The organism is Mycobacterium sp. D16R24, assembly GCF_002013385.1.
GTDB lineage: Bacteria > Actinomycetota > Actinomycetes > Mycobacteriales > Mycobacteriaceae > Mycobacterium.
Genome location: NZ_MAEV01000022.1, coordinates 56,817 through 113,054 on the forward strand (window position 1 = coordinate 56,817; position 56,238 = coordinate 113,054).

General features: G+C 64.5%; 56 protein-coding genes, 2 pseudogenes and 2 riboswitches (2 of these 60 running past the window's edge). Of the genes and pseudogenes, 34 read left to right on the top strand and 24 right to left on the bottom strand.

Going from position 1 to position 56,238, the window contains the following annotated elements:
• On the top strand, positions 1 to 599 hold the 3' portion of the coding sequence (locus tag B4383_RS19135) for a TetR/AcrR family transcriptional regulator (protein WP_078292574.1). Its footprint begins 64 nt before the window's first position; the window shows 599 of its 663 coding nt (coding positions 65-663); the start codon falls outside the window, past its left edge; its stop codon occupies positions 597 to 599.
• On the opposite strand, the gene B4383_RS19140 is transcribed toward B4383_RS19135, so the two are convergent.
• Entirely contained in the window at positions 596 to 2,164 is a 1,569-nt protein-coding gene (locus B4383_RS19140; protein ID WP_139360896.1) for a substrate-binding domain-containing protein, read from the bottom strand. The two genes, B4383_RS19135 and B4383_RS19140, sit on opposite strands and share 4 nt — an antisense overlap.
• 206 nt (positions 2,165 to 2,370) lie before the next feature.
• Between B4383_RS19140 and B4383_RS19145 the strand changes: the two genes are divergently transcribed.
• From B4383_RS19145 to B4383_RS19220, 16 genes and pseudogenes are all read left to right on the top strand, one after another.
• Positions 2,371 to 2,796: a hypothetical protein gene (locus tag B4383_RS19145; protein ID WP_078292637.1), complete on the top strand. Its 426-nt coding sequence runs from the start codon at positions 2,371 to 2,373 to the stop codon at positions 2,794 to 2,796.
• A 173-nt stretch (positions 2,797 to 2,969) separates the two neighbouring features.
• The gene (gene ftsH, locus B4383_RS19150; RefSeq protein WP_078292576.1) at positions 2,970 to 5,261 is read left to right on the top strand and encodes an ATP-dependent zinc metalloprotease FtsH; all 2,292 of its coding nucleotides are present in this window, start codon (positions 2,970 to 2,972) and stop codon (positions 5,259 to 5,261) included.
• Between the two features lies 1 nt (position 5,262).
• Entirely contained in the window at positions 5,263 to 5,877 is a 615-nt protein-coding gene (folE, locus tag B4383_RS19155) for a GTP cyclohydrolase I FolE (protein WP_078292577.1), read from the top strand.
• Positions 5,878 to 5,884: 7 nt separating this feature from the next.
• Positions 5,885 to 6,913: a dihydropteroate synthase gene (folP, locus tag B4383_RS19160; protein WP_078292578.1), complete on the top strand. Its 1,029-nt coding sequence runs from the start codon at positions 5,885 to 5,887 to the stop codon at positions 6,911 to 6,913.
• Positions 6,910 to 7,296 carry a dihydroneopterin aldolase gene (folB, locus tag B4383_RS19165; RefSeq protein WP_078292579.1) on the top strand — a complete coding sequence of 129 codons (387 nt, stop codon included), beginning with the start codon at positions 6,910 to 6,912 and terminating at the stop codon, positions 7,294 to 7,296. Before folP ends, folB begins: the two co-directional genes overlap by 4 nt.
• Positions 7,293 to 7,829, top strand: coding sequence for a 2-amino-4-hydroxy-6-hydroxymethyldihydropteridine diphosphokinase (gene folK / locus B4383_RS19170; RefSeq protein ID WP_078292580.1), 537 nt, complete (start codon positions 7,293 to 7,295; stop codon positions 7,827 to 7,829). The genes folB and folK overlap by 4 nt, the downstream gene beginning before the upstream one ends.
• Positions 7,829 to 8,296, top strand: a complete 468-nt coding sequence (locus tag B4383_RS19175; RefSeq protein WP_078292581.1) for a DUF3180 domain-containing protein — start codon at positions 7,829 to 7,831, stop codon at positions 8,294 to 8,296. The genes folK and B4383_RS19175 overlap by 1 nt, the downstream gene beginning before the upstream one ends.
• A gap of 70 nt (positions 8,297 to 8,366) precedes the next feature.
• Entirely contained in the window at positions 8,367 to 9,860 is a 1,494-nt protein-coding gene (locus B4383_RS19180; protein ID WP_139360888.1) for a DUF6779 domain-containing protein, read from the top strand.
• A 154-nt stretch (positions 9,861 to 10,014) separates the two neighbouring features.
• Positions 10,015 to 10,968: a DUF2520 domain-containing protein gene (locus tag B4383_RS19185; RefSeq protein ID WP_078292582.1), complete on the top strand. Its 954-nt coding sequence runs from the start codon at positions 10,015 to 10,017 to the stop codon at positions 10,966 to 10,968.
• 9 nt (positions 10,969 to 10,977) lie between these two features.
• Positions 10,978 to 11,853, top strand: a pseudogene (gene panC / locus B4383_RS19190) (pantoate--beta-alanine ligase); the annotation flags it as partial.
• Positions 11,854 to 11,925: 72 nt separating this feature from the next.
• The gene (gene panD, locus B4383_RS19195; protein WP_078292639.1) at positions 11,926 to 12,348 is read left to right on the top strand and encodes an aspartate 1-decarboxylase; all 423 of its coding nucleotides are present in this window, start codon (positions 11,926 to 11,928) and stop codon (positions 12,346 to 12,348) included.
• A 2-nt stretch (positions 12,349 to 12,350) separates the two neighbouring features.
• On the top strand, positions 12,351 to 13,166 hold the full coding sequence (locus tag B4383_RS19200; protein WP_078292584.1) for a type III pantothenate kinase: 816 nt from the start codon (positions 12,351 to 12,353) through the stop codon (positions 13,164 to 13,166).
• A gap of 65 nt (positions 13,167 to 13,231) precedes the next feature.
• The gene (lysS, locus tag B4383_RS19205; protein ID WP_078292585.1) at positions 13,232 to 14,734 is read left to right on the top strand and encodes a lysine--tRNA ligase; all 1,503 of its coding nucleotides are present in this window, start codon (positions 13,232 to 13,234) and stop codon (positions 14,732 to 14,734) included.
• 161 nt (positions 14,735 to 14,895) lie between these two features.
• Positions 14,896 to 15,240: a histone-like nucleoid-structuring protein Lsr2 gene (gene lsr2 / locus B4383_RS19210; RefSeq protein WP_078292586.1), complete on the top strand. Its 345-nt coding sequence runs from the start codon at positions 14,896 to 14,898 to the stop codon at positions 15,238 to 15,240.
• Between the two features lie 336 nt (positions 15,241 to 15,576).
• Positions 15,577 to 18,111 carry an ATP-dependent protease ATP-binding subunit ClpC gene (clpC1, locus tag B4383_RS19215; RefSeq protein WP_078292587.1) on the top strand — a complete coding sequence of 845 codons (2,535 nt, stop codon included), beginning with the start codon at positions 15,577 to 15,579 and terminating at the stop codon, positions 18,109 to 18,111.
• 111 nt (positions 18,112 to 18,222) lie between these two features.
• On the top strand, positions 18,223 to 18,693 hold the full coding sequence (locus B4383_RS19220) for a DUF2231 domain-containing protein (RefSeq protein WP_078292588.1): 471 nt from the start codon (positions 18,223 to 18,225) through the stop codon (positions 18,691 to 18,693).
• 40 nt (positions 18,694 to 18,733) lie between these two features.
• Here the strand turns inward: B4383_RS19220 and B4383_RS19225 are convergent, their stop codons facing one another.
• The 4 genes from B4383_RS19225 to B4383_RS19240 are packed head-to-tail and all read right to left on the bottom strand — an operon-like array spanning position 18,734 to position 22,459.
• The gene (locus B4383_RS19225) at positions 18,734 to 19,600 is read right to left on the bottom strand and encodes an LLM class flavin-dependent oxidoreductase (protein ID WP_078292589.1); all 867 of its coding nucleotides are present in this window, start codon (positions 19,598 to 19,600) and stop codon (positions 18,734 to 18,736) included.
• Positions 19,601 to 19,632: 32 nt separating this feature from the next.
• On the bottom strand, positions 19,633 to 20,625 hold the full coding sequence (locus tag B4383_RS19230) for an ABC transporter substrate-binding protein (RefSeq protein WP_078292590.1): 993 nt from the start codon (positions 20,623 to 20,625) through the stop codon (positions 19,633 to 19,635).
• Positions 20,622 to 21,407 (bottom strand): ABC transporter ATP-binding protein, encoded by a 786-nt coding sequence (locus B4383_RS19235; protein ID WP_078292591.1) that lies wholly within the window; start codon positions 21,405 to 21,407, stop codon positions 20,622 to 20,624. The genes B4383_RS19230 and B4383_RS19235 overlap by 4 nt, the downstream gene beginning before the upstream one ends.
• A complete protein-coding gene (locus tag B4383_RS19240; protein ID WP_078292592.1) occupies positions 21,407 to 22,459 on the bottom strand; it encodes an iron ABC transporter permease in 1,053 nt (350 codons plus the stop codon). The genes B4383_RS19235 and B4383_RS19240 overlap by 1 nt, the downstream gene beginning before the upstream one ends.
• Before the next feature lie 104 nt (positions 22,460 to 22,563).
• A riboswitch (cobalamin riboswitch) is annotated at positions 22,564 to 22,789 on the bottom strand.
• A gap of 5 nt (positions 22,790 to 22,794) precedes the next feature.
• A riboswitch (cobalamin riboswitch) is annotated at positions 22,795 to 22,919 on the top strand.
• A 28-nt stretch (positions 22,920 to 22,947) separates the two neighbouring features.
• Here B4383_RS19240 and B4383_RS19245 point away from each other — a divergent pair.
• Positions 22,948 to 23,154, top strand: a complete 207-nt coding sequence (locus B4383_RS19245) for a CbtB-domain containing protein (protein ID WP_078292593.1) — start codon at positions 22,948 to 22,950, stop codon at positions 23,152 to 23,154.
• Between the two features lie 15 nt (positions 23,155 to 23,169).
• The gene (locus B4383_RS19250) at positions 23,170 to 23,964 is read left to right on the top strand and encodes a CbtA family protein (RefSeq protein WP_078292594.1); all 795 of its coding nucleotides are present in this window, start codon (positions 23,170 to 23,172) and stop codon (positions 23,962 to 23,964) included.
• A gap of 96 nt (positions 23,965 to 24,060) precedes the next feature.
• Here the strand turns inward: B4383_RS19250 and B4383_RS19255 are convergent, their stop codons facing one another.
• Positions 24,061 to 25,374 (bottom strand): serine hydrolase, encoded by a 1,314-nt coding sequence (locus B4383_RS19255; protein WP_078292595.1) that lies wholly within the window; start codon positions 25,372 to 25,374, stop codon positions 24,061 to 24,063.
• Positions 25,375 to 25,397: 23 nt separating this feature from the next.
• Complete coding sequence (gene mhuD, locus B4383_RS19260) at positions 25,398 to 25,715, bottom strand: mycobilin-forming heme oxygenase MhuD (RefSeq protein WP_046252406.1); 318 nt, start codon at positions 25,713 to 25,715, stop codon at positions 25,398 to 25,400.
• Positions 25,716 to 25,780: 65 nt separating this feature from the next.
• Here mhuD and B4383_RS19265 point away from each other — a divergent pair, with 65 nt between their 5' ends.
• Entirely contained in the window at positions 25,781 to 26,563 is a 783-nt protein-coding gene (locus B4383_RS19265) for an alpha/beta hydrolase (protein ID WP_078292640.1), read from the top strand.
• 4 nt (positions 26,564 to 26,567) lie between these two features.
• Here B4383_RS19265 and B4383_RS19270 read toward each other — a convergent pair whose 3' ends face one another.
• Positions 26,568 to 26,771, bottom strand: a complete 204-nt coding sequence (locus B4383_RS19270; RefSeq protein WP_078292596.1) for a hypothetical protein — start codon at positions 26,769 to 26,771, stop codon at positions 26,568 to 26,570.
• Positions 26,772 to 26,842: 71 nt separating this feature from the next.
• On the opposite strand from B4383_RS19270, the gene B4383_RS19275 reads away from it, so the two are divergent.
• On the top strand, positions 26,843 to 27,799 hold the full coding sequence (locus B4383_RS19275; protein ID WP_078292597.1) for a helix-turn-helix domain-containing protein: 957 nt from the start codon (positions 26,843 to 26,845) through the stop codon (positions 27,797 to 27,799).
• On the opposite strand, the gene B4383_RS26390 is transcribed toward B4383_RS19275, so the two are convergent.
• Positions 27,796 to 28,710 (bottom strand): hypothetical protein, encoded by a 915-nt coding sequence (locus B4383_RS26390; protein WP_139360892.1) that lies wholly within the window; start codon positions 28,708 to 28,710, stop codon positions 27,796 to 27,798. The genes B4383_RS19275 and B4383_RS26390 overlap by 4 nt on opposite strands.
• The gene (locus B4383_RS19285) at positions 28,707 to 29,576 is read right to left on the bottom strand and encodes an A/G-specific adenine glycosylase (protein WP_139360897.1); all 870 of its coding nucleotides are present in this window, start codon (positions 29,574 to 29,576) and stop codon (positions 28,707 to 28,709) included. The genes B4383_RS26390 and B4383_RS19285 overlap by 4 nt, the downstream gene beginning before the upstream one ends.
• Positions 29,577 to 29,602: 26 nt before the next feature.
• Between B4383_RS19285 and B4383_RS19290 the strand changes: the two genes are divergently transcribed.
• From B4383_RS19290 to B4383_RS19300, 3 genes are all read left to right on the top strand, one after another.
• Entirely contained in the window at positions 29,603 to 30,217 is a 615-nt protein-coding gene (locus tag B4383_RS19290; protein WP_078292599.1) for a carbonic anhydrase, read from the top strand.
• Between the two features lie 151 nt (positions 30,218 to 30,368).
• Positions 30,369 to 31,913, top strand: a complete 1,545-nt coding sequence (locus B4383_RS19295) for an LCP family protein (RefSeq protein WP_078292600.1) — start codon at positions 30,369 to 30,371, stop codon at positions 31,911 to 31,913.
• Between the two features lie 122 nt (positions 31,914 to 32,035).
• Complete coding sequence (locus tag B4383_RS19300) at positions 32,036 to 32,779, top strand: hypothetical protein (RefSeq protein WP_078292642.1); 744 nt, start codon at positions 32,036 to 32,038, stop codon at positions 32,777 to 32,779.
• Here the strand turns inward: B4383_RS19300 and disA are convergent.
• The gene (gene disA, locus B4383_RS19305; RefSeq protein ID WP_078292601.1) at positions 32,776 to 33,861 is read right to left on the bottom strand and encodes a DNA integrity scanning diadenylate cyclase DisA; all 1,086 of its coding nucleotides are present in this window, start codon (positions 33,859 to 33,861) and stop codon (positions 32,776 to 32,778) included. The genes B4383_RS19300 and disA overlap by 4 nt on opposite strands.
• Positions 33,862 to 33,911: 50 nt before the next feature.
• Between disA and B4383_RS19310 the strand changes: the two genes are divergently transcribed.
• A complete protein-coding gene (locus B4383_RS19310) occupies positions 33,912 to 34,427 on the top strand; it encodes a PaaI family thioesterase (RefSeq protein WP_078292602.1) in 516 nt (171 codons plus the stop codon).
• On the opposite strand, the gene radA is transcribed toward B4383_RS19310, so the two are convergent.
• The 4 genes and pseudogenes from radA to B4383_RS19330 all read right to left on the bottom strand — a co-directional run bounded on the left by radA (position 34,417) and on the right by B4383_RS19330 (position 37,577).
• On the bottom strand, positions 34,417 to 35,850 hold the full coding sequence (gene radA, locus B4383_RS19315; RefSeq protein WP_078292603.1) for a DNA repair protein RadA: 1,434 nt from the start codon (positions 35,848 to 35,850) through the stop codon (positions 34,417 to 34,419). The two genes, B4383_RS19310 and radA, sit on opposite strands and share 11 nt — an antisense overlap.
• 50 nt (positions 35,851 to 35,900) lie before the next feature.
• Positions 35,901 to 36,265 (bottom strand): annotated as a pseudogene (locus B4383_RS19320) (MmpS family transport accessory protein).
• Positions 36,266 to 36,346: 81 nt separating this feature from the next.
• Positions 36,347 to 36,802: an MmpS family transport accessory protein gene (locus tag B4383_RS19325; RefSeq protein ID WP_078292604.1), complete on the bottom strand. Its 456-nt coding sequence runs from the start codon at positions 36,800 to 36,802 to the stop codon at positions 36,347 to 36,349.
• Positions 36,803 to 36,878: 76 nt separating this feature from the next.
• The gene (locus B4383_RS19330) at positions 36,879 to 37,577 is read right to left on the bottom strand and encodes a hypothetical protein (RefSeq protein ID WP_078292643.1); all 699 of its coding nucleotides are present in this window, start codon (positions 37,575 to 37,577) and stop codon (positions 36,879 to 36,881) included.
• Positions 37,578 to 37,955: 378 nt separating this feature from the next.
• Between B4383_RS19330 and B4383_RS19335 the strand changes: the two genes are divergently transcribed.
• The 6 genes from B4383_RS19335 to B4383_RS19360 all read left to right on the top strand — a co-directional run bounded on the left by B4383_RS19335 (position 37,956) and on the right by B4383_RS19360 (position 43,041).
• Positions 37,956 to 38,444 (top strand): CarD family transcriptional regulator, encoded by a 489-nt coding sequence (locus tag B4383_RS19335; RefSeq protein ID WP_078292605.1) that lies wholly within the window; start codon positions 37,956 to 37,958, stop codon positions 38,442 to 38,444.
• Entirely contained in the window at positions 38,434 to 39,108 is a 675-nt protein-coding gene (gene ispD, locus B4383_RS19340) for a 2-C-methyl-D-erythritol 4-phosphate cytidylyltransferase (RefSeq protein WP_176126456.1), read from the top strand. Before B4383_RS19335 ends, ispD begins: the two co-directional genes overlap by 11 nt.
• Complete coding sequence (ispF, locus tag B4383_RS19345) at positions 39,105 to 39,581, top strand: 2-C-methyl-D-erythritol 2,4-cyclodiphosphate synthase (RefSeq protein ID WP_078292606.1); 477 nt, start codon at positions 39,105 to 39,107, stop codon at positions 39,579 to 39,581. Before ispD ends, ispF begins: the two co-directional genes overlap by 4 nt.
• Positions 39,582 to 39,592: 11 nt before the next feature.
• Positions 39,593 to 41,002, top strand: coding sequence for a cysteine--tRNA ligase (gene cysS, locus B4383_RS19350; protein WP_078292607.1), 1,410 nt, complete (start codon positions 39,593 to 39,595; stop codon positions 41,000 to 41,002).
• 2 nt (positions 41,003 to 41,004) lie between these two features.
• On the top strand, positions 41,005 to 41,952 hold the full coding sequence (gene rlmB, locus B4383_RS19355) for a 23S rRNA (guanosine(2251)-2'-O)-methyltransferase RlmB (protein WP_078292608.1): 948 nt from the start codon (positions 41,005 to 41,007) through the stop codon (positions 41,950 to 41,952).
• Between the two features lie 90 nt (positions 41,953 to 42,042).
• A complete protein-coding gene (locus B4383_RS19360; RefSeq protein WP_078292609.1) occupies positions 42,043 to 43,041 on the top strand; it encodes a glycerophosphodiester phosphodiesterase family protein in 999 nt (332 codons plus the stop codon).
• A gap of 52 nt (positions 43,042 to 43,093) precedes the next feature.
• Here the strand turns inward: B4383_RS19360 and B4383_RS19365 are convergent, their stop codons facing one another.
• The 6 genes from B4383_RS19365 to kstR all read right to left on the bottom strand — a co-directional run bounded on the left by B4383_RS19365 (position 43,094) and on the right by kstR (position 49,763).
• Positions 43,094 to 43,816 carry a 5-oxoprolinase subunit PxpA gene (locus B4383_RS19365; protein ID WP_078292610.1) on the bottom strand — a complete coding sequence of 241 codons (723 nt, stop codon included), beginning with the start codon at positions 43,814 to 43,816 and terminating at the stop codon, positions 43,094 to 43,096.
• A gap of 18 nt (positions 43,817 to 43,834) precedes the next feature.
• The gene (locus B4383_RS19370; protein WP_078292611.1) at positions 43,835 to 44,665 is read right to left on the bottom strand and encodes a metal ABC transporter permease; all 831 of its coding nucleotides are present in this window, start codon (positions 44,663 to 44,665) and stop codon (positions 43,835 to 43,837) included.
• Positions 44,658 to 45,443: a metal ABC transporter ATP-binding protein gene (locus tag B4383_RS19375; RefSeq protein WP_078292612.1), complete on the bottom strand. Its 786-nt coding sequence runs from the start codon at positions 45,441 to 45,443 to the stop codon at positions 44,658 to 44,660. Before B4383_RS19375 ends, B4383_RS19370 begins: the two co-directional genes overlap by 8 nt.
• 7 nt (positions 45,444 to 45,450) lie before the next feature.
• Complete coding sequence (locus B4383_RS19380) at positions 45,451 to 46,329, bottom strand: zinc ABC transporter substrate-binding protein (RefSeq protein ID WP_078292613.1); 879 nt, start codon at positions 46,327 to 46,329, stop codon at positions 45,451 to 45,453.
• 164 nt (positions 46,330 to 46,493) lie between these two features.
• Positions 46,494 to 49,025, bottom strand: a complete 2,532-nt coding sequence (gene otsB / locus B4383_RS19385; protein ID WP_078292645.1) for a trehalose-phosphatase — start codon at positions 49,023 to 49,025, stop codon at positions 46,494 to 46,496.
• A 60-nt stretch (positions 49,026 to 49,085) separates the two neighbouring features.
• Complete coding sequence (kstR, locus tag B4383_RS19390) at positions 49,086 to 49,763, bottom strand: cholesterol catabolism transcriptional regulator KstR (protein ID WP_078292614.1); 678 nt, start codon at positions 49,761 to 49,763, stop codon at positions 49,086 to 49,088.
• Between the two features lie 192 nt (positions 49,764 to 49,955).
• Between kstR and B4383_RS19395 the strand changes: the two genes are divergently transcribed.
• On the top strand, positions 49,956 to 52,073 hold the full coding sequence (locus B4383_RS19395; protein WP_078292615.1) for an acyl-CoA dehydrogenase: 2,118 nt from the start codon (positions 49,956 to 49,958) through the stop codon (positions 52,071 to 52,073).
• Positions 52,074 to 52,106: 33 nt separating this feature from the next.
• Here B4383_RS19395 and B4383_RS19400 read toward each other — a convergent pair whose 3' ends face one another.
• The 3 genes from B4383_RS19400 to B4383_RS19410 form a co-directional block, all read right to left on the bottom strand.
• Positions 52,107 to 52,349 carry a hypothetical protein gene (locus tag B4383_RS19400; protein ID WP_078292646.1) on the bottom strand — a complete coding sequence of 81 codons (243 nt, stop codon included), beginning with the start codon at positions 52,347 to 52,349 and terminating at the stop codon, positions 52,107 to 52,109.
• Positions 52,350 to 52,558: 209 nt separating this feature from the next.
• The gene (locus B4383_RS19405; protein WP_078292647.1) at positions 52,559 to 53,098 is read right to left on the bottom strand and encodes a hypothetical protein; all 540 of its coding nucleotides are present in this window, start codon (positions 53,096 to 53,098) and stop codon (positions 52,559 to 52,561) included.
• Between the two features lie 64 nt (positions 53,099 to 53,162).
• A complete protein-coding gene (locus tag B4383_RS19410; protein WP_078292616.1) occupies positions 53,163 to 54,215 on the bottom strand; it encodes a ferredoxin--NADP reductase in 1,053 nt (350 codons plus the stop codon).
• A gap of 277 nt (positions 54,216 to 54,492) precedes the next feature.
• Here B4383_RS19410 and hsaA point away from each other — a divergent pair, with 277 nt between their 5' ends.
• Complete coding sequence (hsaA, locus tag B4383_RS19415) at positions 54,493 to 55,680, top strand: 3-hydroxy-9,10-secoandrosta-1,3,5(10)-triene-9,17-dione monooxygenase oxygenase subunit (RefSeq protein ID WP_078292617.1); 1,188 nt, start codon at positions 54,493 to 54,495, stop codon at positions 55,678 to 55,680.
• Between the two features lie 15 nt (positions 55,681 to 55,695).
• Positions 55,696 to 56,238, top strand: partial view of an iron-dependent extradiol dioxygenase HsaC gene (gene hsaC / locus B4383_RS19420; RefSeq protein ID WP_078292618.1) — the 5' portion only. 360 nt of this gene lie beyond the right edge of the window; the window shows 543 of its 903 coding nt (coding positions 1-543); its start codon is at positions 55,696 to 55,698; its stop codon lies off the right edge, out of view.

Consider the following 56,238-nt stretch of genomic DNA (forward strand, 5'->3'; position numbering starts at 1 on the left):
GAAATACCGCAGAGCAGGCACAGGCCCAGCTTCTTGATGCCGCGGAGCGGCTGTTTGTCGAGCGTGGGTATGGCGCATCCACCATGGAGGCCATCGCACGGGAGGCCGGATACAGCCGCGCGGTGGTTTACCGGCATTTTCGGAACCGGGACGACCTGATGGATGCCCTGGTGGTCCGCGCGACGATGAGCGAGATCGCCAAGATGATCGGCCGCCTCATCGTGCTGAAGGACCTCGCCGAAATCATCCCCGAGTCGATGGTGATCGTGTCGGTCGAGGTCGGCGCCAATCCGTTACTGCGGGTGCTTGCCGACCGCGATGACCACGGGACGGTCGCATCATTAATTGTCAACGCCCCCCATCTCATTGACCTGCTGACATCCCTGTATGCGGGTGTCTTCAGTACCCGGATGGCGGAGGTGCGCGCGGGTGTACGGCCCGAGGATGCGGCACGGTACGTGCTGTCCGTCGCGTTGTCCCTGCTGCTCGGGCTTATCCCGGGAACCGACAACCCCGAGCAGGTTCGGCGCTATGTCCGAGTTTTTGTGCTGCCCACACTGCTCGCAAACCCGCCGGAGCCGGAGGCCGTCTTCGTTTAATGTGCGGCTGTGCGAGCTCTGATGAGATCGGTCACGATGTTGGGTATCTCATCGGCGCTCCGCGCGACCCTGCTGGCCCCGCCTGGGGTAGCTTCCGAAATCTGTTTGAGGACATCAGCATCCGCGTCCTCGGTGATGCCGAGGGTGATGAGCACGACGGGGCGCGCCGGGTCCTGTTCCTTTTTCAAGGTGGCAAGCAGCCGATCTAGGGAGATGCCGTTCGGGTCCTCGTTCGCGCCGTCGGTGATGATCACCACGCTGTTGATGAAGTGTGGGTCGTACGTGGACTGGACCTTGTGGAACGCGGCGAGAGTGGTGTCGTACAAACCGGTTCCACCGCCGACGAGGGAGTCCAGACCGCGGCCGTCGTCGAGGAGGAGTTGGCGTTGGGTCTTGTCGCCCGCCTTCTCGCTGAGGGTGCGAAGGGGCTGCAGCTCTCTCCAGTCCTGGCTAGGTCCGCCCTTGTCGATAGAGAACACCCACAAGCCGATCTGAGCGTTCTCCGGGAAGAGGGGCAGCCCGTTGTCGATGGCCTGACTCAGCAACGCCACGCGTGACACCGGCCCCGCGGGGGCCCGCATGGACCCTGAGACGTCGAGTACGGCGAGCATCCGGGAAGGCAAGGCCAGCACCGCATATCGGCGCATCGCTGTGTCGAATGCGGTCAGGTCATTTACGGTGAGCGTCTCCACCGCGCCCACACCCTTTCCGTCTAGCGGGGCGAAGTCAGGCCCCCGGAATCCGGCGTTCGTCAACGCATCCGCGCCACCGCTGCCGGAGAGGCGCTCGGCGAGTGCCTCTCCGGCCTGTCTCGCCTTGGCATGCCGATCGTTGGCGGGTTCGGTGACCGCTATCGGATAGTTCAGGGCCGGTGTGCCGGTTGTCGGGACACCGGCGGTGAGTAATGCGCTCGGGTGCTTGTCGTTGTAGTCGAGGAGCTGTTGTTCGGTCGAAATCGCCAGGCCACCGGTCTTTGCCACCTCGCCGAGACGTTCCTCGGCGCTGCTCTGCCGAGTGTTTGTCAGCTGCGCCTGCGCGATCGGAACGAGCGCGGCGGTGATGGCGTTGGCATCGCTCTTTCCCTGTTCGGCCTCAGCAAGTGCTCCCAGCACCGGTCCCGCGGCCACGGTGTCCTCCAGCGGATTCCCGATTCGCAGCCCGGGCTGTTTCAGAACGCTCAGCCATGAATCAAACGTCGGCGCCTCACCCTGTTTGGCGACCACCACCACGGGGGTCCTGGCCAGGGACTGGCTTGCCGAATCCAGAGGAGACCCGGTGGTGCGCATCTGCTTCACCAGCCAGATAGAGGAATCAGGGAGCCACAGTGCGGGCGCGCCACCGGGCTTGCCGATTGCCGCCGCCGTCGCCGCAGAGGCCTTCGCGTCCACGGTGATTTTTGTGCAGCGCAGTTCCTTGGCGCTCGCGCCGTCAGCCACCTTCGAAATGACCGGAGCGATGGCCGGGTCGGCGGCGACGGCGAAGGTATCGATATCTCCGCATCGGCCGGACAGCTTCGTGAAGGCGAACACCCCGAGCCCTCCGAGCAGGAGGGCGATTGCCGTCAGCGCAATCCACTTGGACGGTTTCGAACCACCCGAACGTTGTCTTCTGCGATTGCGTTCACTGTGGCGACCAGGCATGACCGGACCTCTTCGTTCTCGTCGGCACGCAGACTCGGTGCCCGCGCTCGTGAGGCTCGGGCGATAGTACCGTGAACAAGATCACTGTCTGGAGGGCTGAGCAGGCAGTTGGCGGTCATCAAAGGGGAATCATGCGCGCTTGGGTGGGTCTGGTGTTATGCGCTCTATTAGCTGGGTGTTCCCTTGATTTCGGTCCGACGGACGTCGAGGTGCCCGTCGAGGAGGCAGAAGCCTTTGGCCGGATCGACATCCCTGCGGGATTGCAGGTGCTCAAGGTTCGGATGGATCACGGTATCGACACCTGCTACCGCGTCGCGTTACGTGTCAGCGAGCGGGATGTGGCGACGATTCTGCGGAAGTCGACGTTCACCGTGCCTTTTCGCCCCGTGAAGAACCCGTCCTCGATGACGGTCATCGCGGGTCCTCCGTTATCTACTGCAACGAACGTCAAGGAGGCTCAAGACCACGTGGAAAAGCCCTGGGTGTATCGCGACATCGTCCAAGACATCAGGTCACCTGACGAGGTCTACCTGCACATCAGCCTGTTCAACACCTAGCCCCGCGACAGGCCCGGGCGCTACCTCCGTTTTCTCCGTGGGCGTAGTGCGCGCCACAGATGCGAACATGCAGGTGAGGTAGCCTGAGAGTTCTTAATCGATACCTATATGGATTCCTCTAGCCTGCCCCATGACGACGGAAGGACCGGGCCGCTGACCGCGGCCGACGCTGTATGAACCGGACAAACGTGTTTCGCACCCTGGGCGTCATCGTGGTGGTGCTGCTGCTGGGGTGGTCGTTCTTCTACTTCGGCGACGACACCCGCGGCTACAAACCCGTCGACACCACGGTCGCGATCAAGCAGATTGACACCGACAACGTCAAGAGCGCCCGCATTGACGACCGCGAGCAGCAGCTGCGGCTGGACCTCAAGTCCGGAAACGGCGATACCGAAGGCAAGGACAAGGTCATCACCAAGTACCCGACGGGGTACGGAGTGCCGCTGCTAGAAAAGCTGAACGGCAAGGGTGCGACGGTCAGCACGACGGTAAACCAGGGCAGCATCCTCGGATCGCTGCTGCTGTACCTGTTGCCGGTGATCCTGCTCGTGGTGCTGTTCTTCGCGTTCAGCCGCATGCAGTCCGGCGGTCGTGGCATGGGCTTTGGTTTCGGTAAATCACGTGCCAAGCAGTTGTCCAAGGACATGCCGAAAACCACCTTTGCCGACGTGGCCGGGGTCGATGAGGCCGTCGAAGAGCTCTACGAGATCAAGGATTTCCTACAGAATCCGTCGCGCTATCAGGCGCTCGGCGCCAAAATCCCGCGCGGCGTGCTGCTCTACGGTCCGCCTGGCACCGGTAAGACGCTGCTGGCCCGCGCGGTCGCCGGTGAGGCCGGCGTGCCGTTCTTCACCATCTCCGGTTCGGATTTCGTGGAAATGTTTGTGGGCGTTGGCGCTTCACGTGTGCGCGACCTGTTCGAACAGGCCAAGCAGAACAGTCCTTGCATCATCTTCGTCGACGAGATTGACGCCGTTGGACGCCAGCGTGGCGCCGGTCTGGGTGGTGGGCACGACGAGCGCGAGCAGACCCTCAACCAGCTGCTGGTCGAGATGGATGGTTTCGGCGACCGGCAGGGTGTCATCCTCATCGCGGCCACCAACCGTCCCGACATTCTCGATCCGGCGCTGCTGCGCCCCGGTCGTTTCGACCGGCAGATCCCGGTGTCGAGCCCCGATCTGGCCGGCCGCAAGGCCGTGCTCAAGGTCCACTCGGCCGGCAAGCCGTTCGGTCCCGATGTCGACTTCGACGGGCTGGCCAAGCGCACAGTGGGCATGTCCGGTGCCGATCTCGCCAACGTCATCAACGAGGCCGCGTTGCTCACCGCGCGTGAGAACGGCACCGTCATCACGGCCGCCGCGCTGGAGGAATCGGTAGACCGGGTCGTCGGCGGTCCGCGCCGCAAGGGCCGCATCATCAGTGAGCACGAGAAGAAGATCACCGCTTATCACGAGGCCGGGCACACCCTGGCCGCCTGGGCGATGCCCGACATCGAGCGGGTGTACAAGGTGACCATCCTGGCGCGCGGTCGCACCGGCGGTCACGCCATCGCGGTCCCCGAGGACGACAAGGGCCTGGCCACCAGGTCCGAGATGATCGCGCAGCTGGTGTTCGCCATGGGTGGCCGCGCCGCTGAGGAACTCGTGTTCCGTGAGCCGACCACCGGCGCGGTGTCCGATATCGAGCAGGCGACCAAGAAGGCCCGTGCCATGGTCACCGAGTTCGGTATGAGCGCCAAGCTCGGTGCCGTGCGATACGGCACCGAACATGGCGATCCGTTCCTGGGGCGCACCATGGGCACGCAGCCCGACTACTCGCACGAGGTTGCTCGCGAAATCGATGAGGAGGTGCGCAATCTCATCGAGGCCGCGCACACCGAGGCGTGGGCCATTCTCACCGAGTACCGAGATGTGCTGGATACCTTGGCCGGTGAGCTGCTTGAGAAGGAGACCGTGGTCCGTAAAGAACTCGAGGAGATCTTCAAGGATGTCCAGCGGCGTCCACGACTGAAGATGTTCGACGACTTCGGGGGCCGGATTCCGTCCGACAAGCCACCCATCAAGACCCCGGGTGAGCTGGCCATCGAACGTGGCGAACCCTGGCCGCCCCCGGTCCCGGAGCCCGCGTTCAAGAAGGCCATCGCCGAGCAGGCGGCTGCGGCTGCGCCCGCAAACGGGGCACCGGCGGTGCCGAACGGTCCCGTGCCGAATGGTCAAGGTGGCCAACCTGTTCCGGCGGGAACCCACCCCGGTCAGGCTCCCGGTGCCAACTACGGCGCCCCTGCCGGCTGGTACGCGCCTGGCTGGCCGCCGCAGGGACAGGCCCCCTACCCCCCGCCGGGATACCCGCCGCAGGGCCACGCCCAGTACCCGCCGCATGTCCAGCAGCCCTACCCGTATCCGGTGCCCACTCCACATCAGCAGTCTGCACCGGCCCCGGATGAGGGCAGCGAGAGCAAGAGCTGACATGAACTCGCCCGAGACGGCCGAGTACAACGGCCAGCCGACCGGTCGCGTCTTCGACCAGGCACGTGCCGAGGCCGCGGTCCGTGAACTGCTCTATGCCGTTGGTGAAGATCCGGACCGAAATGGGCTGGTGGACACCCCGGCCCGCGTGGCGCGCGCCTACCGGGAGATATTCGCCGGTCTGTACACCGATCCGGACACGGTACTGAACACCACCTTCGACGAACAGCACGACGAGTTGGTGCTGGTGAAATCGATACCGATGTACTCGACCTGTGAACATCACCTGGTGTCTTTTCACGGCGTTGCACACGTCGGATACATTCCCGGCCAGCACGGCCGGGTGACCGGACTCTCGAAAATCGCTCGGCTGGTTGACCTCTACGCGAAACGGCCCCAGGTGCAGGAGCGGTTGACGGCGCAGATCGCCGATGCGTTGGTGCGCAAGCTCGAGCCGCGCGCCGTGATCGTTGTGGTCGAGGCCGAGCACTTGTGCATGGCCATGCGTGGCGTGCGCAAGCCCGGGGCGACGACCACCACCTCCGCGGTGCGAGGCCAGTTCAAACGTGACGCGGCCTCGCGGGCCGAGGTTCTCGACCTGATGATGAGGGCATGATCGGGACGTGACGGATACTCCCGCACTGACTCACATCCTGGGAGTCGTTAATGTAACCGACGACTCCTTCTCTGACGGTGGGCAATTCATCAGGCAGTCGGATGCGGTGGCGCACGGATTGGCTCTTGCCTCCGCCGGTGCGGACATCATCGATGTCGGTGGGCAGTCGACTCGACCGGGCGCAACACCAATCAGGCAGAAAATCGAGATGCAACGGGTCATCCCGGTGATCAAAGAGCTTGCCAGCCATGGGATCAACGTGAGTGTTGACACCATGCGTGCGGAGGTCGCGGCCGCCGCGGTCGAGGCGGGCGCGAACATGGTCAACGATGTCTCGGGTGGCCGGGCAGATCCGGAGATGGCTCCGCTGATGGCGGATCTGGGTCTGCCCTGGATTCTGATGCATTGGCGTTCAAAGAATTTCATACATACACCGGCCGCCAAAAACTACGGCGACGTGGTCACTGATGTCTCGCGTGAGCTCATGGAGTCGGTGGAGGTCGCGCTTAAGGCCGGGGTCTCGCAGGACAAGCTCATCCTCGACCCGGGTCTCGGTTTCGCTAAGACTGCACACCATAATTGGCTACTGCTGCAATCGATTCCGGACCTGCAGGAGCTGGGCTACCCGATTCTCATCGGTGCCTCCCGGAAGCGATTCCTGGGTGCGTTGCTCACCGATCTCAAGGGTGTAGAACGGCCGGCCGATGGGCGCGAAACCGCAACCGCCGTTATTACCGCACTCGGGGCGCTGCATGAGGTGTGGGGTGTGCGCGTCCATGACGTCACGGCGTCCATGGATGCGCTGAAGGTGGTGCGCGCCTGGGAGACCGGTGGTGCCGAGAGCATCGAAGAGGATGAGGAAGAGAGCCACGGGCAGTCGCAGGACCAGAAGCCCGAGCCTGTCGTCGATATCCCTCAGGACGAGGTGACCATGGAGGTGACGGTGCGGACCGTGCGACCCGAGCCCAGTAAGACCGCGGGTGGCAGGTGGCGGCGCGAGGTTGCGCAGCGCGGGACCAAAGGTGGCAAGAAATGACCGACCGCATCGAGCTGCGGGGCCTGAAAGTCTTTGGTTATCACGGAGTTTTCGAGCATGAGCGCCGTGACGGCCAGGAGTTTTCGGTGGATGTCACCGTCTGGCTGGACCTCGATACCGCGGCAGCGACGGATCAGCTGACCGACACGCTCGACTATGGAGAGCTGGCTCAGCGTGCCGCCGCGATCGTGTCCGGTCCGCCACGCAACCTTATCGAATCGGTCGCGGGCGCGATCGCCGATGACGTGATGACCGATTCCAGGGTCCATGCCGTCGAGGCGGTGGTCCACAAGCCCGACGCACCGATTCCGTTGACGTTCAGCGATGTCGCGGTGGTGGCCCGCCGTTCCCGGAGATCCAGGAACGGGGGATCCTCGCAGTGACCCGCGCGGTGCTGTCCATCGGATCCAATCTTGGTGACAGGCTCACGCACCTGCAATCGGTCGTCGACGCGCTGGGCGTGGACGTGGTGGGGATATCGCCGGTGTACCAGACCGCCCCGTGGGGACCGGTTCCGCAGTCGGACTTTCTCAACGCCATCGTCATCGCGCAGGGCCACGAACCGCGCGAGTGGCTCACGGTGGTGCGGCGGCTGGAGCAGGCTGCCCAGCGAGTGCGCGGCGAACGTTGGGGTCCGCGGACTCTCGACGTGGACGTGATCAGCTGCCGGCGCGGCATCGACCTCGACGCAGCTAGCGCCGAGGTCCTTTCCGATGACGCTGAACTCACGCTGCCGCATCCGCGTGCGCACCAGCGTGCCTTTGTGCTGGTGCCGTGGCTGGCCCTTGAACCGGAGGCGGTACTGGCCGTCGGGGGACGGCTCTGCCCAGTAGCCGAGCTGGTCGCCGGTCTGGCCCCGGCCGAACGCGATGGTGTCCGACGAGTGGACGACACTCTCACCGGCCCGGTGACGTAGTGGGGCCCACCCGGATCCGCGATCTGCTGATCGCGGGCGCTGTCACCGCGATCCTCGGCTTCTTCTTTGTGTCGGCGTCCTACGGGTCCCTGCCGCCGATCCCTTTGCTTGCCGGTGTTTCACTGCTGGTTCTCGCGATCGCAGAGGGTGGCTGGGCGTTCTATATCCGTAACAAGGTCACCGACGGTGAGGTCGGGGTCGGCACGGGGCGTTTGCCGGCGCTTCTGGTGGCGCGTTCGGTGGTGGTCGCGAAGGCGTCGGCGTGGCTTGGCACGCTGATGACCGGATGGTGGCTGTCGATGCTCGTCTACATCCTCCCGCGGCGAGCGCAGCTGGCCGCGGCGGTGGCCGACACACTGGGCGTGACGATTGCGACCGGTTGTGCGCTGGCACTCGTGGTCGCCGGGCTATGGCTTCAGCATTGCTGTAAGTCGCCGCCGGAGCCGCCCGCGACTCCCGCCCGGTAGCACTCGCGCATGTCGAATCGCCGATTCGAGGTCGGCCAGCACACTGCACTGTCCGGGTACAGTCACCCCCATGACCATTCCGACCCGAGCGGCGAAGCCGCGGCGTGGCAGCCGACGCCCGGGGTGGGCGTTGCTGACGGCGTTGCTGGTGTTGGCGATCGGGTCTGGGATTGCCCTGGTTTTCACCGATAAGGCCATCTATTTGCGCGTCGGTTTGTTGCTGGCGCTATGGGCTGCCGTCATCGCTTCTTTCGCCGCGCTGACCTACCGCCGGCAGAGTGATACCGACCAGGCCAAGGTGCGTGACCAGAAACTCGTCTACGACCTGCAGCTGGACCGGGAGATTTCGGCGCGACGCGAGTACGAATTGACGGTCGAAAGCAGATTGCGTCAGCAGTTGGCGGGGGAGATCGAGGCGCAGGCCGCCGACGAGATCGCAACGCTGCGCGCCGAGCTCGCCGCGCTGCGCACCAATCTGGAGATCCTTTTCAACACCGAGCTGAGTGATCGGCCCGCGATCGAACACGACCCGATTCGGGCGCTGGGGCCCTGGCCTGGTGCCGAGCCCGTGCCCGCACCGAACGCGGGCGCACCCGCAGCCGCGTTCGCCCCTTCCGTCCGCGAGCCGCAACCCACGCCCGCCGCGGAGTATCAGGACGTCACCGCGGTCGAGGAAGACAATCGGACATCGGAATACCCGATCATCGATGTCGCCGAGGATCCGCATCACGTCGACATGGACGAGGCACCTCCCACACCGCCCTATCCGGCACCTCCGTACTACGGGTCCGCTCAACCCCACGAGCCCGAGCCGTATCAGCAGCCGGTGTCCTCCGGGACGCATTGGCGTCCGCAGCCCGAACCGCGTGTGGCCCAGCCCCCGATACCGGAGCGTGAAGCCGTGGTTCCAGCGGCCCCGGCCGCCGCGGAATCCGTACAGCCACCGTATTGGGCTGCCAGGCAAGAGGATTGGGATGCCGCGGCCGACGGTGAGGACTGGGATCCAACGCCTCAGTCGATGGCCCCACCGGAGCAGCCCGCCCCTCAACCCGCGTGGAACGCGCCTGTTCCAGACTGGAACGCTCCGCCGGCACCACCTACGAGTGCCTGGGCTCCGGCACCCGCCGAAGGTCAATGGCTACCTCCCGGAACCTCCGGAAGCAATTGGGCCGCCCAGGAACCTGCACCATCACCTACCCCGTACCAGGCGGAACCAATCCCAGGGCGTCACTCGGGGTCTCCGTCACGACACCAGGCGCCGGCCGCGCCTGAGACCGCTGGTGGCGGGCATTGGGCACCGGAGCCGACTCATCCACCGCCTCCGCCGGCGCCTGAACAGCCGAGTTATCCAGAGAGTGCGGGCGGCCACCGCGCGCCAGAACCCGAGGAGAAGGGCGGACGGCGTCGGGCTCCGGAACCCGAGGAGTCTGACGACACCCGCGGTCGGCGTCGTGTCGAGGAAACCGGCGGCTTCTCGGTCGCCGACCTGCTGGGGCGTCTCCAAAGCGATCCCTCCGAGTCATCGGAGTCCGGTGGCGGCCGCCGGAGGCGCCGCGAGGACTGACCTCAGCGGATGTGGTCATCGTGCGTGAAAGTGAGCAATCTAACGGCCTAGGCCCCTGCCGATAGCGCTGCGGTGGGATTAGCCTGCTGATGACCGTCCGGTACCTGCCAGGCAGGACTGGAACGTATCTAGTCTGCGAGGTGTCTCGTTCGCCATGTCTGAGGCTTTCAATGCTGATAGCCAAGCCGATGGCCCATTCGACGGCTTGCGGCCCGCGCGTCTGGCCATCGGGATCATCTCCGCCGGCCGAGTGGGCACGGCCATGGGTGTCGCGCTGGAGGCGGCGGGCCATTTCGTCGTCGCATGCAGCGCGGTATCCGATGCCTCGCGGCGGCGGGCTGAGCGGCACCTTCCGGAAAGTCAGATTCTGCCTGCCCAAGAGGTCGCTCCACGCGCCGAACTGTTGATCCTCGCGGTGCCGGATCACGAGCTGGCGCCGCTGGTCTCGGGGCTTGCCGCCACCGGTTCGGTACGGCGCGGATCCATCGTGGTGCACACCTCGGGCGCCAACGGCGTCGCAATCCTGGAACCGCTGACTGCCCTCGGTTGCATCCCGCTGGCCATCCATCCCGCCATGACGTTCGCTGGCGGCGATGAAGATATTGAACGACTTACCAACTCCTGCTTCGGAATTACCGCCGCCGATGAGACCGGATATGCCATCGGTACGGCGCTGGTGCTGGAGATTGGTGGCGAACCGGTGCGCGTGCGCGAAGACGCCCGCACTCTCTATCACGCGGCTCTGGCACACGGCAGCAACCATGTGGTGACGCTGGTGCTGGATGCGGTTGAGGCACTGCGTTCAGCACTCTGGGGGCAGGAGCTGTTGGGGCAGGAGACAATTGGTGACGGGCCGGGGGGGCTGCCCGAACGGATGCTGGCGCCTTTGGTGCACGCCGCCGTTACCAACGCGCTGGAGCGTGGGCAGGCCGCGCTGACGGGCCCGGTGGCGCGGGGCGACGGCGCCGCTGTCGAGCGCCATCTCGATGCGCTCGCCGAGACTGATCCGGCGCTGGCCGAGGCGTATCGTGCCGATGCTCGCCGTACCGCGCAGCGTGCGCACGCACCCCAATCGGTTTTCGCCGCACTGGAACCCCGGACTAGATAGGGCTGCTTGATGACGAGTTTGTATGGGCCGAAGGGCTATGTCAGTGGAGAACTCACGGTTCACCACGATCCCGACACGATGTACGACGTGTCGAAGGCATTGCGGCATACTGGACGCCGGATCATGTTGGTGCCGACCATGGGTGCGTTGCACGAGGGTCATCTGACACTGGTTCGGCACGCCCGGAAGGTGCCGGGCGCTGTGGTCGTTGTGTCGATCTTTGTCAATCCCTTGCAGTTTGGTGCCGGCGAGGATCTCGATGCCTACCCGCGCACACTGGAATCGGATGTCGAGAAGTTACGCGACGAGGGTGTCGAGCTGGTCTTCGCTCCCAGCGCGGAGGCGATGTATCCCAACGGTCAGCGCACTATCGTCCAGCCCGGACCGCTTGGTGCCGATCTTGAGGGTGCCTCTCGTCCGACGCATTTTGCCGGAATGCTGACGGTGGTTCTCAAGCTGCTGCAGATCGTGGCTCCAGATCAGGCGTACTTAGGTGAGAAGGATTACCAGCAGCTGGTGCTCATCAGGCAGATGGTCGCCGATCTCAACCTCAAGACACGCATCGTCCCGATACCGATTGTCCGTGAGGCGGACGGACTGGCGATGTCCTCACGGAATGTCTACCTGAGCCACGAGCAGCGCGAGCAGGCGGGTGCATTGTCTGCGGCACTACTTGCCGGAATCTATTCGGCCGCAGGTGGTTCGGAATCGGCTCTGGACGCGGCCCGTGCGGTACTCGATGAGGTGCCCACCATCGAGGTGGACTACCTGGAGATTCGCGGTGCCGATCTCGGCCCGGCTCCCGCGCAAGGACCCGGCCGCATGCTGGTCGCGGCCCGGCTGGGCTCAACCCGGCTTTTGGACAATGTTCCCTTGGAATTGGGCGGCGGAATCGGCTCCTCTGGACCAGCCGACCCTGATCACGCATTACCATGGCGAAACTGACTGGAGGACATGATGTTCCGGACAATGATGAAATCAAAGATCCATCGCGCCACCGTGACGCATGCCGATCTGCACTACGTCGGCTCGGTCACCATCGACCCCGATCTGATGGAGGCCGCGGACCTGCTGGAGGGTGAGCAGGTCACCATCGTGGACATCAACAACGGTGCCCGGCTGGAGACCTACGCGATCACTGGTACGCGTGGTAGCGGGGTAATCGGGATCAACGGTGCCGCGGCACATCTCGTGCACCCGGGAGATCTGGTGATCATCATCGCCTACGGTGTGATGACCGATGCGGAAGCCCGCGTCTTCACTCCGCGTGTGGTCTTTGTTGACTCAGACAACAAACAGGTTGAGCTGGGCGAGCACTCCGGCGATCCGGCATACGTGCCCGAGGACTTCGGCTTGGTGTCGCCGCGCGGTTTGGTGTAGCCGTGCTGCTGGCTATCGACGTACGCAACACGCACACCGTTCTCGGGTTGGTCTCGGGCACCGGCGAGCACGCCAAGGTTGTTCAGCACTGGCGAATTCGTACGGAAACCGAGATCACCGCCGACGAGCTGGCACTCACCATCGACGGACTGATCGGCGACGACAGTGAGACGTTGACCGGGGTTGCGGCCCTGTCCACCGTGCCATCTGTGCTGCATGAAATGCGGGGCATGTTCGACCAGTACTGGTCGGCCGTTCCGCAGGTCCTCATCGAGCCGGGTGTGCGCACCGGCCTTCCGCTTCTTGTGGACAACCCGAAAGAGGTCGGCGCCGACCGAATTGTGAATTGTCTTGCCGCGCATCATAGATTCGGTTCGGCATGCATTGTGGTGGATTTCGGGTCGTCGATCTGTGTGGATGTGGTGTCGGCCAAGGGGGAGTTCTTGGGGGGTGCCATTGCCCCGGGTGTGCAGGTGTCCTCCGATGCCGCCGCTGCCCGCAGCGCCGCCTTGCGCCGGGTCGAGCTGACCCGGCCGCGCTCTGTCGTGGGCAAGAACACGGTCGAGTGCATGCAATCGGGAGCGGTTTTCGGATTCGCGGGGCTGGTGGACGGGCTGGTGGAGCGGGTGCGTCGCGATATCGACGGCTTCAGTGGCGCCGGGGCCACGGTGGTGGCCACGGGTCACACCGCCCCGCTGATCCTCCCCGAGACGCATACCGTCGACCGCTACGAGGAACATCTCACTCTCGACGGCCTGCGGCTGGTGTACGAGCGCAACCGGGCTGACCAGCGCGGCAAGGCCCGCGCGGCCAAATAGAGATCCATACGTCAGAATCGGCAGCGCACTTCCGGCGCGAGGCACTACCGCTAAGCTGCCGAGACGTGACTGATCCTGACGCGCAGACCAGCTTGCCGGAACAATTTCGCATTCGGCAGGCCAAGCGCGAGAAGCTGCTCGCCGAGGGCATCCAGCCGTATCCGGTAGAGGTGCCGCGGACCCACAGCCTCAAGCAGATTCGCGATGCCTACGTGGATCTGGAGACGGATACCAGCACGGGTGACCAGGTGGGTGTTTCGGGTCGCGTCATTTTCTCCCGCAATACCGGCAAGCTGTGTTTCGCGACGCTGCAGGAGGGCGACGGCACCTCATTGCAGGTGATGATCAGTCTCGCCGGAGTCGGCGAACAGGCACTCGCCGACTGGAAGACCGATGTGGACCTCGGTGACATCGTGTTCGTGCAGGGCGAGGTCATCAGCTCACGGCGCGGCGAACTGAGTGTCCTGGCGGACGGCTGGCAGATGGCCTCCAAGTCCCTGCGCCCGCTGCCCGTTGCTCACAAGGAGATGTCCGAAGAGACCAGAGTGCGCCAGCGATACGTGGATCTCATCGTGCGGCCGGAGGCGCGCAAGATTGCGCGGCAGCGGGTCGCGGTGATGCGCGCTATTCGTGATGCGCTGCACCGTCGCGGATTCCTGGAGTTGGAGACGCCGATCTTGCAGACCCTCGCCGGAGGTGCTGCGGCCCGCCCGTTCATTACGCATTCCAACGCGCTCGATATCGACCTGTATCTGCGTATTGCACCGGAACTTTTCCTGAAAAGGGCTCTTGTTGGCGGCTTCGACAAGATTTTCGAGCTCAACCGAGTTTTCCGAAATGAAGGGTCAGATTCGACGCATTCTCCCGAATTCGTGATGTTGGAAACATATGAGACGTACGGCACATACGACACCGCTGCAACAATGATCCGCGAGCTCATCCAGGAGGTAGCGGACGACGCAATGGGCACCAGGCAGGTGACGTTGCCCGACGGATCTAGCTACGACTTGGACGGCGAGTGGACGACGTTGGAGATGTATCCGTCGTTGTCGGAAGCTCTTGGTGAGGAGATCACCCCCGATACGCCGATTGCCACGCTATGGAAGATCGCTGATCAGGTGGGCGCAGAGATTCCCACCGACCGCGGTTACGGTCACGGAAAACTCATCGAAGAACTTTGGGAACACCAGGTCGGCGACAAAATGTACGCACCGACGTTTGTTAGGGATTTCCCAGTTGAGACATCCCCGCTGACTCGTCAGCACCGGAGCATCGCGGGTGTCACCGAGAAGTGGGACTTGTATGTTCGTGGCTTTGAATTGGCGACCGGATACTCGGAGTTGATTGACCCCGTGATCCAGCGTGAAAGGTTCGCTGATCAGGCACGATTGGCTGCTGCCGGCGATGATGAGGCGATGAGCCTGGATGAGGACTTCCTCGGTGCGATGGAACATGCGATGCCACCCGCGGCCGGAACTGGGATGGGTATCGATCGCTTGTTGATGGCGCTTACCGGACTGGGAATTCGCGAGACGATCCTGTTTCCGATTGTCAGACCGACGCTTTGATCTACACGTTCAAATTTGTCTCACTTTTCAACTATGAGTGTAGTGAATCGCTTGCCTCGAGCGGAACACGCGCAGCCTTGCGCGTATGTTGAACTTTGCGGCAATCCGTGGCATGTTTGAGGCGGACCCACGGGGGTTCTGCTTTTGGAAGGACAAAGGGAATGGCTAAGAAGGTTACGGTCACGCTTGTCGACGACGTCGATGGCGAAGCGCCTGCCGATGAGACCGTTGAATTCGGTATTGACGGCGTGACTTATGAGATCGACCTTTCTTCTAAGAATGCAGAGAAGCTGCGCAATCAGCTCTCTACGTGGGTCGAGCACGCTCGACGTGTCAGCGGTCGTCGTCGTGGGCGGGGGAGCTCGGGGACGGGTCGCGGGCGCGCGAGCATCGATCGTGAGCAGAGCGCAGCCATCCGGGAGTGGGCACGCAAGGAAGGGCACAATGTGTCCTCACGCGGTCGTATTCCCGCCGAAGTCATTGACGCGTTCAACGCGGCCAACTAAAGACTGCCGACAGGTACGTCCCCCGGGAATTTCGCTTACGGCGAAGCCGGGGCAAAATCGGAAACGTTTTCACCGCATCTGGCGTTGTTCGGTTGCCTAACAAGCACCGCCGGGTGCGGTGATTCGTATATTTGGGGACGGTTCCTCCGGGTTCCGCGGGTTCCTCTGAGTGCCTTCAGGGACGTCTCCTGGTATGCGAGCAACGCACCGATTACGGCTGACCACTAGAGTGGCGATTAGGTCCTAGTGCCAGCGGAGATGAGCCGTTTGGGGGGAGCCCCGAGCGGCACGTTGAACCGCTTGCGCAAAGGCCGGACGAGGAAGCGAGGGAGACCGATGTTCGAGAGATTCACTGACCGAGCAAGGCGGGTGGTTGTGCTGGCCCAAGAAGAGGCCCGCATGCTCAACCACAACTACATCGGCACCGAGCACATCCTGCTGGGTCTGATTCACGAAGGCGAGGGCGTTGCCGCCAAGTCGCTGGAGTCGCTGGGCATTTCCCTGGAAGGGGTGCGCAGCCAGGTCGAGGAGATCATCGGCCAGGGGCAGCAGGCACCGTCTGGGCACATCCCCTTCACTCCTCGCGCCAAGAAGGTGCTGGAGCTGAGCCTGCGCGAGGCGCTGCAGCTCGGCCACAACTACATCGGCACCGAGCACATTCTGCTGGGCCTCATCCGCGAGGGTGAAGGCGTCGCGGCGCAGGTGCTCGTCAAGCTGGGTGCCGAACTGACCCGGGTGCGCCAGCAGGTCATTCAGCTGCTGAGCGGCTACCAGGGCAAGGAGACCACCGAATCCGGTACCGGAGGCCGTGGTGGTGAGGCCGGTACCCCGTCGACCTCGCTGGTCCTCGACCAGTTCGGGCGCAACCTGACCGCTGCCGCCATGGAAGGCAAGCTCGACCCGGTCATCGGTCGCGAGAAGGAAATCGAGCGGGTCATGCAGGTGCTGAGCCGCCGCACCAAGAACAACCCGGTGCTGATCGGTGAGCCCGGTGTCGGCAAGACTGCCGTCGTTGAGGGCCTGGCGCAGGCCATCGTGCACGGCGAGGTGCCCGAGACCCTCAAGAACAAGCAGCTGTACACCCTGGACCTCGGGTCCCTGGTGGCCGGCAGCCGCTACCGCGGTGACTTCGAGGAACGCCTCAAGAAGGTGCTCAAGGAGATCAACACCCGCGGCGACATCATCCTGTTCATCGACGAGCTGCACACGCTGGTTGGTGCGGGCGCGGCCGAGGGCGCTATCGACGCGGCCTCCATCCTCAAGCCCAAGCTGGCCCGTGGCGAGCTGCAGACCATCGGTGCGACCACTCTCGACGAGTACCGCAAGTACATCGAGAAGGACGCCGCCCTGGAGCGCCGTTTCCAGCCGGTGCAGGTGGGCGAGCCGACCGTCGCGCACACCATCGAGATCCTCAAGGGTCTGCGTGACCGCTACGAGGCGCACCACCGGGTGTCCATCACCGACGGAGCACTGGTTGCGGCGGCCACCCTGGCCGACCGGTACATCAACGACCGGTTCTTGCCGGACAAGGCGATCGACCTGATCGATGAGGCGGGCGCCCGCATGCGCATCCGCCGGATGACCGCTCCGCCAGACCTGCGCGAGTTCGACGAGAAGATCGCCGATGCGCGCCGGGAGAAGGAATCGGCCATCGACGCTCAGGACTTCGAGAAGGCGGCGCGCCTGCGCGACTCCGAGAAGCAGCTGGTCGCTCAGCGAGCAGATCGTGAAAAGCAGTGGCGTTCAGGTGATCTGGACGTGGTCGCTGAGGTTGACGATGAGCAGATCGCTGAGGTGCTGGGCAACTGGACCGGTATCCCCGTGTTCAAGCTGACCGAGGAAGAAACCACTCGGCTGCTGCGCATGGAAGAGGAACTGCACAAGCGGATCATTGGACAGGAGGACGCCGTCAAGGCGGTCTCCAAAGCGATCCGCCGCACCCGTGCCGGTCTGAAGGACCCACGGCGTCCCTCGGGTTCGTTCATCTTCGCCGGGCCGTCGGGTGTCGGTAAGACGGAGCTGTCCAAGGCGCTGGCCAACTTCCTGTTCGGCGACGACGATGCGCTCATCCAGATCGACATGGGCGAGTTCCACGACCGCTTCACCGCGTCAAGGCTTTTCGGCGCTCCTCCGGGATACGTCGGATACGAGGAGGGCGGTCAGCTCACCGAGAAGGTGCGTCGCAAGCCGTTCAGCGTCGTGTTGTTCGACGAGATCGAGAAGGCTCACCAGGAGATCTACAACACTCTGTTGCAGGTGCTCGAGGATGGTCGTCTCACCGACGGTCAGGGTCGCACGGTCGATTTCAAGAACACGGTGCTGATCTTCACCTCGAACTTGGGCACTTCGGATATCTCGAAGGCCGTGGGCCTCGGCTTCTCCGAGGGTGGCGGCGGCTCCAACTACGAGCGGATGAAGCAGAAGGTCAACGACGAGCTCAAGAAGCATTTCCGGCCCGAGTTCCTGAACCGCATCGATGACATCATCGTCTTCGAGCAGCTGACTCAGCAGCAGATCATCGAGATGGTCGATCTGATGATCGGGCGGGTGGGCAAGCAGCTCAAGGTCAAGGACATGGCGATGGAGCTCACCGACAAGGCCAAGTCGCTGCTCGCCAAGCGCGGGTTCGACCCGGTGCTGGGTGCGCGGCCGCTGCGCCGGACCATCCAGCGCGAGATCGAGGACACCCTCTCGGAGAAGATTCTCTTCAACGAGATCGGTGCCGGCGAGCTGATCACGGTCGATGTCGAGGGCTGGGACGGCGAAGGGGCCGGCGAGGACGCGAAGTTCACGTTCGTCGGCCGTCCGAAGCCCGCGCTGGTCACCGGTGAGGAGCCGGCCGCCGACCTGGCAGCCTCCGCCTCGGAGTAGACAACCCACAAAGCCCCGAGTACGAGCATCACAGCTCGCACTCGGGGCTTTGTGCGCACCGGGATCGGCGTTTCCGGGCGAGGAACATAGTGCGGCAGTAGTGTCGCCCGCGTGGACACGATCAGCGGGTTGCCTGCACACGTGCTATTGGTGCATTTCGTTGTCGTGCTCGCGCCGTTGACTGCGATTCTGGAGATCCTGTGTGGGGTTTCCGTCGCTATTCGGTCGCGGCTGGTGTGGCTGGTTGCCGGGCTGGCGGCGGTGACGCTGATACTCACCCCGCTGACCACCTCGGCTGGCGAGTGGCTGTTCGATCGTGAGAAGAGCCCTAGTGCGGCCCTGTTGACGCACGCCGAGCGTGGCGACTGGATGCTGGTGTTCTCCAGCGCGTTGGTGCTGGGCGCGGTCGTACTGGCGGTCGCCCATCGGCTCGGCCTGTCACCGGCCCGGCTAGGGCCGCACCTGACCGTTGCCGTGTTGGTGCTGATTCTCGGGGTCGTGTCCATCGTCGGCGTCATCCGGATCGGGGATTCCGGTGCCAGAGCGGTCTGGGGCACGGAACTGACCGGTGACGGCGGCTAGGATCAGAAACTCTTGTCGTGCTGGTGGTTTGCGCGCGAGCTCACGACTGCAGCAGGGGCCGTACTTCTTGCCCCAGGCTGTGGATGTATCCGATGAGATCGGGTTCGTTTCCGGTCGGGGATGCGATGAAATCCGTGACGCCGAGATCTCGTAGCGCGTGGAGCTTCCCAGCGACCTCGGCGGCATCTCCGCCGATGCTCGCCGAAGCGTCGAAGGAGATCCCGGGATAGTGACCGGGGTCGTTCGCGATGAGTTGGGCGGCACCGGGGCCGATACTGATGGTGCGGCTCAGGAAGATCCGGTGATCGGGGCCGGGCTCAATCAGAGCACAGTGCGCGGCGACGGTATCGGCGGGAACCATGCTGGTTAGCAAGGTGCCATCGCCCAGGCGGCCGGCTAGTCGCAGCGAGCGGGGTCCGTTCGCGCCGATCATGATGGGCAGTGGTTCGGCGGGTGGCCAGTCCAGTCGGACCCCGCCCAGCCGCACATACCGTCCGTTGGCACTGACTTCCTTGCCTGCCAACAGATCCCGCAGCGCGGTCACGTGCTCCTGGAGCAGGGTCAGGGGCGAGTCGACCTTGGCTCCGATTTGCGCCATATGAGGCTGCCAGCCGTGCCCGATTCCCGGCAGGACCCTGCCGGGAAAGTTCCGGGCCAGGATGCTGTAGTCCATTGCCGCCGTGACGACATTGCGTACCGGTGCCGAGAGGAAACCGGTACCCACACTGATCCGCTGGGTAGCAGCAAGGGCCAGGGAGGCATACGCGATCGACGTGGTGGCAAAACAGTCCTCGCACACCCACAGATGATCGAGTCCGGCGGAATCGGCCGCCCGTGCGATCTCGAGCAGCCGTTCCGGCGGAAGGGAGGGCGGCACCATGAGGCCGAGGGAGATGTGGGAACTCATGCCATCAGCCTATGGCCGACGGCCGACCGTGCTCAAAATCCCTTGTCGCGCAGATAGTTCGCCAGGGTGACGATGGCATCCGGATTGCGCGGTCCCTCGACGAGGGCGGCGTAGGGCAGCACGATGAAGTTCCCGTCGCGGACCGCCTGGGTGTGCTTCATCAGTGGCTGTGCCTTGAGCAGGTTGATCTTTGCGTTGGCCGTGTTGTTGGGGCCCACCCCGTAATCGCAGATGATGATCACCTGGGGATCGCGCTGGGCGGCCGTCTCCCACGCGCTGGTGGTCCAGCTGTCGTCGAGATCTGAGAAGACGTTGCGGCCCCCGGCCTTCTCGATGATCTGTTGGGGTGCGGCGTTCTTGCCGGAGGTGAACGGTTCGGCCTCGCCGCTGTCGTACAGGAAGACACGTGCGGTCGGCTTGCCCTGCGGCAGACGTGACTGCACGGTCTCGACGGTCCTGCGGTACGTGGTGATCAACTCCGTTGCGCGGTCCTGAACCCCGAAGATGGCCCCCAGGTTGGCCAGATCCTCGTAGAGCGCGTCAAGGGGAGGCTTGATACCGCGCCGGACCGTTCCGGGCTGACGGCACGCCTCGGTCAGCTGATAGGGCACGGCCCCGATGGACCGCACCCAATCCGGGGTCAGCCCGGAGGTCTCGTTGAATCCGTAGCTCCACCCCGCGAACACGAGATCGGGACGCGCGGCTTGCACTGCCTCACGGGTGAATCCCTGCCCCAGGTTGGTGGTGGACTCGAACTGCGCCTTCCACGGCGAGGTTTTGATGTCCCGATCTTGTCCGGCGTCCATGAAATAGCCGGCCATCCGGTCCTGTAGGCCGAGTGCGAACATCAGCTCGGCTACCCCGGTGTCATTGCTGACGGCTCGGGTAACTGGGACCGGAACATCAAGCGGTGCACCGCAATTGTCGACGGACACCCGCTCCGTTCCGGGGCTCTGTGCCTCGATGGTCGCGCAGCTCCCTGATAGCAGCGACACCGCCACCGTCACGCCGATGAGTGCCTTCATTCCTTCTCCTGTCTTTCGGGCTGAGCGTCGAAGATGATCTGCGGAACACCGCTTCGTGGGTGTGCGATGACATGACAGCAGATGCCGAACCACTGGCCGATGGATTCGGCAGTGATGACCTCGTGCGGTGGGCCCGAGAGCACGATGCGCCCCTCTGCCATGACGTGGATCGTGTCGCAATACTGTGCCGCGAGGTTGAGGTCGTGCAGAGCGGCGATGATCGTGATGCCCAGCATCTGTGCCGAGCTGAGTATCGAATACTGATGGCGGACATCCAGATGATTGGTGGGCTCGTCCAGCACCAAGACACGCGGTTGCTGTGCGAGGGCGCGAGCGATGAGAACCCGTTGGCGTTCCCCGCCCGAGAGGGAACTGAACGTGCGGTCGGCCAGCGCTGTCACATCCGCAGTCTCGGTCGCCTCCGCGCAGATGCGCCGGTCCTGTTCCGAGGTGCTGCGCAGGGATGTGCCGTGCGGCAGCCGGCCGGTGGCGACCACTTCTGCGGCCGTGAAATCAAAATCCAAGGACATGTCCTGAGTCAGCGCCGCCACCTGACGGGCGTTCTCCCGCATGCTGATGGCCCGTACTGACACGCCGCTGACCGCTACGTCGCCGGTGGTGGGAGTGAGCGCGCGGTACAGGCAGCGCAGGGTTGTCGACTTGCCGCTGCCGTTGGGGCCGACGATTCCCACGAACCCCCCGGGCGCGACCTGCATGTCGATGCTGGAGACGATCCGGTTGCCCGCGATGTCGACCGACACGCTTCGGTAGGTGACGTCCATCAGCCGACAGCCCCCGCAGACATCGCGCGCCGGCGTATCAATCCGACGAAGGCCGGTACTCCGACGGCTGCGGTGATCGCGCCCAGCGGAAGCTCCTGGGGCGGAATCATGGTCCTTGCAACGAGATCGGCGGCGACGAGGAAGCACGCGCCCAGTACCGGAGCCACGATCAAGACTCGGCGGTGGTCCGCGCCGACCAGCAGCCGTGCCGCGTGCGGAATGACCAGTCCCACGAACCCGATGGCTCCGCAGATGGAGACAAAACATCCGGTCATGGCGGCTGACAGCACGAACAGTGCCACCCGGAATCGCCCGGCGTGCAGGCCCAGCGACGCGCTCACCTCGTCGCCCATGGACAGGGCGTTGAGTTGGCGGGCCAGCCCCGCGACGCAGACGAACCCGATCACGGTCGCCGCGAGCGCCACCGGAACCTTGTCCCAGGACGACGCCCCCAGGCTGCCGAGCAGCCAGAACATGACGCTGCGCGCCGCTTCGCCGTTCGGCGCCAAGAACACCAGTACGGTCGTCACCGCGGACAGTCCGTAGCCCACTGCGGTGCCCACCAGAACAAGTCGCAGCGGCACCAAACCCTGTGGTGTACGAGCGATTTGGTACACGAGTGCGGTCGCGGCGAGGGCGCCGAGGGACGCGGAAAGTGACAGCGCGTAGGCGCCAAAGGTGCCGAGCACCCCATAGACCACCACTGCAGTGGCGCCCACCGAGGCCCCCGACGAGATGCCGAGAACGTACGGATCGGCCAGGGCATTGCGGACCATCGCCTGCACGAGAACGCCCACCACCGCCAGTCCGGCGCCGACAAGGATCGCGAGAATCACCCGAGGCAGCCGGGACTCGATGACGATCCGGTAGTTCGCCGCGTCGGCGGCCCGAACGGACCCGCCCGTGGCGCCGACCCAGAGGAAGTGCAGACAGTCGCGCCAGGGCACGTCGGCAGTACCGAACGCGAGCCCACCGACCGAAAGCAGTACCAGTGCCACCAGGCCACCGGCCGCCGCGAGGACCACCGGCCGCTCGTGTTGTGCTGCGGGCATCGGTCTTCCTGCGTCGTCGGGTCGCCGACAGCGGGGCATGACGGATACGCCAAGTCAGGCACTACCCACCAGGCGATCCCTCGGCACTGGCGAATGACCGCACCGGGTGGTGCGGCCGCGTTGGCAGGTCTTCGGACTCGTGGACACGAGGCCTTGCGGGCCTCACCTACTGGCGGCTGCTTCCCGGGCCTTGGCCCAGTGCTCTTTGGTGCCGCTGTCGTTTCCACATACCGCTGCGGGGCAGTTCCGGATTCACGCCGGATTCCCTCTTGCGATCTCCGGGAGCACTTCCCTGGCGCTCTCGGAGAAACCAATGCGGGGCCAAAACTATCACTCGAACGCGCAGCCCAGCCGCGTCGACTAAGCTCAACTCGTCCTTCGACAGGACGGGAACCTGGTGTAATCCCAGGACGGTCGCGCCACTGTGAGAGTCAGACCCCGCCGTCGACAAGAACAGATCGGGACGCGGTATCCCGAAAAGGAGCAACATGGCACACACAACGTCCGCCAGCCATCCGGTTGCGGTGTCGATTCCCCAGGCCGCGCTGTGGTTGAGCGTGACCACCCTCCTGGGGCTGCTCGCCTATTACTTCATCGGCATCGACCAGGGTGCGGTGTCGATCTTCGGCAGCGACATGCACGTTCACGAGTTCGTGCATGACGCCCGCCACCTGCTCGGCTTCCCCTGCCACTAGCAGCGGGCCGAATACATGGAAAAGTCAATAATTCTGCGCGGCTTAGGTTTCGGCGCACTGGGTGGCCTGCTGTCCTTCATCTTCGGATGGATCTTTGTGGAGCCCGTCATCAACAGGGCGATCGCCTATGAGGAGGGCAGAGGCGAGGCGCAGGGCGTGCTCGACGAGGCCGCCGGTATCCACGCCCATCACGAGGGCGCGGAGCTGTTCAGTCGCTTCGCACAGGCCAATGCGGGCCTGGCGCTCGGTGTCATCGGATTCGGAATCGCGATGGGCGCGCTGTTCGCGGTGACGTACGTGGTGGCGATCGGCCGGGTCGGCAATCTGAGCCCGCGCGCGCAGGCGCTCGCCGTTGCGGGCGGGCTGTTTCTGGTGCTGTATGTGGTGCCGTTCCTGAAGCTCCCGGCTAACCCGCCTGCGGCGAGCGCCGAGGGCACCATCAAGGAGCGCACCGGGTACTTCGTGCTGATGATCCTTGTCGCCGCGATCGCGTTGGCAGTGGCGCTGTGGGTGGGTCGAAAGCTCTCCGAGCGGGTCGGTACCTGGACGGCCACTCTTGTTGCCGCCGCCGTGTTCATCGTGCTGGTCGGACTCGTCATGGCTGTGACACCGGGATTTGTCGAGGCGCCGCAACCGCTGCTCGATGCCGACGGGAAGATCGTCTATCCGGGCTTCCCGGCGCACGATCTGTATCTGTTCCGGCTGTACTCGTTCACTACGCAGGCGATTATGTGGGCGACGATCGGTCTCGGGTTCGCGACGGTTATCGGGCGTAGGCCCGTCAATGCGGAGACGTCCGTCACCGGCTAGCTAGCCGCATGTGACGGTCTTCGCGCGGGCGCTTATCGGGGTGTGACGGTCTTCGCGCGGGCGCTCATCGGGGTGTGACGGTCTTCGCGCGGGCGCTCATCCCAGCTTCTTGAAGACGCCCTTGGCCAGGCCGATGACCCATCCGGCCGCACCGGGGCCGAATGCGCGATCCCAATTCAGCTGGAAACTCACGACATACGGCTGGCGGTTGCGATCCTCGGCGTACCAGCTGAATGTCAGGTCGCCGGGCAGGTTGCCACCCTTAGCGCCGATGTAACGCCAGTTCTCGCTGTGCAGATCGATACCGGGTTCTGCTGACAGGATGCCGCGAATCGGAGCCGCCGGGCCGACGGCGACCTTCTGCAGTGCCGCGTGGACCCGGCAGATGTCTTCGGCGCTGCCGTACCACTCGATGCCGAATTTCGATGCGGGCGTGGTGGTCCGGTCCGGATCCAGCTTGTAGTCGTGGGTGTCGGCTTCGGAGAGCATCTGCCCGCGCTGGGCCGGTGTCGTGGCGTCCTTCCATTGCTGGCGGACGTCGGGTATTCCCCACCCGATGTTGAACAGCTCATGCATGGTGGGGAAGGGGGTCATCGATGCCGGGTCATGGTGCCCGCCGTCGGCAAGGGCCTTTTCTATCGCCTGCCGACCGAGGCGGTTGATCAGCATGTCTGTACCCATGTTGTCGCTCACCGAGATCATCTTCTGGGCGGCGGTGCGCACCGACACCGTGGAGCCCGTGGGGAGCTTGTCCATCGAGCTTCCGAGCGCCTTGCCGCGATCGGTGACGGTGAGTTGGTCATCCCAGGTGAGGGTGCCCGCATTGATGGCGGTACCGGTGGCCAACAGCACGTAGAGCTTGAAAACCGAAGCCAGCGGCATGGGTTCGGAGGTATTGGTTCCGGCGACCTGCTCGCATTGACCGTTGACGATCTTGGACGCCCGGTAGGAGTAGCGGCCGCCCGATGCTGACAGCACGGTGTCGACGTCGGACCAGTCGGCGATGGTGGGGGGCTGCTGATACGGAACCAGCCTGTCGACATCCCCCTTGTTGTTGGTGCGCAGCCCGATATCCACATTGGCGCCATAAGGCGCGATCAGGTGGACGGTGGAGCTATTGGCCGCCAGGTCCACGGAGCTCACCTTGTATGGGCGGTCGACCCACAGCTTGGTCATGATCTCGGTGTAGTCGTCGACCTTGTTGGCGGCGGCGAGCGTCGCCACGCCCTGCTTACCGATCGGCCAGTTGGAGTTCAACATGTCGATCAGCTGTTGTGAGCGCAGGCCCGGAGGCGTGCTGGTATCCACGTCGCCGTGCGGCACCTGCCGCAGCTTGATGCCACACCCCGCTGTGCTGCCCACCGATAAGGCCACCACTGCCACCGTGCATACCGAGACGGCGCGCGTCATGCGCGCGCGCAGCAAACTCCTATTCACGCCTTGGCGGCGGCCCCGGTCACGTCGAGCACAACCTCGAACTCCAGCAGGTGGGCACCCTTCGCCACGGGCTTGGCCTGCTGGCCGGCATGTGCTTCGACTGCCGGACCGGTGGCCCAGGCCTGAAAGGCCTCTTCGGACTCCCACTGGGTGACCACGAAGTAGCGGTCTTCTCCCTTGACGGGGCGCAGCAGCTGAAAGCCCAGGAATCCTGGCTGGTTCTCGACTGCTCCGGCGCGGTGAGCGAACCGCTTCTCCAGCTCCGGACCTGCACCCTCGGGGATCTCGATTGCGTTGATCTTCACCACGGACATGGGTTCAGGCTACCGTGCGGGCTCCCGCATGATTCGGGGCGATGATTGGGGCGATGATGACAGACATGGACCCAGGCCGCCTGTTCGACCAAGGCGGTCTGCCGGAAGACTCGGGGGCGCCGTCCATCGTCCTTGTGCACGGTCTGATGGGCCGTGGAAACACGTGGTCACGGCAGTTGCCCTGGCTGCGGGAGCTGGGCCGGGTGTACACCTATGACGCGCCGTGGCATCGCGGACATGACGTCGTTGATTCCCAACCGATTTCGACAGAGCGCTATGTCGAGGCCCTCGCGAATGCGGTGGGTGCCCTTGGCGGTCCGGCCTTCCTCGTTGGTCACTCCATGGGTGGACTGCATTCGTGGTGTCTGGCGGCGGAGCATCCGGAGCTGGTGTCGGCCCTGGTGGTGGAGGACATGGCCCCCGATTTCGTCGGCGGAACCACGGGCCCCTGGGAACCCTGGCTGTACTCCTGGCCAGAAGTCTTCACGTCCGCCACGGATGTCACCAGTAGGTTCGGACCTGTTGCGGGACAGTACTTTCTGGAAGCGTTTGACCGAGTACCCGAGGGCTGGCGATTGCATGGCCCGATCGACAAGTGGATATCCACCGCCGCGGAATGGGGCGTCCGTGAATTCTGGGACCAGTGGCGGGGAGTGCGTTGTCCATCGCTACTGCTGGAGGCGTCAGTCACGGTGGCGCCTGCCGGGCAGATGCGCCAGATGGCTGAGATAGGCTGGAAGACAACTTATTTGAAGATTGAAGGGGCGGGGCACCTGATTCACGACGACGCTCCCGAACGGTACCGGTCCGCGCTCACGGAATTCATCGCCGCGCACCGAGTCCGGTAGTCCGCTAGCGCCGAGAGTGGATTACTTCCATTTCGTGCAGCTGCCGTTGTAGGTCGCGGTCATCGGCGAAGGTTCCGCCGAGGGGCGCCGCGACCCGGAACTGATCGAGGTGGATGCGAAAGGTCTTGTTTCGGCGGGCGATCCAGCTCAGTGCTACCGCCAGGGCGAATGGGGATATGAGGACGAGGATGGCGGCGAAGATGGTCATGGCAATAATTGTGTGCTGGTCAATATCACGCCAACAGTGGCAGTATTGACGATCTTCGATAATATTCAGCCATGTTGCGTTCGGTGGCGGCCCTGGTCCTCGATCAGGTTGCCGTTTTCGAGTTCGGGGTGATCTGCGAGGTCTTCGGCATTGACCGCGCCCGAGACGGCGTTCCGAATTTCGATTTCCGCGTCTGCGGGGTCGAGGCCGGTGTCCCACTGCGTACGACGGTGGGAGCGTCGATCATCCCGGATCGCGGACTCGAGGGGCTCGCCGACGCCGATCTGGTGGCGGTTCCTGCCCGCCCCTTTACGCATGGTTATCCGCCGGAGGCCCTGGAAGCGCTGCGTGCGGCGGCAGACCGCGGAGCCACGGTGCTTACCGTCTGCTCGGGTGTCTTCATCGCGGGAGCGGCAGGGCTGCTGGACGGTCGCCGCTGCACTACGCACTGGATGTACACCGACGAGCTGGCCCGTAGGTACCCGACGGCGACCGTCGATCGTGACGTGTTGTTTGTCGACGACGGCGACCTGATCACCAGCGCGGGGACGGCCGCGGGCATCGATGCCTGCCTGCATCTGGTGCGACGCGAGCTGGGCAGCGAAATCACCAACAAGATCGCGCGACGCATGGTGGTGCCGCCGCAGCGTGCGGGTGGTCAGCGTCAGTTCATCCCACAGCCAGTGCCCGATGTGGATACCAACGGCTTTGGCGGCCTTTTCGATTGGTTGATCGAAAACATCGACCAGACGCATACGGTGGCCGATCTTGCTGCACGCGTGCACATGTCGACCCGCACATTCGCCCGCAAGTTCACCGATCAGACCGGTGTGACGCCGATGCGCTGGATCATCGACCAGCGGGTCCTGCTCGCCCGGCGATTGCTCGAAGAGACGGATCTCGATATCGATACCGTGGCGGCGCACAGCGGTTTTGGCACCGCGATCCTGCTGCGCCATCACTTCCGCCGTGGCGTCGGCATCACCCCCACCGATTACCGCAAGACCTTCGCGGTGGCTGTCGGCTAGCGGGACCACCATGGCGGGTCTGGGCCCCAGATTGGCCATGCCCATTCGCCGGGATCGCCAAGCTCGAAGGACGTGAGACCAGGTCCGGTATCGGTGAGCTCACCGACGAGTAGCTCGGTGAGCGTCCCAGGCATTCGTCCGTAGCCGTCGTCGACGATGAGCGGCCAGGCGTCTGGATCGTCGTTGGCAGTGTCCCAGACCACCGTGGATCGGCCTTCGGTGGTGGCGCACAGCAACATTCCGCCCGGCCCCGTTGGTCTCCTCCATTCGAATGCATCGTCTAGGACCGATGCGTGCATATCGTGAAGATGCCACACCTCATCGGGCGCGGAGACGAAGATTCCGTTGAGGTGTACACGCCCATACGCGTCGTGGAGGCGTTTGTAGTCGGTGGGCAACCCAAACCCGAGTTTGCCCTCGATCTCGTGCCAATCGTGAGTGCGTGGCTGCGGTGGACCGATCAGGGATTCCAACTGCGCCAAAGGATCTCGATTGCCGATTTCGATGACTGCAGGCAGGGTGACCTTCTCGCAGGCAGGGGTCATGCTCCATCCGCGGCGTACGGGAGGGAAGGACAGCACCGGTAGGTCTAGCTCTCCGTTATTCCACCTAAGCAAGAATTCAGTCGGGCTAACGTTCAACTGTTGCTTCCCATGGCCGACGATCACCACGAACCATCTGCGGTGTTCGCGAATGGGGAACCACCAGCATGTTTCGCCAGTGTCGAATATCCCCCACAGTGTGGCTTCGGGGTGAGGCTGGGGATACCGGATTGTCTCCGTCGCCATGTTGAATCCTGGTGGGCCATCGGGTGCCAGCAGTCTCAGGACACCCGCGAGTGTTGCCGGACCGTACTTGCTAAGTAGTTTCCGGTAGTCGTCTGGCATATCCGGATGGCGTTGCAGTCTCATGGAGCTTTGCACCCCGCCGCAGGGATCTGGCCCTCGCCGGCCAGCGCGAAGCGCCCGTCAGTGGTCTGCTCCACCAATCCATCGACCAACAGTGAATCCAACGCGCGGTCGCGTTGGGCGATGTCGGAGAGCCACACCACGTCGAGCTGTGCCCGCGTTACGGGAATGCTGCTGCCGCGCAACACATCCAACAGTCGCCCACGTACCTGGCGATCGGTGCCGGCATACTTCTGCACTGTCCGCACCGGTGTGACCAATTCGGGGTGTCCCGCCTCGTGCCACCCGCAAGAACTGAGCGGACACAGTGGGCACTGCGGCGCGCGGGCGGTGCATACCAGGGCGCCCAACTCCATCAGCGCCGCAGAGAACCGTGCCCCGTTGTCGACGGGCAGCAGTGCCTCGGCGTCCCGCAAGTCCCGTGCCGAGGGCGTCGAGTCCGCGACACCGTGCACCACCCGTGCGATCACCCGGCGAACATTGGTGTCCACCACGGGAACCCGCTGCCCGTACCCGAAGCAGGCAATGGCGCGCGCCGTGTACGCGCCCACGCCAGGAAGCGTCAGTAGTGTCTCCACATCGTCGGGTACCTGATCGCCATAGTCGCGGGCCAGCACGGTCGCGCACTCATGCAACCGCACGGCGCGGCGTGGATAACCGAGCTTTCCCCATGCCCGTAGCGCCTCTGCCACAGACGTTTTCGCCATCGCCGACGGCACCGGCCAACGTGCCACCCATTCCCGCCACACCGGCTCTACCCTGGACACCGGGGTCTGCTGGAGCATCACCTCGCTGATGAGGATGTGCCACGGTGTCGCCTCAGGGTGACGCCACGGTAGGTCCCGCTCGGCAACATCAAACCAGTCCAAAAGTTCGTCAGGGCACAATGACGGGTATGACAGCTGATCCGAGGTCCGCCTGGAAGGCACTCAAAGAGGGTAACCAGCGTTTTGTCGGCGGTTATCCGCAGCACCCGAGCCAGAGCGTGACGCGTCGTACCGAGCTGGCCAATGGCCAGAACCCCCAGGTGATGTTGTTCGGCTGCTCCGATAGCCGGGTGGCCGCGGAGATCATTTTCGATCAGGGCCTGGGTGACATGTTCATCGTGCGCACCGCGGGGCAGGTGATCGACTCGGCGGTGCTGGGTTCGATCGAGTACGCGGTGGCGGTGTTGGGTGTGCCGTTGATCGCGATCCTGGGGCATGACTCCTGTGGCGCGGTGGGTGCCACGGTGCAGGCTCTGGACACCGGCGAGGTGCCGGGCGGGTACATCCGGGATTTGGTGGTGCGGGTGATGCCCTCGATCCTGGGTGGCCGCAAAGATGGCTTGTCCCGGATCGATGAGTTCGAGGCCCGCCATGTCGAGGAGACCGGCATCAAGCTGCTGCAGCGCTCGCAGGTGGTGGCCGATGCGGTCGAGGCCAAGAAGCTCGCGCTGGTGTATCTGACCTACAAACTCGCCGACGGACGCGTTGTTTTGCACGGCCACGTCGGCGACATCGGCCAGTAACAACTTCTAAGCCCCAGGTCAAAGCCCATTCGGCAAACGTCACATGGCATCTTGCTGTCTGTGATGGGAGAATTAGAACGAATGCAGATTTCTCTGGGGGAGGGATGGGTAGTTCGGTGTGTACGTTGCTGCCACATCGGGGTAGTTACCGATGAGCCGCGACACTGGTCGCAGTCGGCCAAAGCACGCACTACCTAAGTCGAATAACCGCTGGTCGGTAAGTAAAACTGCGGCCGGTCGGGTCATCTTCGCGCTGCTAGCCTGCGGCAGTCTGGTGGTAACCGGCGCCGGTTGGCAGGTGTTCTACAAGGCGTTCAGTCACGTCCCCACCTCGGGGGCGGAGGCCGAAGGCGGCAAATCGAGCGACGGCTCCATGAACATGCTGCTGATCGGTCTCGACTCGCGGAAGGATCAGGACGGCAACGACCTGCCGAAGGCGGTCCTGAACCAGCTGCACGCCGGTGATTCGGATGCGGGCGGCTACAACACCAACACCCTGATCCTCGTGCACGTTGGCGCCGACAACAAGGTCACCGCGTTCTCGATCCCCCGCGACGATTGGGTCCCGGCCGACGGCATACCGGGCTACAAGCACATCAAGATCAAGGAAGCCTATGGCCTGACCAAGGCCAACGAGGCGGACAAGCTCGTCAACGAGGGCATCACCGATCAGGCGACACTGGAGCAGCAGAGCCGCGAGGCGGGCCGCCGAGCCACCCTCAATGCCGTACACCGTCTGACCGGTCAGCCCATCGATTACTTCGCCGAGGTCAATCTGGTCGGCTTCTACGACTTGGCCTCCGAGCTTGGTGGGGTCACCGTCTGCCTGAACAATGCCGTCTACGACAGCTACTCGGGCGCCAACTTCCAGGCGGGAGAACAAACCCTCAACGCCTCGCAGGCATTGGCGTTCGTGCGTCAGCGCCACGGGCTCGAGAACGGCGACCTCGATCGCACCCACCGTCAGCAGGCCTTCCTGATCTCGGTGATGCAGCAGCTGCGCAATGCCGGCACCCTGACCGACATCACCAAACTCACCGGTCTGATGAACGTCGTCCACAAGGATGTCGTGCTGTCAAAAGGCTGGACCGAGAAGCAGTTCCAGCGCATCGGGCAGATCGCGGACGGCAACGTGAATTTCCAGACGCTGCCCGTGGTGCGATACGACACCATCAACGGTGCGGACGTCAACATCGTTGACCCGGTGGCGATCCGGGCCAAGGTTGCCGCAGCCTTCACGGGTTCGGATTCTGCGCCCGCGTCCACCCCGACGACGCCCACCAGCACCGTCGATGTCGTGAACGCCACCTCCACTTCCGGTCTGGCGTCGACAATTTCGTCGGCGCTCGTCAGTCGCGGCTATACCAAGGGCGACGTGCGGGATCCGGAAAGCGGCGAATCAACCACTACCACCATCGATTACGGTGCAGGCGCCGATGCCGATGCCAAGGCGATGTCCACCATGTTGGGTATCGATGCGAAACCCAGTGCGGATCCGACGTTGACGCCCGGACGAATTCGCGTCATGTTGGGCGCCGGATACTCCGCGCCATCCGATGTATTGAGCACTGAAGACAGTGGCACCGCGAGCTCGATGTCCAGCTACTCGAGCTCGGAGTCCTCGAGTGATTACGCGCCGCCGGACTCGGGTAAGCCGGTGGTCGGCAGCAGCAGTGGCGTTCCCTGCGTGAACTGACGTGGGATGGCTGTGGACAGCCCCCAAGGCCCCCAAATAGCATTGTGAAGTCTGCGTAGCTCGCCGACACGCCGAGCGAGGTCGGCCATCCCGTAGTGACCTGCGCTTACCGTTGAATCGTGATTGACATGCACCCCTCAGGCCCGCTGCCTTCAGAGATCTACTGGCGGCGCCGCGCCCTCGCGATCGGCGTGGCGGTGGTCGTGGTTGCCATCGTCGCCGCGGTGATCTTTGCGCTGGTAGGTGGCAGTGCAGGAGCCGATACCAAGGCCGCGGATCAGCCCGCCGAAGCGGCGGCCCCCGCCGGTCAGCCGGTCATCCTGCCGCCGAACGAGATTAAAAAGCCGTCCGACAAGCCCGCGGATGCCCCGGTCCATGACGGACCGCCCATCGCCAAGCCCGAGCTGGTGCCGCCGGTGGCGCTGAACCCCGGTGATGATTGCCCCGACGCGACGCTTGCGGTGAAGGCCTCCAGTGATAAGCCCAGCTATCTTGCCGGTGAGCAGCCCAAGTTCACCATGGTGGTGACCAACATCGGCCTGGTGCAGTGCAAGCGGGATGTGGGTGCCGCCGTGCTGGCCGCGTCGGTGTTCAGCGTCGACAACAAGCGGATCTGGGCCAACTTGGACTGCGCTCCGTCGCAGGAGAACTCCATCAAGACCTTCAACCCGGGCGAGCAGGTGACCACCGAGGTCACCTGGACCGGCATGGGCTCCGCGCCGAACTGCCCGCTGCCCCGTCCGGCCATCGGCCCGGGAACGTACTCGCTGGTGGTGCAGCTCGGGGATCTGCGCAGTGCGCCAGTGCCTTTCATCATCGGTGAGAAGCCCGCCGACGCACCTCCGCCGGCGGCGCCACCGGCCTAGCCGGTCTGCTCGGTAAGAGTCGACTCGGCGAGACGCGACAGGCCCTCCCTGATATGCCGGGCCCACATGGCCCCGATACCTTCCACCGACTGCAGGTCTGTCGCGCTGGCGGCCAGGAGCCCCTGTAGGGATCCGAAGGCTCTGACGAGCCTGTCGATATGTGCGAACTGCAGCCGGGGGATGTGCGTCATGACCCGGTAGCCGCGAGAGCTCATCGCGGTGTCCTGGGCTTCGACGGTGGAGGGGTATCCGAATGTCCGCGACAGCACCGTCAGATCCAGCAGATCGGTGTCCGAGAGCGCGTCCAGATCCTCGAGAGTTGAGGCGATCTGCGCTTGCGTCGGTGGCTCGGGGTTGGCGTGATAGTCCCGGACCAGCAGCTCGCGTTCGGTGTCGTTATCGCCGACCAGCTCGCCGATCTGCAGTTTGAGCTGCCGTCCGTCGGTGCCCAGCTCGATGACGTCGAGCTCGATGTCCTGACTGATCCGGCGCACCAGCTCCAGGCGCTGCGCCACCGTCATGACGTCACGCAGAGTCACGAAGTCCTCGATCTCCGCGGTGGACAGCGACGAGGTCACCTCGTCCAGTCGTGTTTTGTAGCGCTCCAGGGTGGATACCGCTTGGTTGACTCGCGACATGACTGTCGCCGAATCCATGACCACGTGCCGGATACCAGCGGTGTACACACTCACGATGCTCATCGAATGACTCACGGACACAACGGGGTAATCCGTCTGGATGGCGGTGCGCTCCGCGGAGCGATGCCGGGTGCCGGACTCGTCGGTCGGAATGGACGGGTCGGGCACCAATTGCACATTGGCGCGCACGATGCGCGATCCGTCCGTGTCCAGCACCACGGCGCCATCCATCTTGGACAGCTCGCGAAGGCGGGTGGGGGCGAAGGCGACGTCAAGCGAGAAGCCGCCGTCGCAGATGCTCTCTACCTTGTCGTCGTAGCCGAGAACAATCAGCGCCCCGGTGCGACCACGAAGAATGCGTTCCAACCCGTCGCGCAGGGGTGTGCCCGGCGCCAACCGGGCCAGAGTCTCCCGCATCCTTGCGTTGGCTTCCGCGTTGTCCATCGCGCCCCTCCCTCTCCAGGCTCGGTTCGCCGCAGTTAGATTACGTGGTCATGTCGACGTGGACGTTGCCCGAGGGGCTAGAGGCGGTTAGTCGCGGCCCAGAAGCTCCCGCTCCAGGTGCGGTGCTGAAGCCGGGTTGGCCCCGCAGGTTTAGCCACCCGGGGCCCGAGGAGGACCTGTGGGGGACACAATTCTACGCCGGCGAGGGCGCCAGCGTCACGGGGCAGTTCGAGGTGCTCTCTGAGCTGGAGGGTGGACCCGGCGTCATCCATGGCGGCGTCATGGCGGCCATTTTCGATGAGCTACAGGGCGTTTTGGGCATCGTGACGCAGTTGATCGCTGTCACAGCGCATTTGGAGATCGACTATCGCAGGCCGATTCCCGTTGGGGCGACGGTGGACCTGGCCTCCGCTGTGGAGGGCCGATCCGGACGCAAGCTGTACACGACGGCGAGCGCGCGCATCGACGGTGATGTGGTGGCTAGTTCGCAGGGCATCTTCGTGATCATCGACCCGGACGCGCACTACGGAGATGGCGCTTCGCGCGCGCTTGGTATCAGTCCGTAGCACCGTCGGTGCGGCTCCGCGCCAGGCGCAGGCTCGGGCGCTTCTCCGGTTCGATTCGGCGGGCTTCGGAGAGCACCTCGAGGGCCCTGCCCACCGTGGGGCAACGCAGCAGATGCATTCCGGCGGGATGGAGGTCATCGCCCTCGGGGGGAATCACCGCGTGGGTGTATCCGAGGCGCGCCGCCTCGGCGATGCGCCGACCCACGGCGGCGGTGCGCCGGATATCTCCCGCCAGCCCGACCTCGCCGATGAACACCATGTTGGCTGGTAGGGCAATATCGGTGTATGCAGAGGCCACTGCCATCAGGATGGCCAAATCCGCCGAAGGGTCGGTCATACGCATCCCGCCCACCGTAGCCATGTAAATATCATTGTTGCCCAAGGGAATTCGTCCGTGACGCTCGAGCACGGCGGTCACCATCGCCGAGCGTGCGTGATCGAGTCCGCTGACCGCGCGCCGCGGTGAGGGGTTGGTCGATGTGGTGACGAGGGACTGCACCTCGCCGAGTAGCGGGCGCTTGCCATCGAGGGTGACCGTCACCGCGGTGCCCGCCGCGGCGTTCTCGCGATGTTCCAGGAACAGCCCGGACGGGTCGGTGACACACTCGATTCCCTTGTCGCGCAGCTCAAAACATCCAACCTCGTCGGCGGCACCGAATCGATTCTTGATCCCGCGCACTATCCGCAGCGCCGAGTGCTTATCGCCTTCGAAGTGCAACACCACATCGACCAGGTGTTCCAGGGACCGCGGGCCCGCGATGGCGCCGTCCTTGGTGACGTGACCAACCAGCACCATCGCTACACCCGACGACTTTGCGGCCATGGTCAGTGCCGTGGTCACCGCGCGCACCTGCGTGACGCCACCGGTCACGCCGTCGGCATCGGTGGTCGACATGGTCTGCACCGAATCGATCACTGCCAGAGTGGGTTTAACGGCATCGATGTGGCCCAACACGCTGTGCAGATCGGATTCTGCCGCCAGATATACCTCGTCGTGTACGCAGCCGGTGCGTTCGGCCCGTAGCCGGACCTGCGCCGCTGACTCCTCGCCGCTGATGTACAGGGCTCGTCCGCCCGAGACCGCCCACTGGTGGACAACCTTCAGCAGTAGCGTCGACTTCCCCACTCCGGGCTCGCCGGCCAGCAGGTTCACCGAGCCGGTGATGACACCGCCGCCGAGCACTCTGTCGAGTTCGGAAACGCCGGTCGGCCGATGCTGGGTGTCGTCGGTCGCAATACTGGTGATCGGTACCGCCGCGGTCGCCGGGGCCACCGCGCGTACGGCGCCCAGCCCGCCGATCGAGGACAGCACGGCGGTTTCACTGACGCTGCCCCAGGTTCCGCAGTCAGGACAGCGGCCCACCCATTTGGCGGTGGTGTGCTGGCATTCCGAACAGCGATACTGCGCGCGGGGTTTGGCCACACCGCGACGTTAGCGGCCGGGTATGACACCGAGCCAGGACATCCGCGGTTTCAGTCAGGGGGCAGCGGGACGATGCGGTCCTGACAATTCACGGTCTTCTCGCCGTCGTTGGACAGGAGGGTCTGCCCGTCCACCAGAATCCGGCAATGGATATGGCCCGTGCCCCAGATTGCCGTCACCTGCTTGACGGTGTCCTTGTACGGCCAAGCCACCGTGACCGACCATGGCAACTTGACGCCGCTGACGGCCTGCGGCAGCCCGGAGTAGTCGCCGTAGCTGATGGTGCCGGCCTCCGGTGTCTTGCCGGCAGCCCACACCAGATAGGTCACCTTGGGGGGTGCGCCTGCGCCGTCCCAGGAAGGACCAGACCAATAATCGCAGTCGCTGCAGTTGCCGCTGCCAACGTTCGCTTCACGGTGTCCTCCCGGTTCTGGCTTTGGGCCGGAAGCTATCACGGCGACGACTGCCCGATGGGCCGAATCGTCACAGCGCTGCGTTACTGAGCGCGACTGCACGGGTCGCCATCCACCTTGGTCAAGATGCCGACAATGGAGCCGGAATTGCCGCGCATGCAGTGCTCGCGGGGTAGGCCGTCGGTGGCATAGCTGCAGGTGGCTAGTTCCACTCGGTCGTCCTCGTCGACTACCTGGCCGTCGATGAGGATCTGACAGAAGATCCGGGGGCCATCGCCGGTGTTGTATCCGGTGACATTGATGAGGGGGTGCTTGGTGTCATCGGTCCACGCGACGTCCTTCCCCCACGGCAACTGCGGATTCATCGCGCCGTGCCGGGACCCGTCTGCCTCGTTGTAGCCGATGGTTGCCGCAAGCAGCGGGCCGTACTCCGCCCACACTCTGTAGGTGACCGTTTTGGGTGCCGCGTGTGCGGCAGGCGCGGTCAGCACCGCACCCATCATGGCTAGTACCGCGGCGCAGGTGACGAGCCGTTTCATGGGCGCAAGCTAGCACGAAAAAAGCGAGGGCCCGAGACGGCAGATCGCCGTTCCGGGCCCTCGCTACGCGACTGTGTTAGTGTCCGCCGCCCTCGTGTCCGCCCTCGTTGGCGGTGTGCTGGCGAGGTGCACTCGGTCCGGCGTCGATGGGCACCGCGACGGTGACCTCTCCGGCCTTCTCGAAGGTGAAGGTGAATCGGTAGGTGAGGCCGTCCGCCAGATCCTTCGTCAGCTGCAGCTGCGCCTTGCCGTGCTTGATGGTCGGATCAGACGAGGCCAGTGGCTTGGGTTCTGGCGCCTTGACCTCTGTGGTCGTGGCTCCGGGCTCAGCGGACGGGGCGGCGCCATGCTCACCGTTGGCTGCTTCTGGGCCGGCGGCCTCGGCGGCGGGCTCTTGGCCTTCGGCGGCTCCGACGAACAGGCGGCCGGTGGCCGGAATGTCGCTGTCGCCGCTCAGTGTCACCTTGCCGATGTCGTCGGGAGAGGAAACAGAGGTGAGCTTGTCGTTGACATCGGCGGATTCATTCGTGATGACCAGAACCAGCTCGGCCTTCTGTCCCGCACGCTGCTTCACCGGGTCCGGGCTCCCGACGAGGTGGATATTGCGCAAAGCGAGGTTGCCGAGGTTGGCACTGCCGCCGTTGATCGCCGACGACTGGTTCGCTGTCTGCGAGATCTGCCCCGCACCGCAGCCGGTGAGGGCGGTCGCGAGAACGGCGGCGCCGAGAAGTGTCGTCACGCGCGCGATGCTGCGCTGGGACCGAGTGCGAAACACAGGCATCTCCCTGATCGATAGCGGCTCCGGACAGTCCGAAATCCACCTGCGGCCGATATGTCCTATAGACAGTAGTAGGTGCCTCGCGAGGACGAAAACAGCGGGGCACTCGGGATGAGCCGCGTGCGCGAAGGCGGTCCGGATCCGTCGGGATCTGGTGGTCGAGTCCAGCTTCAGGGAACCGATGTGACCTGGATTACCGCTTGTGGGGGCTGGTTTATGGGCCGGCCAGCGGGGGCGCCAAGGGGTGCTGGATGCACGAAAAGGTCACCCTGTCAACCCCGAGGGTTCATCTGCAATGCCCCTGACCTGCACCGTTGGTGGGCATGCCGAGATACGCCGTGGTAGAATTAGGTATCGAAAGGGGCACGAAACAAGATGATATTTAAGGTCGGAGACACCGTTGTCTATCCACATCACGGTGCAGCACTGATCGAAGCGATCGAGACCCGGACGATTAAGGGCGAGCAGAAAGAGTATCTCGTCCTCAAGGTTTCCCAGGGTGATCTGACGGTCCGCGTGCCCGCCGACAATGCCGAATACGTCGGTGTCCGTGACGTGGTGGGACGCGAGGGTCTGGACACGGTCTTCCAGGTGCTGCGTGCACCGCATACCGAAGAGCCGACCAACTGGTCCCGTCGATTCAAGGCCAACCAGGAGAAGCTGGCTTCCGGTGACGTGAAGAAGGTCGCCGAGGTTGTTCGCGACTTGTGGCGTCGTGAGCAGGAGCGCGGCCTGTCCGCAGGCGAGAAGCGGATGCTGGCCAAGGCCCGCCAGATTCTTGTCGGCGAGCTTGCGCTGGCGGAGAACACCAACGCCGCCAAGGCCGACACCATTCTCGACGAGGTGCTCGCAGCTGCCTCGTAGGACAGCGGCGATAGTTCCCGCCGCCGGTCTCGGTGTGCGGCTGGGTGCAGATGTTCCGAAAGCCTTCGTTACGGTCGGTGGCCGGACAATGCTCGAACGTTCTGTTGATGGTTTGTTGTCTTCAGGTGCCATTGACGAGGTAGTAGTCGTCGTTGGCGCCGATCAGCTCGGCAAGGCCGCGGCGCTGGTAGGCCCGTCGGCCCGGGTTGTGCAGGGCGGTGCCGAGCGCACTGATTCCGTGCGTGCCGGGTTGGCCGCCGTGGCTGGGGCCGACTGGATTCTTGTTCACGATGCGGCCCGTCCGTTGACCCCTCCGGACATGATTGCCCGCATCGTGGCGGAACTACGTGAAGGCCGCTGCGCGGTCATCCCGGCGATATCGGTCTCGGACACCATCAAGTCGGTCGATTCGGCGGGTGATGTGAGCGGCACACCCGACCGGGCAAGCTTGCGTGCGGTGCAGACCCCGCAGGGGTTTGCGGCCACCGTGCTCAGACGCGCGTATGCGGCCGCTGGCGATATCGCCACCGATGACGCCGCGCTCGTCGAACAGATCGGTGAGCGCGTTCATGTGGTGGAGGGCGATCGGCTGGCCTTCAAGATCACCACAGCGCTGGACATGATGCTGGCCGAGGCAATCCTGAGCAGAGGGGTAGCCCAATGACCGCATTGCCCCGGGTAGGCATCGGCACCGATGTGCACCCGATAGAGGAGGGCAAGCAATGCTGGCTACTCGGGCTGCTCTTCGCGGATGCCGACGGTTGCGAGGGACATTCAGACGGTGACGTTGCCGCGCACGCCCTGTGCGATGCCCTGCTCTCAGCAGCAGGGCTTGGGGATGTGGGCGCGGTATTCGGTACCGGTCAGCCCGAGTGGTCGGGTGTCAGCGGCGCGAAGATGCTGACCCACGTCCGGGAGCTGCTGCACAACAGCGGTTTCCGGATCGGTAATGCCGCGGTTCAGGTGATCGGGAATCGGCCGAAGATCGGACCCCGCCGGGTGGAGGCGCAGGAGCTACTGTCTGGCCTTCTCGGGGCTCCGGTCTCGGTGTCAGCGACCACGACCGACGGGTTGGGGCTGACTGGACGCGGAGAAGGCTTGGCCGCGGTGGCAACGGCGCTCGTCACAGCGCTGTAAGCTCGCTGGTCGTGACCGGTCACGCTCCGCTTCGGCTGTACGACACCCGCGTGGGTGCCGTGCGTGACTTCGTGCCTCTGCATCCCGGGTCCGTCTCCATCTACCTGTGCGGGGCAACTGTGCAGGGTCTGCCCCATATCGGGCATGTGCGCAGCGGTGTTGCCTTCGATGTGCTGCGCCGCTGGCTCGCTGCCCGCGCCTATGACGTCCTGTTCGTCCGCAATGTCACCGATATCGACGACAAGATCCTCAATAAGGCGGCCGATGCGGGGCGGCCGTGGTGGGAGTGGGCGGCGACGTATGAGCGCGCCTTCGACGAGGCGTACGACGCCCTCGGAGTGCTGCCGCCTTCGGTATCGCCGCGCGCGACGGGGCACATTACCCAGATGATCGAGCTGATCGAGCGGCTCATTGATACCGGGCATGCCTATGCCCGTGGTGGCGACGTCTACTTCGATGTTCTGAGTTATCCGGAGTACGGGCAACTGTCTGGGCACAAGATCGACGATGTGCACCAGGGCGAGGGTGTCGCGACCGGAAAACGTGATCCGCGCGACTTCACCCTGTGGAAGGGCGCCAAGCCCGGTGAGCCGTCGTGGCCGACCCCCTGGGGACCCGGCCGCCCGGGCTGGCATACCGAGTGCGTGGCGATGTGTGAGTCATATCTGGGGCCGGAGTTCGACATTCACGCGGGTGGGATGGATTTAATCTTCCCGCACCACGAGAATGAGATCGCGCAGAGCCGGGCTGCCGGCGACGGATTCGCCCGATACTGGCTGCATAACGGCTGGGTCACCATGAGCGGCGAGAAGATGAGCAAGTCGTTGGGCAATGTGCTGTCCATTCCCGCTGTGCTGCAACGTGTTCGGGCTGTCGAGTTGCGCTACTACCTGGGCAGTGCGCACTACCGCTCCATGCTGGAGTACTCCGAGACCGCGCTCGCTGACGCGGTAAAGGCCTACTGCGGTATCGAAGATTTCCTGCATCGAGTGCGGGTTCGGGTTGGCGAGGTGCCAGTGGGTACCTGGACCCCCGCCTTCGCGGCAGCCCTGGACGACGACCTGTCGGTGCCGATCGCGCTTGCAGAGGTGCATTCCGCGCGCGCCGACGGTAACCGGGCGTTGGATGCCGGCGACCACGAGGGCGCACTGTCGTCGGCGGCAAGTGTCCGCTCCATGATGTTGATTCTTGGCTGCGATCCGCTCGATGAACGCTGGGAGACGCGCGACGAGACGTCTGCCGCATTGAACGCCGTCGACGTGCTGGTTACCGCCGAGCTGGAGCGGCGCGGAAGAGCTCGGGCAGAGAAGGATTGGGCGCTCGCAGACGAGATCCGGGATCGGCTCAAGCGCGCGGGCCTGGAGATAACCGACACCGCAGACGGCCCGCAGTGGTCCCTTACGAGTAGCGACGAAGAGTAGCAATGGCAGGAAATTCTCAGCGCCGTGGCGCAGTACGTAAGCCTGGTACCAAGAAGGGGCCCACCGTCGGTTCTGGCGGTGTGCGCCGGCGCGGACTGGAGGGCAAGGGCGCCACTCCGCCGGCCGAACAACGGACGAAGCATCCGGCCGCCAAACGTGCCGCTGTCCAGCGGAAGGTCAGCGACGCCAAACAGCGTCGGCTTAAGCAGGGCGACGAGTCCGAGATGGTGCTGGGCCGTAACCCGGTGCTCGAATGCCTGCGTACAGGTGTGCCGGCAACCGCGCTGTACGTCGCCGTCGGCGCCGATAACGACGAGCGGCTGACCGAATCGGTGTCGCTGGCCGCCGACGCCGGGATCGCGATCCTGGAGGTGCCACGACCTGACTTGGACCGGATGAGCACCAACGGATTGCACCAGGGGCTCGCGCTGCAAGTGCCGCCGTACAAGTACGCGCATCCCGATGATCTGCTGGCTCGCGCCCGCGCCGAGGCGCAGCCTGCGCTTCTGGTGGCGCTGGACAACATCTCGGACCCGCGCAACCTGGGCGCCATTGTGCGCTCCGTGGCCGCCTTCGGCGGGCACGGCGTCGTCATTCCGCAGCGGCGCAGCGCGTCGGTGACCGCCGTCGCCTGGCGTACCAGTGCGGGTGCGGCGGCGCGTCTTCCTGTGGCCCGCGCCACGAATCTGACGCGCACACTGAAGGATTGGCAAGACAAGGGGATCACCATCGTCGGGCTTGATGCCGGCGGCGACACCGAGCTCGACGATCTCGACGGTGCTGGCGATATCGCTGTTGTCGTCGGGTCGGAGGGCAAGGGGTTGTCTCAGCTGGTCCGCAAGACCTGCGATGCCGTGGTGTCGATCCCCATGGCGGGGCCTGTCGAATCGTTGAACGCCTCGGTGGCCGCGGGCGTGGTACTCGCGGAGATCGCGCGTCAGCGTCGCTGATTTCAGGCGCGATAAGTCGACTGTATACGGAAGATGGCTGTTTGGTGTACGCGAGTGCCTTCTCGGGGAGAGTGACATAACCTCATCGCCATGAAGCGCTTGGCCGCCATTCTTGCCGTCACCCTGGCATTGGCATCCTGCGGAGAAAAGGACAAGGCGTCCTTTGACCTGCAGGCGCACCGGGGTGGACGTGGAGAAACCACCGAAGAATCGTTGCGCGCCTTCGCGAAAGCCCTTGAACTCGGGGTGAGCACTCTCGAGCTTGACATCGTCATCTCCAAGGACCGCAAACCGATGGTCTGGCACGATCCGATGATCGATTCCGCAAAGTGCTCCGATACGGCCCCGGTGATACCTGGCGACCCGCAGTTCCCCTACGTGGGAAAGCTGGTGAAAGACCTGACTTCCGATCAGCTGCGCACGCTGGACTGCGGCAAGCTGCTCAAGGATTTTCCGCAGGCGGAGGTGGTCAAGAACGACAGGATTGCCTTGTTGCCAGAGGTTTTCGCCCTCGCCGATTCCTACCACGCCGACGTGCGGTACAACGTCGAGACCAAGGTGGAGGCCGCGGAACCACAGAAATCCGCCGAGCCGCAGGTGTTCGTCGATGTCATCCTCGACGCGATCCGCGCGACGGGCAAGGTCGACAAAGTAGAGATTCAGAGCTTCGATTGGCGCACGCTACCGATGACCAAGCGGGCCGAACCGGGCATCCCACTCGTCGCACTCTGGGACGAGACCACGTGGTACCCAGGCTCGCCCTGGCTCGGCGGGGTGGACCCCGCGGTCGTCAAGGATCCGATTGACGGGGCCAAGCAGATCGGTGCCACGATTCTGTCGCCCGGATACACGGTGCCCTATGGAGGCAAGGTGGGTGACCCTGGTTTCGCGTTGGTCGCCGACAAGAAGTTTGTCGAGAAGGCGCACAGTTTGGGGCTCAAGGTCATTCCCTGGACCATCAACGATGCCGAGACCATGAAGGCCCAGATTGACGCCGGCGCGGACGGGATCATCAGCGACTACCCGACGGTCTTACGGAAGGTCGTGGCCGAGAAGGGTCTGCCGCTGCCACCGGCCTATCAGCGCTAGGCGAATGATCTCATAATCGCGCTGGAGGCCCATTTCAGCGGCGGTTTCGCCGTCAGGCCTGCACGAACGAGGCCAGCTCGATTCCGTTGGCGGTCAGCGCCGCGCGGACAGCCCGCGCGATCGTCACCGCATCCGGTGAATCGCCGTGCACACAAATCGATTCGGCTGTGCGGCTGAGTGCGGGGATCCGTGCGGCGACCGCGGCGGGATCATGCAGCACCGCACCCGGCTCACCACGTGGCACCAGGGTGCCGTCGTCGCGGTAGGCGCGGTCGGCGAAGGCCTCGGTCACTACGCGCAGCCCCAATGCGCGTGCGCGGTCCCCGAATGCGCCATGCGGCAGCGTCAACACGGGGAGATCGGCACGGACATCCCGCACCGCACGCGCGACCGCGTCCGCCTGCGCCTCGTGGTGGATGATCGCGTTATACAGCGCGCCATGCGGTTTCACATAGGTCACCGACGATCCCGCGGTCCGGGCCAATGCGTCCAGTGCGCCGATCTGGTACACCACGTCGGCATACAGGTCATCGGCAGCGATATCGACGAACCGGCGACCGAATCCGGCGAGGTCGCGGTAGCCCACCTGTGCGCCGATCCGGATCCCGCGTGCGGCAGCGGCGCGACACGTGTGAAGCAATGTCGCAGGATCGCCCGCGTGGAAACCGCAGGCGAGGTTGGCGCTGGTGATCACGTCCAGCATCGCCTCGTCATCGCCGAGGCGCCAGGCTCCGAAACCTTCACCGAGGTCGGCGTTCAGGTCGATGCGGTCCATCGTGCGAGCCTAGCTCGCTCAGGCGTGCCGATACCGCCCGATGAGACGGCAGAGCAGATAGATGGACACTGCGATCATGGTGACAAAGACCGAGATCGGTACGCCCGGTGCCAAGGACAGCACGATTCCACCGATGGCGGCGATCTCGGCGAAGACAATGGACAACCCGATGGCGCGCGCCGGGGATGAGGTGATGCGAGCGGCGGCCGCCGCAGGCGTGATGAGCAGTGACATCACCAGCAGCGCGCCGACGATTTGCACACCCTGCGCCGCGGTGAGGCCGACCAGGGCAGCGAACACAATCCCCAAGGCACGCACGGGGACTCCGCGCGCCTCGGCCACGTCGGGGTCGACCGTGGCGAACAGCATCGGCCGATAGGTGACCGCCAGTACCGCGCCCACCAGGATGCTCACCACGACGAGCATCAGCAGCCCGCTGTATCCGACGCCGACGATCTGCCCGGTGAGGAGCGCGAAATTGGTGCCGGTGCGCCCCGGATACATGTGGATGAACAGCACCGCCAGGCCCAGCCCGAAGGCCATGACGACACCGATCGCCGAGTCGCGATCCTTGGTGCGTTGTCCGAGGATGCCGAAAAGTATTGCTGCAACCACGCTTCCGAGTAACGCGCCGGTGCCGACGTTGGCGCCGGCCAAGAGCGCTGCGGCGGCACCCGTTAGCGATAGTTCACTGGAACCGTGTACCGCGAAGGACATCTGGCGCATCACCACAAACGGGCCGATGAGCCCCGCCAGCAGCCCCAGCAGCGCGGCCGCCAGGATCGCCTGCTGCACGAAGTCGCGTCCGAGGAGGTCGGCGGTGAGGGAAAGGTCGAAGAAGTTATTCATGTGCGTGCTCCGCACATTCCTCGGTGACCTGTCGGTTTTCGCCCACGACCACGTACTGTCCGCGCACCTTCACCACGTCGATCTGGGCGCGATACAGCTCCGACAACGTCTCGGTCGTCATTACCTCGTCGACGGTACCGATCCGAAAGCGCCCGTCTACCAGATAGAGGATCCGGTCCACGTACGGCAGGATCGGGTTGATCTCGTGGGTCACGAACAGCACGGCCGTCCGTGCGCTGCGCCGCCTTTTGTCGAGCAGCGCGCAAATCTGTTGTGCACTTGCGGGATCCAGATTCAGCAGGGGTTCGTCGCAGAGCAGGAGTGCGGGATCGCCCGCCAGCGCCTGCGCGATGCGCACCCGTTGGAGCTCGCCGCCGGATAGCGACGAGACGGCTTTGGTGGCCAGATGACCGGCATCCACTTGATCCAGCGCAAGGTCGATCGTTGCGCGACGGCGCGCCCGGCTGGCCGGATTTAGTGCCGCCAAACCCCAACGGTGTCCGTCGATTCCGAGGCCCACCAGGTCCTCTGCGCGCAGGATCAGCGCGTTGTCGGCAAGCCGATGTTGGGGGACGTATCCGAGGTCGTGGGCAACGGTCATCGCGCCCCGCGTCAGCGGGACTTCACCCAACAGCAGTCGCAGCAGCGATGTCTTTCCGGAACCGTTGGGGCCCAATAACGCGATGAACTCACTTGGTTCGACCGTCAGGTCGAGATCCTCCCAGAGGGTGCGTCCACCACGATTCAGCGAGGCATTGCGCAGTGTGGCGACACTCATGCGGCCATTATCTCAGGGCCGTGGCGAGCTGCTCGGTGGTGCGTCGCTGCCAGGTGATGTAGTCGGTGTCGTCCGGCAGGGTTTCGGTCACCGTCACCACCGGGACGCCGTGGGATTCGGCGGCTTGCTTGAGCTGATTGGTCACCGGTCCGGCCGTTTGGGAGTTGAAGAGCAGTGCCGCAACCTGTTTGGTGTTGATCAGGTCCAACGCGGTGGCGAGATCCGCGGGGGAGGGGTCCTGGCCTTGCTCGGCAGCTTCGGCGAAGTCGTGGGGCGTGCGGTCGACCAGTTCGCAATGAGAGACCAGGTGACTGGCCACCGGTTCGGTCGCTAGGATCGCCTTGCCGTGGTCCTTCTCGGCGATGCCATGCTGCAGATCTGAGATGGAGTCAAGCTGCTGCCCAAATGTTTTGGCATTCGCGCGGTAAGTATCGGCGTCGTCCGGGTCGGCCTTGGCGAGCTCGTCTGCGACGTGATCGGCTACCTTTTTGGCGGTGCCCAGGCTGTAGAACACATGCTCATTCTTGTCGATCGAGTCAGCGGGTAGCAGCTGATAGGCGTTGATCCGGGGCTGGCCGTCCTTGAGCAGCTTGTCGATGAACGGGTCGTAGCCGTCGCCGTTGTACACCACGAGGGTGGCGTCCTGGACCTGCGCGGCCGCCGCGGGCGTCACCTCGAATGAATGCGGGTCCGTGTTGGCGCCGCTGACCAATGCGCTCACCGTGGCATGGTCGCCTGCGACGGCCTTGGCCACCGAAGCCCAGGCGTCGGTGGAGGCCACCACCGTGGGTTCATCGGACCGTTGGGCGGCCTGGCCGCAACCGGAGAGCACGAGCGTTCCGACGGTCGCAACCGTCACAGCCAACCCAGCCACGCGAGCGTGCACAGCGGACCTCCAGCCCTTCCAGTAATGAAAACGGTTTTCATTATGTGGGATGGGTGGTGAGAGTGCAAAACGTGTCAGCGCTCGCTGAGCTTGGTGGCGACGCGCAGCGCCGGTAGCAGCAGTGATCGCGCCCGTGCCTGCCAGTAGCGCGGCGAAATGGACCGTTAGGAAAGCAGGGCCGCACAGCGCAGCAGCCCGATATGGCTGTACGCCTGCGGATGGTTGCCCAGCGAGCGTTCGGCCACCGGGTCGTATTCCTCGGACAGCAGGCCGGTGGGGCCGGTGGCCTTGACCAGCTGGTCGAACAGTAGCTCGGCCTGCGATCGCGCACCGATGAGCAGATACGCCTCGACGAGCCAGGCGGCGCATAGATGGAAGCCGCCCTCTCCACCGGGCAGACCGTCGTCTCTGTGGTATCGGTAAACCGTTGCACCACTGCGCAACTCGGCCTCTGTGGCGATCACTGTCGCGGTGAAGCGGGGATCGGTGGGCTCGATCAGTCCGGATAGTCCGATATAGAGGGTGGCGGCATCCAGATCGGTGCCGTCGTAGGCGGCCGTGAAGGACTTGACCGACTCGTTCCAGCCCTTTTCCACGACTTCGGCGGCAATCTCGTCGCGCAGTGCGGCCCAGGATGGAGGTGATTCACGCTGAAACTCTTGGGCGAGCTTCACGGCGCGGTCCACGGTCACCCAGCACATGACTTTGGAGTAGACGTGATGCCGGGGATTTCCGCGGATCTCCCAGATTCCGTGATCGGGTTCGTGCCACCGACGCTCGACGGCGAGAACCATGTCGGACACCAGGTTCCAGTCGGCATCGGTCAACGGATCGGTGTGTCCGAGGCGCCGGCGCGCGTGGGTCAGGTCATGGATCAGTTCCACCACCGGGCCGAAGACGTCCAGCTGCACTTGCGAATTGGCGGCGTTGCCGACGCGGACCGGGCGTGAGCCCGCATACCCGGGCAACGAGTCGATCACCGCTTCGGGTGGCAGCACCGTTCCGGCCAATGTGTACAGCGGGTGTAGGCGATCAGGACCGGGCAGATGCTCCAGCACCCGGTGCAGCCAGCCCAGCAGGCCCTCGGCCTCGCTTAGCGATCCCAATGCCACCAGTGCCGATGCGGTCATCGAGGCATCACGTAACCAGCAGTACCGGTAGTCCCAGTTACGAATACCGCCAATGTCTTCCGGTAGCGATGTGGTGGCTGCGGCCAGGATCGCGCCCGACTCGGAGTGCACCAGCCCACGCAACGTCAGCGCCGAGCGCTTCATCAGTCCGGGCTTGCGCTCGGGGAGGGTCAGGGTTTGGGCCCAGTCGCGCCAGTAGGATTCGGCCCGTTCCCGTAGCTCGGGCTCAGTAACTGAGCTCTCGCCGAGATCTTCGGTGCCGCAGCGTAGCTCGAGGACCACCGGGCCATTTGCCGGGCTGATGGTCGCGGTGGCGCTCTGTTCGTCGGCGCCGATTTTCCAGGTGACGCCGGGGGCGCGCAGCACAATGGGATCATTGGTGCCGAGCACGCGCACGCCGTTGTCTTCGGCGACCAATTGCACGGGAGCCTGGCCGAACTCGGGACGCGGGGCGAAGGTGACCACCGCATCGGCCTCACCGGTGACAACCCGGATCAGATCGGTGCGTCCGGGGATCTCGTCGGGTGCCAAGTAGTCGGTGACTTGCAGACTGGCCCAACGTGTTTCGACTGTCATCGTGCTGTCGATGTATTTCTGGCCCAGCGGCAGCGCTGACCGTGCGGGGCCAATCGTGAAGTGTCCGGCCTCGTCCCCACCGAGGAGTTGCGCGAAGACCGCGGCCGAGTCGGGTTCGGGATGACACATCCAGGTGACGCCGCCGGTGGGGGTCACCAGCGCGATGGTGCGCGAATTGGCGAGCATGGTGAGACGTTCGATGGGGGCGGCGTGTCCGCCGAGCAGCCAGGTGCGGCGCTCTTCGAATAGGAAAGCCAGTGCGGTGCCCACGGATTCGGTGTCCGGGATGCGATATTCGGCGAGTGTTTCGCCGTCCCCCACCTTGACGCCGACGTCGGGACCGTGCAACCGTTTGAAGGCCTTTTCGTCGGTGACATCGTCTCCGAAGAACACTGCGGCGGTCGCACCCTCTTGATGGCGCAGGATGTCGAGCGCCTGTCCCTTATCGGTCGGTATGACGGCGAATTCGAGGACCTTCTTGCCCTCGGTGACCTGCGCGCCCCAACCGTTGGCCACGGTAAGTGCTTGGGCCAGCGCGGCATCGCCGTCCTCTACCGAGGCGTTGCGCACGTGCAGTGCGACGCTCGCCGGCTTCAGCTCGATGGCTACCCCGGCGTACTCGGCGGCGATCGCCGACAGCTTGTTGGCAATGGTCTTCAACAGTGCCTTGGCGTCTCCGTCAATGGCGTGCACAAATCCGGCATCGAACTCCGAACCGTGGCTTCCGACCAGATGCACCTCGGAGGGCAGTCGCGACAGGGTCGCCAAATCGCGCAGTGCCCGTCCGGAGATCAGCGCCGAAGTTGTTGACGGCAGTCCCGCCAAAGCCCGCAGCGCCGTAGCCGATTCTGGATGTGGGCGTGCGTCATCGGGGTTGTTGACCAGCGGGGCTATCGTTCCGTCGTAGTCGGAGGCCACGAGCAGCCGGGGCGTACGGGCCACCTCGGAAAGAGCGCGGCGCAGTTCGACGGGCAGATCTTGGGCACTCACCACGGGTCCCGAGTCTACGTCCGCTACTTACTCAGGGTTGGTTAGGCCAAGCGTCGCAGGTCAGGTAATTCCCAGCAGCAATCTGACGGTGCGATCAAGCCGGTGGCTCACATCAGTTGCCGATGCTCGCCGCGTCAACCAGGCAATCATGTTGGAGGTCCAGACATCCGAGATGACACGGGCGATGTGGAACTGCCCGTCGGAGGGATCGTCGTCGCCGGCCATCGCGCGGGCGAAGATGCCGTCCATTAGCCGGCCCACGTGATCAACCTCACCTGCGGCGGAAGCGTCCGCGAAGACCAGGGCGCGGGTCATCGCCTCGGTGAGTAGGGGATTGCGCTGCATGTTGCGGTTCAGCCGGGTGATCGCCGTATGCAGCCGTTCATATGCGGTGCTGCCGCTGACGGCACCACGATCCGATCTGGCGTCGATCTGCTCGAACTCGCGCTCCAGCGCGGACACCAGCAGATGCACTTTGGAGGGAAAGTATCGATACAGGGTGCCGACGGCGACGTCCGCGCGCTCGGCGACGGTGCGCATCTGCACCGCTTCATAGCCTCCCTTGGAGGCGATGGCCAAGGTGGCGTCCAGGATGCGCTTACGGCGCTCGCGCTGCGCGGTCGAACCGAGATCGTCGTCGGATAGTGCTGAGACGGCGGCAGGCTGATTGGTCGCGTCGGTATGACCGCTAGCTGACTGCGCGGTTTCCGATGCGCTAGATGTCCGAGGCGTTGCCATGGCGTCTCTACTCCCTGCGTTCACGTTCTGGTTCAGCGCACGACTATACGGATCACCATGGGCCGTTTCAGGTCTCCCTGGCCCGCTGGTAGTGCTCTGTACAGCCTGAATGCGTTCCTACTACACTGAACCCAATCACGATATTAGAACACGTTCTAGTCTCATGTACCCGAATCAAGCCGAGGAGAATCTGTGTCGTCCGATGTGCAGGAAGCCGCCCGCGACGCTGTCCGTCAGTGGGCCAAGAGCGCGGCTGTCATCGAGTCGGTCCGGAAGATGGAGTCCGAGCCCCACGGGTGGGGCCCTGCCTATGCCGGGCTGGCTGAGCTGGGCATTTTCGGTGTCGCGGTACCAGAGGTCGCCGGCGGTTCGGGAGCTGGATTCGACGACATGATCGCCATGGTCGACGAGGCCGCGGCGTCTTTGGTGCCGGGACCGGTTGCCACCAGTGCGCTGGCCGCGGTAGTGCTGGCGACGGATGGACCCGCGGAATTGGTCGCGGCGCTGGCCGCCGGGGATCGCACGGCGGGGCTGGCCCGCACCGGGAACCTGACCATCGCCGACGGGCTGGCCTCGGGCGTGTTGCCCGCGGTGCTGGGGGGTACGGCCGACGGAGTGCTGTTGGCCCCGGGGCCCGACGGCTGGGTGCTGATCGACTGCGTGGGTGCCGGCGTCACGGTGGACGTCAAGAGGGCGACCGACTTCTCGCGCCCGTGGGCTGCGGTCACCCTGTGCGGCGCCGTGGTACATCCGGTGAGCCTGCCAGCCGCCGTGGTCGCCGATCTGGCGACGGTGACCCTCTCGGCCGAGGCTGTCGGTGTGGCGCGTTGGGCGCTGCGGACCGCTGTCGAATACGCGAAGGTGCGCGAGCAATTCGGTAGGCAGATCGGCAGCTTCCAGGCCATCAAGCACATGTGTGCGGAAATGCTATGCCGTGTCGAGCAGGCCGATGTCGCTGTCTGGGATGCCGCCGGATGCGCGCAGGATGCTGTCGCCAATGACGGTGATTCTCAGCAGCTTTCGCTATCCGCCGCCGTTGCGGCGGCGGTCGCCGTCGATGCGGCGCTGGCCAGCACCAAGGACTGCATCCAGATTCTTGGTGGTATCGGATTCACCTGGGAGCATGACGCACACCTGTACCTGCGGCGCGCATACGCACTCCAGTCCTTCTTGGGCAAGCCCGCGGCATGGCGGCGGACGGCCGCCGCGCTGACGCTGGAGGGAACGCGCCGCTCCCTGACCGTCGACCTCGGTGAGGCGGAGAATCAGCGTGCGCAAGTTTCGGCCACCGCTGCGGAAATCGCTTCTGCACCAAGAGGTGAACACCAGATTCGGCTGGCCGATTCGGGCTTCTTGGCTCCGCACTGGCCCGTGCCATATGGGTTGGGCGCGGGGGCAGCGCAGCAGCTGCTCATCGACCAGGAGCTGCATGCCGCGGGTGTCACACGCCCCGATCTTGTCATCGGATGGTGGGCGGCCCCCACCATTCTGGAGCACGGAACTCCCGGGCAGATAGCGCAATTCGTGGCACCCACGCTGCGTGGTGAGATTGAATGGTGCCAGCTGTTCTCCGAGCCCGGCGCCGGTAGCGACCTTGCGGCGTTGCGTACCAAGGCAACCCGGGTCGACGGTGGGTGGAAGCTCGACGGTCAGAAGGTGTGGAACTCCAAGGCTCAGATCGCGGACTGGGCGATCTGCCTGGCGCGGACCAACCCCGACGTTCCCAAGCACAAAGGCATTACGTACTTCCTGCTGGATATGAAGACTCCCGGGATCACCGTGCGGCCGCTGCGTGAGATCACCGGCGAGGAGATGTTCAACGAAGTCTTCCTGGACGGTGTGATCGTCCCGGACGAGTGCGTGGTCGGTTCGGTCGACGACGGGTGGCGCCTGGCCCGCACCACACTGGCCAACGAGCGGGTGGCGATGGCGGGAGGTGGCACTCTCGACGAGGCCATGGAGTCGCTGCTCGCCCTCATCGGGGACAGCGAACTGGATGCGGCGCAACTCGATACGCTCGGCGTTTTCGTGTGTTCGGCGCAGACGGGCGCGCTGCTTGATCTGCGCACCGCGCTGCGCGCCATCGGTGGTCAGGATCCGGGTGCGGCCTCGAGTGTGCGCAAGCTCGTCGGTGTGCGTCATCGTCAGGGACTTTCGGAGCATATCCTCGACTACGTGGACACCCATGGCGCGGTGGAGTCTCACGAGATGTGGCTGTTCATGCGGGACCGGTGCCTGTCGATTGCCGGAGGTACCACCCAGATCCTGCTCAGCGTGGCGGGGGAGCGGCTACTCGGCCTGCCGCGTTGACAGCCAGCGGTCAGCTCGGGTGCGCACGCGGTGTTACGTGCCGCGCGGGATCGCCCCCGGACCGTAGAGGCCGCGGCCGCGGCGACGAACTCGGTCGAGTTTGACGTCGGTGCGCAGTGCATCCGAGATCGTCTTTGACGGGCCGCCATCTACGTCAAAACCTATGTCCGTCAACATGGTGACCATCTCGGATACGGTGGAGAGTCCGTGGCGATGGATATGCAGGACGAGCAGGTAGCGCAGCTCGGTGCGCAACGAGCGGGTCCGAGCGGTCATGTTCAGCACCCTGCCACCGGGCGCCGACATGGTCGGACCGATCTCTTAGATGACACACATCTGCTGCCCGCCTCTATGCGACAACTGTCGGGGTTTCCTGCCGGAGCAATTGTTGTCGCATAGACGCGGGCAGCACGCATACATGTTCTGCTTGGGTGCCCGGATTCCGCGCTAGTGTGGCGGCGCTGAGATCAACAACCTGGTGACGGCTAGCTGAAGCGGGCCTGCGCGCAGGCGTCGGGCGAGATCACGCTGCGGCCACCGATACTGGCCTCGACGTGGCTGCACACGATGTAGTCGGCATCGAGCTTGGGTTGCCCTGTCGCCCAATCGGTCGGCTGGGTGGTGCCGGTGATCCGGAAGCGGTCTACATCGCCTCCACCGAAGTAGACGGTGGTGAGCAGCCAGGTGCTACCGCCGTTGTGCTCCACGGTGTTCGGATTGTCGGCCCACTGCACCCACAGGTAGTTCATCCGGTCCGAGGTGCGTAGTTCGGTCGTCTGCTTGGCCCACAGGTCGCCCCCGAATCCCTCAATCCCGCTGGGGGTCCGCAGGTTGAAGCTCGCGGTGTAGTAGCACTGCCGTTCTGCCCTGCGACAGTCGGCGGTGGCGTGCACCTCGAGTTGGCGCCCCTCATCGACGGGAGTGCTGACGTCGGTGGTCTTGACCTCGGCGGTAGCGGTACCTGGGAAGACTAGGGAAGTAACCACCAGTGATGCGGCGGCCAGCGCCGATTTCAGGGACTTCATGATGTCGGAATCGTATCGGTCCGTTGGGGCAGCGGCGCCGAGATCTTTTTTCTGTACCCGGCGTTCACTCATCGAAGGTGACGTTGACATCGTCGGTCTCGGGTACAGCCTGGCACGCCAGGATGTACCCGTCGTCGATGTCGTTCTGGGACAGTGCGTCGTTGACGAGCATGCGGACCTGCCCGTCCTTGAGGATGCAGGCACATGTCATGCAGTGCCCCTCGCGGCAGGAGAACGGCGCGTCCAGCCCCTTGGCGAGCAACACGTCAAGCAGCACGGTGCTGCGCGGCCAGCTGACGGTGTGGGTCTCACCATCGAGTTCCACGGTGGCCGTGGCCGGCGGTTCGTCATCGTCCGAAGGCTCGGCAAGGACTACCTCGGCGAACGGATCGCTCTCCAGAGAGCGGAAGACCTCGATGTGCACGCGGTCCTCGGACATGCCGTTGCCCTTGAGCGCGGCCTCGGAGGCGTCCATGAACGGCCCGGGGCCGCAGATAAAGGCCTCATGCCCGGCAAACGGTGCCGCTAGCGTGGCCAGTGATTGTCGCGAGGGCAGCCCCTGCACCGATTCGAGCCAGTGAATGACGGTCAGCCGCTCCGGATATTGCGTGGTCAGCTCCCGAAGTACCGCCCCGAAGATGACCGATTGTTCGTCGCGGTTGGCATAGATGAGGACGACCTTGCCGTTGCCCTGGGAGAGCGCGGATTTGCAGATCGCCATCATCGGGGTGATTCCGCTGCCGCCGGCAACGAGGAGGAGATCCCGGCTCAAGTCTGTGGGGACGAACACTCCCGAGGGGGCCAGTACGTGCATGTGCATCCCGGCATGGGCGTTATCGCAGATCCAGTTGGACCCGTAACCATCGACGGTGCGCTTGACTGTCACCGTCAACCGGTCGTCGATATGCGGTGAGCTGGACAGCGAGTAGCAGCGCGCCACCGATCCGGTGCGGTCGGATGGAATGCGCAGCGTGAGGTACTGGCCGGGTGTGTACGCGAACTTATCGGCCGCGTCCTCGGGAATGTCGAAGACCAATGACCTGGAGTCGGCGGTCTCGTCGATAACCTCGGCGATGCGAACCTCGAGGACGTGCTTTCCCAGCGGAACGTCCGTCACGTGATTTCCTCCGTCGTTGACTTCGTCTGGCCGAGCCCAACTACAACCGAACTAGAACAGGTTACAGAATTGACCTTTGGCCCTACAACACCGTCGTCGCTTCGTTCCAGATGAGCCCGCCTTCCCGGGGTGGGTGAGGCGGTGTCGACACAGATCGAAACGTGTTCTAGTCTCAGCAGGGAACACGCGCTACCACCGTGGGTGTACAGCGAGTGTCGCGAACTACTAGCCCTAGTTTGTGCCGACTGATGCTAACTACAGCAGTGGAGGAAATGCAGTGACGACGACCGAACAGCGGGACGAGATTCAGGCGGTTCTCGCAGGAATTGACGACCTGCTGCCGATCCTGCGCAAGCGTGCTCAGGAGACCGAGGACCTGCGGCGTCTGCCCGACGCCACGGTCGCCGAACTGCAGGAGATTGGCTTCTTCAAGCTGTTGCAGCCCTCGCAGTGGGGTGGATACGAGACGGCCCCCACCACCTTCTACGAGGCGGTGCGCCGGCTGGGCAGCGCCTGCGGCTCAACCGGTTGGGTCTCCTCGATCATCGGCGTGCACAACTGGCACTTGGCCCTGTTTGACCAGAAGGCCCAGGAAGAGGTCTGGGGCGACGACACCAACGTGCGAGTCTCCTCCTCCTACGCGCCCATGGGCGCCGGTGTCGTCGTCGATGGCGGGTACCTGGTCAACGGTGCCTGGAACTGGTCCTCGGGCTGCGATCACGCCACCTGGGCGTTCCTCGGTGGCCCCGTCATCAAGGACGGCCGTCCGGTCGACTTCGGTAGCTTCCTGATCCCGCGTACCGAGTACCGCATCGACGACGTGTGGAACGTCGTCGGTCTGCGTGGCACTGGTAGTAACACCGTCGTGGTCAAGGACGTGTTCGTGCCGTCGCACCGCTTCTTGTCGTACAAGAAGATGAACGACCAGACCGCCGGTGGTTACGAGACCAACACCGCACCGGTGTACAAGATGCCTTGGGGCACCATGCATCCCACCACCATCACCGCGCCCATTATGGGCATGGCGTACGGCGCCTACGACGCGCACGTGGAGGCTCAGGGCAAGCGGGTGCGCGCGGCATACGCCGGTGAGAAGGCCAAGGATGACCCGTTCACCAAGGTTCGGGTGGCCGAGGCCGCCAGTGATATCGATGCCGGTTGGCGTCAGTTGATCGGGAATGTGGGCGACGAGTACGCCCTTATCTCGGCAGGCCAGGAGGTTCCCTTCGAGTTGCGCGCCGCCGCACGCCGCGATCAGGTGCGTGCCACCGGACGGGCCATCGCCTCGATCGACCTGTTGTTTGAGAACTCCGGGGCCACCGCGCTATCGAATGACGCACCGGTGCAGCGTTTCTGGCGTGATGCGCACGCCGGACGCGTACACGCGGCCAATGACGCTGAGCGGGCTTACCAGATCTGGGGTAACCATGCCTTCGAGCTGCCCGCCACCGACACGATGGTTTAGGGGAGCGTCAGCAAGATGAGCATTATCAAGGCACTCGGGTACATGCGGATCGAGGCCACCGATGTAGCTGCTTGGCGCGAATTCGGAACCAAGGTGCTCGGCATGATGGAAGGCACCGGCGACAACCCCGCCGCGCTCTATCTGCGGATGGACGATGTCGCGGCGCGTCTGGTGATCGTACCGGGCGAGAACGACCGGTTGCTCGCCTCGGGCTGGGAGGTCGCGGACGCGCCGGCGTTGCAGGCAATTCGGGATCGCCTGGACAACGCGGGTGTTGAGTACGTCGAGGGCACCAAGGTCGAGGCTTCCGACCGTAAGGTCGAGGGGTTGATCAGGTTCCAGGATCCGTCGGGAAACGTGCTGGAGGTGTTCCACGGAGCCCAGTATCTGGGGCGCCGATTCGTGAGCCCATACGGCCACAAGTTCGTCACGGCTGAGCAGGGCTTGGGGCACGTGGTGCTCACCTGTACCGATGACGCTGCGGCGCAGGCGTTCTACGAGGGTGTGCTCGGCTTCCGGCTGCGCGACTCGATGCGGCTGCCGCCGCAGCTTGTCGGG

Bases quoted from the DNA above. Each gene is read 5' to 3' on its own strand.
- B4383_RS19145 (WP_078292637.1), top strand. From the start codon at position 2,371: ATGCGCGCTTGGGTGGGTCTGGTGTTATGCGCTCTATTAGCTGGGTGT.
- ftsH (WP_078292576.1), top strand. From the start codon at position 2,970: ATGAACCGGACAAACGTGTTTCGCACCCTGGGCGTCATCGTGGTGGTG.
- folE (WP_078292577.1), top strand. From the start codon at position 5,263: ATGAACTCGCCCGAGACGGCCGAGTACAACGGCCAGCCGACCGGTCGC.
- folB (WP_078292579.1), top strand. From the start codon at position 6,910: ATGACCGACCGCATCGAGCTGCGGGGCCTGAAAGTCTTTGGTTATCAC.
- B4383_RS19180 (WP_139360888.1), top strand. From the start codon at position 8,367: ATGACCATTCCGACCCGAGCGGCGAAGCCGCGGCGTGGCAGCCGACGC.
- B4383_RS19185 (WP_078292582.1), top strand. From the start codon at position 10,015: ATGTCTGAGGCTTTCAATGCTGATAGCCAAGCCGATGGCCCATTCGAC.
- panD (WP_078292639.1), top strand. From the start codon at position 11,926: ATGTTCCGGACAATGATGAAATCAAAGATCCATCGCGCCACCGTGACG.
- lsr2 (WP_078292586.1), top strand. From the start codon at position 14,896: ATGGCTAAGAAGGTTACGGTCACGCTTGTCGACGACGTCGATGGCGAA.
- clpC1 (WP_078292587.1), top strand. From the start codon at position 15,577: ATGTTCGAGAGATTCACTGACCGAGCAAGGCGGGTGGTTGTGCTGGCC.
- B4383_RS19225 (WP_078292589.1), bottom strand. From the start codon at position 19,600: ATGAGTTCCCACATCTCCCTCGGCCTCATGGTGCCGCCCTCCCTTCCG.
- B4383_RS19230 (WP_078292590.1), bottom strand. From the start codon at position 20,625: ATGAAGGCACTCATCGGCGTGACGGTGGCGGTGTCGCTGCTATCAGGG.
- B4383_RS19235 (WP_078292591.1), bottom strand. From the start codon at position 21,407: ATGGACGTCACCTACCGAAGCGTGTCGGTCGACATCGCGGGCAACCGG.
- B4383_RS19240 (WP_078292592.1), bottom strand. From the start codon at position 22,459: ATGCCCGCAGCACAACACGAGCGGCCGGTGGTCCTCGCGGCGGCCGGT.
- B4383_RS19245 (WP_078292593.1), top strand. From the start codon at position 22,948: ATGGCACACACAACGTCCGCCAGCCATCCGGTTGCGGTGTCGATTCCC.
- B4383_RS19250 (WP_078292594.1), top strand. From the start codon at position 23,170: ATGGAAAAGTCAATAATTCTGCGCGGCTTAGGTTTCGGCGCACTGGGT.
- B4383_RS19255 (WP_078292595.1), bottom strand. From the start codon at position 25,374: ATGACGCGCGCCGTCTCGGTATGCACGGTGGCAGTGGTGGCCTTATCG.
- mhuD (WP_046252406.1), bottom strand. From the start codon at position 25,715: ATGTCCGTGGTGAAGATCAACGCAATCGAGATCCCCGAGGGTGCAGGT.
- B4383_RS19265 (WP_078292640.1), top strand. From the start codon at position 25,781: ATGGACCCAGGCCGCCTGTTCGACCAAGGCGGTCTGCCGGAAGACTCG.
- B4383_RS19270 (WP_078292596.1), bottom strand. From the start codon at position 26,771: ATGACCATCTTCGCCGCCATCCTCGTCCTCATATCCCCATTCGCCCTG.
- B4383_RS19275 (WP_078292597.1), top strand. From the start codon at position 26,843: ATGTTGCGTTCGGTGGCGGCCCTGGTCCTCGATCAGGTTGCCGTTTTC.
- B4383_RS26390 (WP_139360892.1), bottom strand. From the start codon at position 28,710: ATGAGACTGCAACGCCATCCGGATATGCCAGACGACTACCGGAAACTA.
- B4383_RS19290 (WP_078292599.1), top strand. From the start codon at position 29,603: ATGACAGCTGATCCGAGGTCCGCCTGGAAGGCACTCAAAGAGGGTAAC.
- B4383_RS19295 (WP_078292600.1), top strand. From the start codon at position 30,369: ATGAGCCGCGACACTGGTCGCAGTCGGCCAAAGCACGCACTACCTAAG.
- disA (WP_078292601.1), bottom strand. From the start codon at position 33,861: ATGGACAACGCGGAAGCCAACGCAAGGATGCGGGAGACTCTGGCCCGG.
- B4383_RS19310 (WP_078292602.1), top strand. From the start codon at position 33,912: ATGTCGACGTGGACGTTGCCCGAGGGGCTAGAGGCGGTTAGTCGCGGC.
- B4383_RS19325 (WP_078292604.1), bottom strand. From the start codon at position 36,802: ATGAAACGGCTCGTCACCTGCGCCGCGGTACTAGCCATGATGGGTGCG.
- B4383_RS19335 (WP_078292605.1), top strand. From the start codon at position 37,956: ATGATATTTAAGGTCGGAGACACCGTTGTCTATCCACATCACGGTGCA.
- ispF (WP_078292606.1), top strand. From the start codon at position 39,105: ATGACCGCATTGCCCCGGGTAGGCATCGGCACCGATGTGCACCCGATA.
- rlmB (WP_078292608.1), top strand. From the start codon at position 41,005: ATGGCAGGAAATTCTCAGCGCCGTGGCGCAGTACGTAAGCCTGGTACC.
- B4383_RS19360 (WP_078292609.1), top strand. From the start codon at position 42,043: ATGAAGCGCTTGGCCGCCATTCTTGCCGTCACCCTGGCATTGGCATCC.
- B4383_RS19365 (WP_078292610.1), bottom strand. From the start codon at position 43,816: ATGGACCGCATCGACCTGAACGCCGACCTCGGTGAAGGTTTCGGAGCC.
- B4383_RS19370 (WP_078292611.1), bottom strand. From the start codon at position 44,665: ATGAATAACTTCTTCGACCTTTCCCTCACCGCCGACCTCCTCGGACGC.
- B4383_RS19375 (WP_078292612.1), bottom strand. From the start codon at position 45,443: ATGAGTGTCGCCACACTGCGCAATGCCTCGCTGAATCGTGGTGGACGC.
- kstR (WP_078292614.1), bottom strand. From the start codon at position 49,763: ATGGCAACGCCTCGGACATCTAGCGCATCGGAAACCGCGCAGTCAGCT.
- B4383_RS19400 (WP_078292646.1), bottom strand. From the start codon at position 52,349: ATGACCGCTCGGACCCGCTCGTTGCGCACCGAGCTGCGCTACCTGCTC.
- B4383_RS19405 (WP_078292647.1), bottom strand. From the start codon at position 53,098: ATGAAGTCCCTGAAATCGGCGCTGGCCGCCGCATCACTGGTGGTTACT.